The 57,671-nt window shown below is 35.9% G+C and carries 48 protein-coding genes and 1 tRNA gene (2 of these 49 running past the window's edge); 24 read left to right on the plus strand and 25 right to left on the minus strand.

Annotated features, from left to right (window positions below; translation table 11 throughout):
• The 7 genes from ACFPVY_RS14965 to ACFPVY_RS14995 all read right to left on the minus strand — a co-directional run.
• Positions 1-242 carry the 5' portion of a hypothetical protein gene (locus ACFPVY_RS14965; protein ID WP_379792933.1) on the minus strand. Its footprint begins 4 nt before the window's first position, so only the first 242 of its 246 coding nucleotides appear in the window; the start codon lies at positions 240-242; its stop codon lies beyond the left edge, outside the window.
• A 31-nt stretch (positions 243-273) separates the two neighbouring features.
• Complete coding sequence (locus ACFPVY_RS14970; RefSeq protein ID WP_379792934.1) at positions 274-948, minus strand: DEAD/DEAH box helicase; 675 nt, start codon at positions 946-948, stop codon at positions 274-276.
• 72 nt (positions 949-1,020) lie between these two features.
• The gene (locus tag ACFPVY_RS14975) at positions 1,021-2,184 is read right to left on the minus strand and encodes a sigma-54-dependent transcriptional regulator (RefSeq protein ID WP_379792935.1); all 1,164 of its coding nucleotides are present in this window, start codon (positions 2,182-2,184) and stop codon (positions 1,021-1,023) included.
• Positions 2,185-2,335: 151 nt separating this feature from the next.
• Positions 2,336-3,631 carry an ABC transporter permease gene (locus ACFPVY_RS14980; protein ID WP_379792936.1) on the minus strand — a complete coding sequence of 432 codons (1,296 nt, stop codon included), beginning with the start codon at positions 3,629-3,631 and terminating at the stop codon, positions 2,336-2,338.
• A 53-nt stretch (positions 3,632-3,684) separates the two neighbouring features.
• Positions 3,685-4,605: an ABC transporter ATP-binding protein gene (locus tag ACFPVY_RS14985; protein ID WP_379792937.1), complete on the minus strand. Its 921-nt coding sequence runs from the start codon at positions 4,603-4,605 to the stop codon at positions 3,685-3,687.
• A 159-nt stretch (positions 4,606-4,764) separates the two neighbouring features.
• Positions 4,765-5,886 carry a molecular chaperone DnaJ gene (gene dnaJ, locus ACFPVY_RS14990; protein ID WP_379792938.1) on the minus strand — a complete coding sequence of 374 codons (1,122 nt, stop codon included), beginning with the start codon at positions 5,884-5,886 and terminating at the stop codon, positions 4,765-4,767.
• Between the two features lie 66 nt (positions 5,887-5,952).
• The gene (locus ACFPVY_RS14995) at positions 5,953-6,531 is read right to left on the minus strand and encodes a nucleotide exchange factor GrpE (RefSeq protein ID WP_379792939.1); all 579 of its coding nucleotides are present in this window, start codon (positions 6,529-6,531) and stop codon (positions 5,953-5,955) included.
• Between the two features lie 320 nt (positions 6,532-6,851).
• Here ACFPVY_RS14995 and ACFPVY_RS15000 point away from each other — a divergent pair, with 320 nt between their 5' ends.
• Positions 6,852-7,532, plus strand: coding sequence for a YceI family protein (locus ACFPVY_RS15000; RefSeq protein WP_379792940.1), 681 nt, complete (start codon positions 6,852-6,854; stop codon positions 7,530-7,532).
• Positions 7,533-7,589: 57 nt separating this feature from the next.
• On the opposite strand, the gene ACFPVY_RS15005 is transcribed toward ACFPVY_RS15000, so the two are convergent.
• Positions 7,590-8,495 carry a TIGR01777 family oxidoreductase gene (locus ACFPVY_RS15005; protein ID WP_379792941.1) on the minus strand — a complete coding sequence of 302 codons (906 nt, stop codon included), beginning with the start codon at positions 8,493-8,495 and terminating at the stop codon, positions 7,590-7,592.
• A gap of 121 nt (positions 8,496-8,616) precedes the next feature.
• Positions 8,617-9,072: a DUF4442 domain-containing protein gene (locus tag ACFPVY_RS15010; protein ID WP_379792942.1), complete on the minus strand. Its 456-nt coding sequence runs from the start codon at positions 9,070-9,072 to the stop codon at positions 8,617-8,619.
• A gap of 242 nt (positions 9,073-9,314) precedes the next feature.
• Here ACFPVY_RS15010 and ACFPVY_RS15015 point away from each other — a divergent pair, with 242 nt between their 5' ends.
• The 5 genes from ACFPVY_RS15015 (at position 9,315) to ACFPVY_RS15035 (ending at position 14,008) form a co-directional block, all read left to right on the plus strand.
• Positions 9,315-9,824: a DUF4870 domain-containing protein gene (locus ACFPVY_RS15015; protein WP_379792943.1), complete on the plus strand. Its 510-nt coding sequence runs from the start codon at positions 9,315-9,317 to the stop codon at positions 9,822-9,824.
• A 115-nt stretch (positions 9,825-9,939) separates the two neighbouring features.
• Positions 9,940-10,269 carry a PadR family transcriptional regulator gene (locus ACFPVY_RS15020; protein ID WP_379792944.1) on the plus strand — a complete coding sequence of 110 codons (330 nt, stop codon included), beginning with the start codon at positions 9,940-9,942 and terminating at the stop codon, positions 10,267-10,269.
• 6 nt (positions 10,270-10,275) lie between these two features.
• Positions 10,276-12,045, plus strand: a complete 1,770-nt coding sequence (locus ACFPVY_RS15025; protein WP_379792945.1) for a PspC domain-containing protein — start codon at positions 10,276-10,278, stop codon at positions 12,043-12,045.
• A complete protein-coding gene (locus ACFPVY_RS15030; RefSeq protein WP_379792947.1) occupies positions 12,042-12,776 on the plus strand; it encodes a head GIN domain-containing protein in 735 nt (244 codons plus the stop codon). The genes ACFPVY_RS15025 and ACFPVY_RS15030 overlap by 4 nt, the downstream gene beginning before the upstream one ends.
• A gap of 398 nt (positions 12,777-13,174) precedes the next feature.
• Positions 13,175-14,008 (plus strand): GIN domain-containing protein, encoded by an 834-nt coding sequence (locus tag ACFPVY_RS15035; RefSeq protein WP_379792948.1) that lies wholly within the window; start codon positions 13,175-13,177, stop codon positions 14,006-14,008.
• Positions 14,009-14,069: 61 nt separating this feature from the next.
• Here the strand turns inward: ACFPVY_RS15035 and trxB are convergent, their stop codons facing one another.
• Positions 14,070-15,017 (minus strand): thioredoxin-disulfide reductase, encoded by a 948-nt coding sequence (trxB, locus tag ACFPVY_RS15040; protein ID WP_379792949.1) that lies wholly within the window; start codon positions 15,015-15,017, stop codon positions 14,070-14,072.
• A gap of 160 nt (positions 15,018-15,177) precedes the next feature.
• Here trxB and ACFPVY_RS15045 point away from each other — a divergent pair.
• Positions 15,178-15,252, plus strand: a tRNA-Pro gene (locus tag ACFPVY_RS15045).
• A gap of 341 nt (positions 15,253-15,593) precedes the next feature.
• Positions 15,594-16,589, plus strand: a complete 996-nt coding sequence (locus ACFPVY_RS15050) for a TlpA family protein disulfide reductase (RefSeq protein ID WP_379792950.1) — start codon at positions 15,594-15,596, stop codon at positions 16,587-16,589.
• A gap of 251 nt (positions 16,590-16,840) precedes the next feature.
• On the opposite strand, the gene ACFPVY_RS15055 is transcribed toward ACFPVY_RS15050, so the two are convergent.
• The 10 genes from ACFPVY_RS15055 to ACFPVY_RS15100 all read right to left on the minus strand — a co-directional run bounded on the left by ACFPVY_RS15055 (position 16,841) and on the right by ACFPVY_RS15100 (position 35,798).
• On the minus strand, positions 16,841-18,151 hold the full coding sequence (locus ACFPVY_RS15055) for a DUF389 domain-containing protein (protein ID WP_379792951.1): 1,311 nt from the start codon (positions 18,149-18,151) through the stop codon (positions 16,841-16,843).
• A 105-nt stretch (positions 18,152-18,256) separates the two neighbouring features.
• Positions 18,257-19,555, minus strand: a complete 1,299-nt coding sequence (locus ACFPVY_RS15060) for a dihydrolipoamide acetyltransferase family protein (protein WP_379792952.1) — start codon at positions 19,553-19,555, stop codon at positions 18,257-18,259.
• Positions 19,556-19,750: 195 nt separating this feature from the next.
• Positions 19,751-20,911 carry a glycosyltransferase family 2 protein gene (locus tag ACFPVY_RS15065; protein ID WP_379792953.1) on the minus strand — a complete coding sequence of 387 codons (1,161 nt, stop codon included), beginning with the start codon at positions 20,909-20,911 and terminating at the stop codon, positions 19,751-19,753.
• A gap of 129 nt (positions 20,912-21,040) precedes the next feature.
• Positions 21,041-22,543, minus strand: a complete 1,503-nt coding sequence (locus tag ACFPVY_RS15070) for an alpha-glucosidase (protein WP_379792954.1) — start codon at positions 22,541-22,543, stop codon at positions 21,041-21,043.
• A gap of 128 nt (positions 22,544-22,671) precedes the next feature.
• Positions 22,672-24,390 carry a hypothetical protein gene (locus ACFPVY_RS15075; RefSeq protein ID WP_379792955.1) on the minus strand — a complete coding sequence of 573 codons (1,719 nt, stop codon included), beginning with the start codon at positions 24,388-24,390 and terminating at the stop codon, positions 22,672-22,674.
• Between the two features lie 17 nt (positions 24,391-24,407).
• The gene (locus ACFPVY_RS15080) at positions 24,408-25,700 is read right to left on the minus strand and encodes an MFS transporter (protein ID WP_379792956.1); all 1,293 of its coding nucleotides are present in this window, start codon (positions 25,698-25,700) and stop codon (positions 24,408-24,410) included.
• A 5-nt stretch (positions 25,701-25,705) separates the two neighbouring features.
• Positions 25,706-26,758, minus strand: coding sequence for a glycoside hydrolase family 130 protein (locus ACFPVY_RS15085; protein ID WP_379792957.1), 1,053 nt, complete (start codon positions 26,756-26,758; stop codon positions 25,706-25,708).
• Between the two features lie 81 nt (positions 26,759-26,839).
• Positions 26,840-28,312 carry a RagB/SusD family nutrient uptake outer membrane protein gene (locus ACFPVY_RS15090; protein WP_379792958.1) on the minus strand — a complete coding sequence of 491 codons (1,473 nt, stop codon included), beginning with the start codon at positions 28,310-28,312 and terminating at the stop codon, positions 26,840-26,842.
• Between the two features lie 11 nt (positions 28,313-28,323).
• Positions 28,324-31,401, minus strand: coding sequence for a SusC/RagA family TonB-linked outer membrane protein (locus ACFPVY_RS15095; RefSeq protein ID WP_379792959.1), 3,078 nt, complete (start codon positions 31,399-31,401; stop codon positions 28,324-28,326).
• A 185-nt stretch (positions 31,402-31,586) separates the two neighbouring features.
• Positions 31,587-35,798: a hybrid sensor histidine kinase/response regulator transcription factor gene (locus tag ACFPVY_RS15100; RefSeq protein WP_379792960.1), complete on the minus strand. Its 4,212-nt coding sequence runs from the start codon at positions 35,796-35,798 to the stop codon at positions 31,587-31,589.
• Positions 35,799-36,061: 263 nt separating this feature from the next.
• Between ACFPVY_RS15100 and ACFPVY_RS15105 the strand changes: the two genes are divergently transcribed.
• On the plus strand, positions 36,062-37,924 hold the full coding sequence (locus tag ACFPVY_RS15105; protein WP_379792961.1) for an ABC-F family ATP-binding cassette domain-containing protein: 1,863 nt from the start codon (positions 36,062-36,064) through the stop codon (positions 37,922-37,924).
• Positions 37,925-38,008: 84 nt separating this feature from the next.
• On the opposite strand, the gene ACFPVY_RS15110 is transcribed toward ACFPVY_RS15105, so the two are convergent.
• A complete protein-coding gene (locus ACFPVY_RS15110; protein WP_379792962.1) occupies positions 38,009-38,800 on the minus strand; it encodes an oxygenase MpaB family protein in 792 nt (263 codons plus the stop codon).
• A gap of 101 nt (positions 38,801-38,901) precedes the next feature.
• Between ACFPVY_RS15110 and ACFPVY_RS15115 the strand changes: the two genes are divergently transcribed.
• Positions 38,902-39,186, plus strand: a complete 285-nt coding sequence (locus ACFPVY_RS15115) for a hypothetical protein (RefSeq protein WP_379792963.1) — start codon at positions 38,902-38,904, stop codon at positions 39,184-39,186.
• Positions 39,187-39,273: 87 nt separating this feature from the next.
• On the plus strand, positions 39,274-39,984 hold the full coding sequence (locus ACFPVY_RS15120) for a hypothetical protein (protein ID WP_379792964.1): 711 nt from the start codon (positions 39,274-39,276) through the stop codon (positions 39,982-39,984).
• Positions 39,985-40,021: 37 nt separating this feature from the next.
• Here ACFPVY_RS15120 and ACFPVY_RS15125 read toward each other — a convergent pair whose 3' ends face one another.
• A complete protein-coding gene (locus ACFPVY_RS15125) occupies positions 40,022-41,569 on the minus strand; it encodes an SDR family oxidoreductase (protein ID WP_379792965.1) in 1,548 nt (515 codons plus the stop codon).
• A gap of 164 nt (positions 41,570-41,733) precedes the next feature.
• On the opposite strand from ACFPVY_RS15125, the gene ACFPVY_RS15130 reads away from it, so the two are divergent.
• Complete coding sequence (locus ACFPVY_RS15130; protein ID WP_379792966.1) at positions 41,734-42,567, plus strand: O-methyltransferase; 834 nt, start codon at positions 41,734-41,736, stop codon at positions 42,565-42,567.
• Here ACFPVY_RS15130 and ACFPVY_RS15135 read toward each other — a convergent pair.
• Both ACFPVY_RS15135 and ACFPVY_RS15140 read right to left on the minus strand, forming a co-directional pair.
• A complete protein-coding gene (locus tag ACFPVY_RS15135) occupies positions 42,564-42,815 on the minus strand; it encodes a DUF7218 family protein (RefSeq protein WP_379792967.1) in 252 nt (83 codons plus the stop codon). The two genes, ACFPVY_RS15130 and ACFPVY_RS15135, sit on opposite strands and share 4 nt — an antisense overlap.
• Positions 42,816-42,948: 133 nt before the next feature.
• Positions 42,949-43,632: a hypothetical protein gene (locus ACFPVY_RS15140; protein WP_379792968.1), complete on the minus strand. Its 684-nt coding sequence runs from the start codon at positions 43,630-43,632 to the stop codon at positions 42,949-42,951.
• A 180-nt stretch (positions 43,633-43,812) separates the two neighbouring features.
• Between ACFPVY_RS15140 and ACFPVY_RS15145 the strand changes: the two genes are divergently transcribed.
• From ACFPVY_RS15145 to ACFPVY_RS15200, 12 genes are all read left to right on the plus strand, one after another.
• A complete protein-coding gene (locus tag ACFPVY_RS15145) occupies positions 43,813-44,514 on the plus strand; it encodes an ABC transporter ATP-binding protein (RefSeq protein ID WP_379792969.1) in 702 nt (233 codons plus the stop codon).
• A 221-nt stretch (positions 44,515-44,735) separates the two neighbouring features.
• Complete coding sequence (locus ACFPVY_RS15150) at positions 44,736-45,308, plus strand: cob(I)yrinic acid a,c-diamide adenosyltransferase (protein ID WP_379792970.1); 573 nt, start codon at positions 44,736-44,738, stop codon at positions 45,306-45,308.
• Between the two features lie 189 nt (positions 45,309-45,497).
• Positions 45,498-45,719, plus strand: a complete 222-nt coding sequence (locus tag ACFPVY_RS15155; protein ID WP_022828503.1) for a DUF2795 domain-containing protein — start codon at positions 45,498-45,500, stop codon at positions 45,717-45,719.
• A gap of 87 nt (positions 45,720-45,806) precedes the next feature.
• A complete protein-coding gene (secA, locus tag ACFPVY_RS15160) occupies positions 45,807-49,193 on the plus strand; it encodes a preprotein translocase subunit SecA (RefSeq protein WP_379792971.1) in 3,387 nt (1,128 codons plus the stop codon).
• Positions 49,194-49,495: 302 nt separating this feature from the next.
• Complete coding sequence (locus ACFPVY_RS15165) at positions 49,496-49,831, plus strand: hypothetical protein (RefSeq protein ID WP_379792972.1); 336 nt, start codon at positions 49,496-49,498, stop codon at positions 49,829-49,831.
• Entirely contained in the window at positions 49,831-50,193 is a 363-nt protein-coding gene (locus ACFPVY_RS15170; RefSeq protein ID WP_379792973.1) for a VOC family protein, read from the plus strand. The genes ACFPVY_RS15165 and ACFPVY_RS15170 overlap by 1 nt, the downstream gene beginning before the upstream one ends.
• A gap of 3 nt (positions 50,194-50,196) precedes the next feature.
• Positions 50,197-51,120 (plus strand): oxidoreductase, encoded by a 924-nt coding sequence (locus ACFPVY_RS15175; protein ID WP_379792974.1) that lies wholly within the window; start codon positions 50,197-50,199, stop codon positions 51,118-51,120.
• A 72-nt stretch (positions 51,121-51,192) separates the two neighbouring features.
• On the plus strand, positions 51,193-52,953 hold the full coding sequence (locus tag ACFPVY_RS15180; protein WP_379792975.1) for a UvrD-helicase domain-containing protein: 1,761 nt from the start codon (positions 51,193-51,195) through the stop codon (positions 52,951-52,953).
• A gap of 158 nt (positions 52,954-53,111) precedes the next feature.
• The gene (locus ACFPVY_RS15185; protein WP_379792976.1) at positions 53,112-53,603 is read left to right on the plus strand and encodes a hypothetical protein; all 492 of its coding nucleotides are present in this window, start codon (positions 53,112-53,114) and stop codon (positions 53,601-53,603) included.
• A 75-nt stretch (positions 53,604-53,678) separates the two neighbouring features.
• The gene (locus ACFPVY_RS15190) at positions 53,679-54,278 is read left to right on the plus strand and encodes an N-acetylmuramoyl-L-alanine amidase family protein (RefSeq protein WP_379792977.1); all 600 of its coding nucleotides are present in this window, start codon (positions 53,679-53,681) and stop codon (positions 54,276-54,278) included.
• An 89-nt stretch (positions 54,279-54,367) separates the two neighbouring features.
• Positions 54,368-54,940 (plus strand): hypothetical protein, encoded by a 573-nt coding sequence (locus ACFPVY_RS15195; RefSeq protein ID WP_379792978.1) that lies wholly within the window; start codon positions 54,368-54,370, stop codon positions 54,938-54,940.
• Positions 54,941-55,265: 325 nt separating this feature from the next.
• On the plus strand, positions 55,266-56,525 hold the full coding sequence (locus tag ACFPVY_RS15200) for a cation:proton antiporter (RefSeq protein WP_379792979.1): 1,260 nt from the start codon (positions 55,266-55,268) through the stop codon (positions 56,523-56,525).
• Positions 56,526-56,590: 65 nt separating this feature from the next.
• Here the strand turns inward: ACFPVY_RS15200 and ACFPVY_RS15205 are convergent, their stop codons facing one another.
• Positions 56,591-57,671, minus strand: the 3' portion of a protein-coding gene (locus ACFPVY_RS15205; protein ID WP_379792981.1) for an FAD-binding oxidoreductase. It continues 332 nt past the right edge of the window; 1,081 of the gene's 1,413 nt are visible here — the last part of the coding sequence; its start codon lies off the right edge, out of view; it ends in the stop codon at positions 56,591-56,593.

Here is a 57,671-nt window from a genome sequence, read left to right on the forward strand (position 1 = left end):
CAATTCTTAATATTTTCTTCCAAATCTTTTAAAGTAACATATTTTCCAGAAGTAATTCTTTCGTCAGCTTCTTGAACCAAATTTATGTATTCCTCTTTTGTTACAGGATAGCCATTCGCCGTATGTGCTACAACTTCTTCGTCTAAAATGGTTTTAAAAGCAATCAGTTTTTGCAGTTTGCCTTCATCTTTAATATGAAGCAACCAATCCATCAACTCTAATTTTTTCAATGCGATATCCATAACCAATTGATTTTATAGCAAATATAAGAAATTATTCTTCCTTATTTTCTTCGTCTTCCTCTTTAGCGTCTTCCTCTTCCTCTTCAAAATCTTCATCATCCATTTCAAAGAAAACCGGCTCAATCATAATTCTATCTGCAAAACTATCAATTCTTTCGGTGATATTTTCAGAAAATAAAATGCGCTGTGTTTTTCCCATTGCTTCTGACATTCTCGCCAATTTTGTATCAAAACGAAGACGCAAAAGTTCGTCAGCATCCTCAATAATATACATTTTCAAACGATTCACGTCAAAACCTGCCGAAGCAAACATTTCGCTGATTCGATTTGGAGTTCCAATTAAAACGTCAATTCCAAGTGAAATATGGTTTTTATCAAAGTCAATATCACCCCTGTCGTGAACGCCATAAACTCTTAAATCAGTATAATTTCCAAGTTCTTCAAATAGAATTTTCATCTCGATTAATTTTTCCTTATTTGGAACAATAATCAAGGCTCTCGGCGATTCTTCAAATTCTTTTTCCAATCTTTGGATAACATTCATCACCAAAGTTGTTGTTTTTCCAGATTTTGCAGGAGCAATTATTACGCAATCCGCGCCACTTTTGATAGTTGAAAACGTTTCTTGTTGCATTTCATTAGCTTCGGTCAAACCTTTGTCAATTAATGCTTTTTGAAGATTTTCGTTTATTTTTTTTAGTTTCATTTTTTAATGCTGTAAGCTTTAAGCATTGAGCTGTAGGCCTATCGCCTAATGCTTATTGCTTAAAGCAAATTATTATTTGCTTGCAAAAAGCTTCACATCTGTTTCAGATATTTCGCTTCCGCCAAGTATTATTAGTCTTTCGATTACGTTTCTTAATTCACGGATATTTCCCGTCCAATCATATTCTTTTAATAAGGAAATGGCGTCATCAGAAAATTTCTTTTGCGTGCTTCCTTGTTCCAAAGCGATTTTTTCGGTAAAATGATTAATCAACAACGGAATATCGTCGCGCCTGTCATTCAGCGCTGGAACTTTGATTAAAATTACCGCCAATCTGTGGTACAAATCTTCACGGAAACGTCCTTCTTCAATTTCTTTTTTCAAGTCTTTGTTGGTTGCCGCAACAACGCGAACATTCACTTTTATGTCTTTATCAGCGCCAACTCTGGTAATCATACTTTCTTGCAAAGCACGTAAAACCTTGGCTTGAGCCGACAAACTCATGTCACCAATTTCATCTAAGAAAATCGTGCCGCCGTCGGCAGCTTCAAATTTTCCGGCTCTGTCTTTTACGGCAGAAGTAAACGCTCCTTTTACGTGCCCAAAAAGTTCACTTTCAATTAATTCTGACGGAATTGCAGCACAATTTACTTCAATTAAAGGTGCGTTTGAACGTTCACTTTTTTCGTGTAATTGATGCGCGACTAATTCTTTTCCAGTTCCATTTGGACCTGTGATTAAAACTCTGGCGTCAGTTTGGGCTACTTTTTCAATGATGTCTTTAATGTGATTTATAGGCTCACTTTGACCAATCATTTCATAGTTTTTACTGACTTTTTTCTTCAGAATTTTGTTTTCTACAACCAATTGCTTTTTGTCTAAAGCGTTTCTGACCGTATTTAAAAGTCGGTTTAAATCTGGTGGTTTTGAAATGTAATCAAAAGCACCTAGACGCATTGTGTTGATGGCAGTTTCTAAATCTCCGTGTCCAGAAATCATCACCATCGGGATTTCTGGTTTTATTTTTTTAACCGCTTCGAGTACTTCCACTCCGTCCATTTTTGGCATTTTTATATCGCACAAAACCAAGTCATAATCGTCATTCTTGATTTTTTCGAGTCCGATTTGACCGTCTTCTGCCTCTTCAACTTTGTAACTATCATTTTCCTCAGAAAGGATTTTTGTCAAAACTCTTCTGATTGCTGCTTCGTCTTCTATGATTAATATTTTGGGCATTCTTTTTTTGGGTTTAAGGTTTTTGGTTCAGGGTTCAAGCTTTTCAAAGTTAGCTAAAATCGTTTAAAATTTGGTTAACTTTTTCCTAACCCTACTAGGGTTTAAAACCCTAGTAGGGTTATTGCTGTAGCAATCAGCTTTCTTAAATTTTTTAATATTTAAGCCATTTGTACATTTCTTTCCACGTTGGTTTTTTGCCGTACATCAAGATTCCTATACGATAAATTTTTGCAGCGAACCAGACTACTAAAAAGAAGGTTCCGAATAAAATTGCCAATGAAATCAGTATTTCCCACCATGGCACGCCGAATGGAATTCGCATCAGCATGACGATTGGCGATGTTAACGGAATCATGGAAAATGTAGTTGCGACTGTTCCGTGTGGGTCGTTCAAAACGCTGAAAAAACCTACGTAAACCGCTAACATTAACGGCAAAATGATCGGTAATAAAAATTGTTGTGAATCGGTTTCATTATCCACTGCGGCACCTATTGCCGCGTAAATCGAACTGTACAAAAAGTAGCCTCCAACGAAATAAATCAGGAAGCAAATGACTAGCGTGATTAATGGTAATTGCGTGATTTCGTTGACATAAAGTTGCATTCCACCGATTGAACTTTCCGCCGCCGTGGTCGCCATTCCCGCTGCCGGTGGCGTGATATTTATGCCTAAAAACAGGGACGCAACGAAAAATAATGTGCCTGCCAAAATTGCCCAAATGACAAATTGCAAGACGCCGGCCATTGAGGTTCCGATGATTTTTCCCATCATTAACTGAAACGGTTTTACTGATGAAATGATGATTTCAATAATTCGGTTGGTTTTTTCTTCGATGACGCTTCGCATAACCATGTTGCCATAAATAATGATGAACATCATAATCAAGTATCCGAAACCCGCACCAATAAAGACTTTGATATAATTTAAACCCTTGACATTTTTTTCTCCCGAAGCTTTTGAAAGCGAAATGCTGACTTTTGCCTCGGCATTTTTGATAGCCAAAGTATCTAGTTTCGCAATTTCGAAGTTTGATTTTGTCAATCGTTTTGCTATTGTTGCTTCTAATTCTTCCACGAAATCTGGACTCGGGCTTTCATTTGAAATGTATTTTATTTCGCTTGCCAGTTTTTTATTGTCCAACTCTTTTGGGATAACCAGTAAAGCTTCAAATTTCTCTGCATTGATGCTGCCTTTTAACGAAGCCAAACTTTCTTTGCTTCGGTCAAGATAATTATATTCTTCAGAATTTTTGAAATCATTGTAAAAAAGTCCTGATTCATCGTGGATGACGATTTCTTTTACATCAGATTTCATCGTGCTCAAATATCCGACGAAAGCAGCCAAACCGACCATCAATAACGGACTTAAAAAAGTCATGACGATGAACGATTTATTGCGGACTTTGGCAATGAATTCTCTTTTTATGATTAGTGATAATATGCTCATTTTTTGATTTTTAGACTGTTAGATTTTTAGATTCTTCGAATTAGATTAAAAATCTATTTTGAAACAGTTTGAATAAAAATATCGTTGACACTTGGAATTTTTTCTACGAAATGCGTTACTTGCCCGTTTTGTGTCAAGATATTCAACAGTTCGTTTGGTGTTGCATTTCCAATTTGGATTTCAAGTTTTAAATCGTCGTTTAACGATTTGAAATTGGCTTGCCCTACCGTGAATTTTTGCGTTAATTGGTACATCAAACCTTCCACATTTGAAGACATAATTCCCACTTCGAAACTATTTGAACGGTATTCTTTTTTGACGTCGATTAATTTTCCTTCGATTAATTTATTTGATTTGTGAATCAAAGCGATATCGTCGCAAAGTTCTTCCACGCTTTCCATTCTGTGCGTTGAAAAAATAATTGTGGAACCTTGTTTTTTTAATTCTAAGATTTCATCTTTAATTAAATTCGCATTTACAGGATCAAATCCGCTGAAAGGTTCGTCGAAAATCAGCAATTTTGGCTTATGCAAAACGGTAACTACAAATTGAATTTTCTGCGCCATTCCTTTTGAAAGTTCTTGGATTTTCTTGTTCCACCAACCTTGAATTTCCAAACGGTCAAACCAATAATCTAGCTGTTTTTTGGCTTCGGCTTTTGAAAGTCCTTTCAATTGTGCCAAATAAAGCGCCTGTTCGCCAACTTTCATTGATTTATACAAACCGCGTTCTTCTGGCATGTAGCCAATATCTTTTACGTGAGCTAAATTTAGTGGTTCTCCATCAAGCAAAACTTCGCCTTTGTCTGGCATTGTGATTTGATTGATGATTCTGATTAATGAGGTTTTTCCGGCGCCGTTTGGACCAAGAAGTCCATAAATACTGCCCTTGGGAACCTGTAGTGAAACATTGTTTAAAGCTGTATAATCGCCGTATTGTTTGACTACATTTTTAACTTCAAGTATGTTATTCATTATGAATTTTGTTTTGGTAAAAGTAAGGAAAATGGAGTGGAATTTGACTTGATTTCAAAAAAAAACCCACCCTTATTTGCACAAGGATGGGAAAAATTGCTATGAAAAAGAAATTACTAGTAAACTAGTAATCCTCAAATATATAAAATTTTTCAATTACTATGAAAACATATCCTTAACTTTTTCAAAAAAAGATTTTTCGCTCTTTTCAGGGCTTGGAGTAAAGTTTTCTTCTGTAAGTGACTTTTCGAAGAACTGTTTTTGTTCTTTATTTAGGTTTTTTGGAGTCCAAACGTTCACGTGAACCAGCAAATCACCGTTTCCGTAACCATTTATACTTGGAATACCTTTTCCTTTTAAACGAAGAATTTTACCAGATTGAATTCCTTCTTCTAATTTAATTCTCACTTTTCCATTCACTGCTTCGATGTCTTTTGAAACACCCAAAACCGCTTCTGGGAAACTGATATACAAATCTAAATGAAGATTTTCACCTTCACGCTTCAAGAATTCGTGCTCGATTTCTTCGATGGCAACGATTAAATCACCCGGAATACTGTTGTTTCCTGGCGCATCGTTTCCTTTATTTCCCACTTTCAATTGCATTCCATCAGTTACACCTGCAGGAATTTTGATTGAAACGGTGTCGTCTTCCACAACCATTCCGTGTGCATCGGCATTAGTTGGTTTTCCGTCCAAGATTTGACCAGAACCACCACAAGTTGGACAAGTTGAAGCCGATTGCATTCTACCTAAAATGGTATTTGTCACGCGCATCACTTGACCTTGACCGTTACAAGTCGAACACGTTTTATACGTCACGCCTTTGGCTTGAACTTTTCTTTTGACTTTTACTTTTTTCTCAACGCCATTTGCAATTTCTTCCAAAGTCAATTGCACTTTGATACGAAGATTGCTTCCTTTTGCTCTTCTTGGTCCGCTGCTTTGACCGCCGAAACCGCCTCCAAAACCACCTCCAAAGATGTCTCCGAATTGGCTAAAAATATCGTCCATATTCATGCCACCTCCGTGGAAACCGCCTCCGCCTCCGCCTGGTCCGTCAAAAGCTTGGTGACCATATTGGTCATACTTTGCCTTCTTTTGTGGGTCACTTAAAATTTCATAAGCTTCAGCTGCTTTTTTAAAGTTTTCTTCCGCTTCTTTATTCCCTGGATTTTTGTCAGGGTGAAATTCAATGGCTTTTTTTCGGTATGCTTTTTTGATTGCAGCAGCGTCTGCAGATTTTGTGATACCTAATATTTCGTAAAAATCTTTTTTCATATTCTAATTTAAAAAAATATTATTCGCAATTCAGACGCAGAAATTGCGCCTTATTGAAACAATAAATTATTGTCCGATTACAACCTTTGGAAAACGGATGATTTTGTCACCCAATTTGTATCCTTTTTCAAGAACGTCCACGATTTTTCCTTTCATTTTATCAGAAGGAGCTGGAATTTGAGTAATTGCTTCAGCAAAATCTGCATTGAATGCGTCACCTGCTTTTACTTCTACTTCTTCAAGACCTTTTGAAACCAACGTGTTTTTTAATTTTTCGTGAATTAAGTTTACACCTTTTAATAAATTTTCGTCTTCTGATTTTGAGATTTCAATCATTGCTCTGTCAAAATCGTCAAGAACTGGCAAAAGTGCTTGCAAAACTTCTTGATTTGCTGTTTTGAAAAGCTCTACTCTTTCTTTTGAAGTTCTTCTTTTATAGTTTTCGAATTCAGCAAAAAGACGAAGGTGTTTGTCTTTTTCTGATGCTAAATCTTGTGTTAATTGCTCTTCAATGCTTAATTCTTTAACAATTACCTGTTCTGCAGTTTCGTTTGTTTCCAAAGTTGCATCGTCAATTTGTTGTTCCTTATCTTGATTTTCAGCATTCATAGTGTTCTTATTTTTAAATATGTCTTTAAATTTCATAATCTGCTTTTCGTGGGATTGCAAAAGTACTGCCAATTGTGTAATAATGTCAAATTGTCACAGAAATTTTTCTTAAGCGATGCTTTTCGGCAATCTTGTCGCGCAAGGTTTGGAAAAGTTTAAAAAGGGAAATGACGTTTGAGCTAACCCCGACTGCAGGGAAGAGCTCCCGATTTTTCATCGGGACTCTGGAATAAGGCGGGACGATGATTAAAAAATTCGGAACGATTGAGTTTCTGAAAATTAGCTTTTTAATAAAATTTTAAGAGTTTTATGCGATTGTTTTTGATATGTTTGCGACAACCAAAAATTTATTTTTTATGAAAAATCGTATTGCATCTTTATTATTTTTATCTGCATTGACATTGACTGTTTCGTGCAAAAATGACAAAGCAACTGAAGCAGAAACGACTGAGGCTGGGAAAGTTAAGGAAGTTTCGGGAGAAGCTACACAATATAATGTGGATGCGAAAGCGTCGAAAATTGAATGGACGGGTTCAAAACCGACTGGGAAACACACGGGCACAATCACGCTTGCTGACGGTGCGATTTTTGTAAAAGACAGCGTGCTTGATTCTGGAAAATTTAATATTGATATGAACACGATTGCGGTGACAGATTTGAAAGCCGGCGACGGTAAGGAAGATTTAGAAGCGCATTTAAAAGGTACTGCAGCGGATGCAAAAGAGGCTGATATGGACCACTTTTTTAATGTGAAAAAATTTCCAACGGCAAGTTTTGAGATTACAAGTGCCAAAACAGAAAACGGAAAAACGACTGTGGAAGGAAACTTGACTATGAAAGGAATTACGAAAAATGTAAAATTCCCAGCAAAAGTGACTGTTAACGGCGATGTTGTGACATTGGAAAGTGATACTTTTTCAATCAACAGAACGTTGTGGAACGTTAATTATGCGTCGAAATCAGTTTTTGATAACTTGGGCGACAAATTTGTTAACGATGATATCGAATTGAAGGTTAGCGTTACCGCTAAAAAATAATTGTTAATTCACCCCCAGAAAAAGCTCCATTTTAAAACAATGGAGCTTTTTCTATTTTTAGCCTAAAAGGTTTTGGAGTGCTTTTTCTAACGTTCTGTATTTGAAGACAAATCCGTTGTCTTGCGATTTTTGTGAAGAAACGTTTTGGCTGGATAATAATAAGATGTGCATTTCGCCGAGCGCGAGTTTCAAGACGAATTTTGGTACAGCCGGAAAAAAGTATGGCTTGTCTAAAACTTTGGCGACTGTTTTTGTGAGCTCTTCGTTGTCCACAGGATTTGGTGCTGTGGCATTGTAAATTCCTTCCCATTGGTGCTGGATCGCATAAAAATAAAGATGCACCAAATCGTCAATGTGAATCCAGGATTGCCATTGTTTTCCGTCACCGTAAGGCGAGCCTACCCCTAGTTTTATGGGTTTCATTACTTCTTTGAGCATTCCTCCTTTTTGAGAAAGCACGAGTCCGGTTCTGATTTTGCAGACTTTTATATTTAATCTTTTGAAATTATCGACGGCTTGCTCCCATTTTACCACGACCTGGCCTAAGAATGAATTATCTACTGATTTATTTTCTTCGGTATAAAGTGTTTCTTTGCTGTCTGGATAAACGCCGATGGCGGAGGCAGAAATCAAATGTTTGACTTGATTTGGGTGTGATTTTAAAGTTCGGTAGAGCAGGTTTGTGGTCAAAGTTCTGCTTTCGATAAGTTCTTGTTTATATTTTGAAGTCCACCGCTTTGAAATGGACGCTCCAGCAAGATGAACGATGGTATCCACATCTACTATTGCTTTTTCATCGATAACTCCTTGTTGCGGATTCCAATAAAAGCCTTGATAGTTGGGTTCGTTCTTGATGTCTTTTTTAGACGTAGTAAGATAATTTATTGAGATTCCGTTTTGCAATAACAGGGAAACCAATTCTGTCCCGACCAGACCTGTTGCTCCTGTAATCAAAATTTTCATAGCGTATATTTTTTTCTTTCTCTCAAATTTACAAACTCATGTATGAAATTAAATGTTAATTAAGGTGAGTTTAAGAGTGTTCAGTTTGCAGAATGAAGTGTTCTGTTTGCAGATTTGAAATTTAAGCCTTTATTCTGACACTCCACTCAAAATCCATTTCAGAAACTTGTTCTCCTTTTTCATTAACTCCAATAGATTTCATCCAGAAAGTTTGCCCCTCACCTGTTTTGATGGTTTCTTTAATTGCATCTTGGATTAAATGTCCGTCATTGCAAGTGAACGTAATTCTGCCGGTTGCTTTTTTGGTAAAATTTCCTTTGTTATTGGCCACCAGCATTGATATTTTTTTCCCGCTTTCCTTAATATGATACATCACCAAGGCTCCAGTGGTCAATTCTGCAGCCATTGCCTGAACTGCAAAATACATCGAGTTAAACGGATTTTGGTTTATCCAGCGGTGTTTTACGGTAACGACACATTTATTTGCATCAATTTCTTTTGCGCGAACGCCACTAATAAAAGCGGACGGCAATTTGAAAAGTAGAAATTTATTTAGGTTTCCAGCGGTGAATTTCATCTTATTTAGTTTTTATAAATGTATAAAATTTGCTTTAAAGATTGAAATATTAAATTATCTAAAGAATTTATTTCTAATTTATCTAACTTTTAAAAACATTTTAAACACTAATAAACAGACACTTACACGTAATTTACCAAATTTACATTTGTTAAATTAATGTTAAATATTAGTACTATGTAAAACAAGATACTGTTTTTTAGCCATATATTTGCATAGGATATTATTATATACTTTTAATCATGGAAACATCAAACGAAAAATCAACAGGAGCATTATTACATTTAAGCGTATTTACGCAGTATTTTTTTCCTTTAGGAAATTTTATATTTCCAACAATTATTTGGGGCGCTAGAAAAAACAGTTCTGATTTTGTGGACCACCACGGAAGACAAGCTTTAAATTTTCAGTTGAGCATGTTGCTTTACACTTTAATTTTAGCAATGATTGCAATTCCGATTTTCATTTTCACGCTTTTCAAAAACATTCCGACGAGAGCGTACATTAATGAGGAAAATTTCCAAATCGAAAATTTCAACATTGAAAACATTACCGGAATCGTAATTCTGGGAATCATGGCAGTTTTCATCTTTGGAGTTTTAAAAATGGCTGAATTCTTCTTAGTGATTTATGCAACTATTAAAGCGGCAAACGGGGAACGCTACAAATATCCTCTGACAATTAATTTTATTAAAGCTACAAGCCAAAACAACGATTTAAAAACTACAGAACCAGAACTTCAAGCGGAATAATTTAAGTTTCAATCATCAAAAAAATCACGAGTAAAAAAACAGGAGTAATCAACCTGAAATCATCATCAAATCAATCAAAAAATGGACAGTTTAATTAACAATCTAAAAGCACATTATGAACATTGAAAACACGAAAGCCCAGATGCGTAAAGGAGTGTTGGAGTTCTGCATTCTATCAGTATTAAAAGAAAAAGATGCTTATACCTCAGAAATTCTGGACACCTTAAAAAGCGCAAAATTACTTGTTGTGGAAGGCACCGTTTATCCCTTACTAACAAGATTGAAAAACGACGGATTGCTCAACTATCGTTGGGAAGAATCTACTTCTGGACCACCAAGAAAATACTATGGACTCACAGAATTAGGAAAACAATTTTTAAAAGAATTAAATGGCACATGGACCGAATTGTCTGATGCCGTAAACATCATAACTAGCCAAAACTAAACCATCATGAACAAAACAGTAAATATTAACTTAGGAGGTATGTTTTTCCACATCGATGAAGATGCGTACCAAAAATTAAATCGCTATTTTGAAGCTGTAAAGCGTTCATTATCAAACTCTACAGGAAAAGACGAGATAATGAAAGACATCGAAATGCGAATTGCTGAATTGCTTACCGAAAAGAATCGCGGCGACAAGCAAGTTGTTGGCATGAAAGACGTTGAAGAAGTAATCGTGGTGATGGGACAGCCAGAAGATTACAGAATCGACGATGAAGGCGCTCCAGAAACGACTTTCGCTTTTAATTCTGATGCAAAGAGAAAGAAAAAATTGTACAGAGACAAAGACAAAGGCATGATTGGCGGTGTTGCGGCAGGTTTTGGACATTACTTGGGCATCGACGCTTTATGGATCAGAATTTTGTTCATCATTTCACCTTTCATCACTTTCGGAACCAGTTTGGTAATTTACTTGATTCTTTGGATTTTAATGCCACCGGCTGAAACTACTACGGAAAAGCTTGAAATGACCGGAGAACCTGTAAACATTTCGAACATCGAAAAGAAAGTTCGCGAAGAATTTGATTCACTTTCTGAAAAATTCAAAAACGTGGATTATGACAAATACGGAAACCAAGCTAAAAACGCTGGCGAAAGAATCGGGAATACTTTAAGCTCAATCATCTTAAAAATATTTTCAATCATCGGAAAAGTAATCGGAGCCTTTCTTGTTGTGACCGCTGCATCAACACTTGTATCCTTATTATTGTTCGCAATCACGGCTGGTTCATTGACTTTCGGAGAATTTCCTTGGACAGAATATGTAGAAAATTTTACAGATGTACCGCTTTGGATCATTGGATTATTGACATTAGGAGCCATTGGAATTCCGTTTTTCTTCCTATTAATTTTAGGATTGAAATTATTGATTACCAACATGAAATCCATCGGAAACACGATAAAATACACACTTTTAGCACTTTGGCTAATCTCTGTTGGAATTTTAATCGCTTTTGGAATCAAGCAAGCAACGCAGTTTTCTTTCGATAATAAAGTTGTCATTAAAGAAAATATTGCAATCAGTTCAACTGACACTTTGAGAATAAAATTCAGATACGATGATTTTTATACCAAGTCAATCGGTGAAAACAGAGAATTCATTTTCACGCAAGACAGCATCGGAAAAGACGTTATTTTTTCTAACGACATCGAGCTAAATCTTTTAAATACTGACGAAAAACAAGCGTATATCCAAATTGAAAAAGTGGCCGAAGGAAAATCTTCAACCGAAGCAAAAAAACGCGCTGAAAGAATCAATTACAATTTTAAAGTACAAGGAAATACGTTGATTTTAGATAATTTCTTCACCACAGAACTTTCAAATAAATACAGAAACCAAGAAATTAAAATTTACCTTTATTTGCCAGAAGGAACGCTTTTAGCTCCAGACGAATCAGTGGAACGTTTTACAAGAAATTACAATACAAACCTAACTTTATTCACTGATTATCAAGACGAAGGAAATAAAAATTTCACGTATCGCGTTTCAAAAACCGAATTAAAATGCTTAAATTGTCCTGCAAAATTGTATGATGAAAACGGCGATGAAATTGAAAATCAAGAGATAATTGAGACCGTTGATAGCTTGGCAACAACAGTTACAATTGACGACAAAGGTGTTCGAATCCAAAAAGGTTCAGACACAAACGAAAAAAGAGAATTTAAAGGTTTAGAAGTAAATAAAGACGGAATAATCATTAAAACCAAAAAATCATGATCCGATTCATCATCTATTTTATGAAATTAATTTTGGCACTTTTGTTCGCAATATTTTTTTCAGCGTGCACATTTAACAACGGAAAAACAATTACCGGAAGTGGCAATGTAAAAACAGAAAACAGAAATCTTTCAGGTTTTACGGGCATTTCCGTGCAAAGAGCACTAGAAGTTGAAGTTGAACAATCAGATAAATTTGAAGTGGTTGTCGAAGCTGATGACAACATTTTATCGCACATCACAACCGAAGTTCGCGACGGAATCTTAGTAATCGAAACCGACATCAACAATTTCGACAACGTAAATAAGAAGAAAATTAGAGTAAAAATGCCAAACGTAGCATCGCTAGAATCATCAAGCGCAGCATTCATAAAAAGCAAAAACACTTTAATTTCAGAAAATTTGACGCTTGACGCAAGTAGCGCTTCAAAAATTGAAATTTCAGTAGAATCAGAAAACTTAACATGCGACAGCAGTAGCGGAAGCACCATCGAAATTCAAGGAAAAGCCATAAAATTAAACGCAGATTCATCAAGCGGAAGCACGATAAATGCAGACAATCTGCTAGTGAACGACGTCATCGCAACATCGGCAAGTGGAAGTTCCACAAACGTTCATCCCATTTTAAGCTTGGCCGCAGAAGCCTCAAGTGGCAGTTCAATTCACTATTTTAGTGTACCAAAAAAAATCGCAAAATCCACAAGTTCTGGTGGCGATATTTCACAGCAATAAATTAAAAATCCTGGTAAATTTTATCAGGATTTTTTTTTGAAGCCAAACCAAAGGCACTTTTTTAAATGAAATTCCCGCTTTCTGCAGTAGTTTTTCTCCGATAAAAAATCGGAAGAAAAAGCTACTGCCGCCAATCGGGGCTATTTTCAAACTTTCAGGAATTTTTTAAACGTCAGTTCCCCAATCGTTGCGGGAGTTTGCAAATTTTCAGGTTTCAGTTTTCAGTTTTCAGTTTTCAGATCACAGTTTTCAGATTACAATTTTAAAGATTTCAGATTTTCGCCGATAAACTTTACGAGCTTTGAAAACTTTGAAAACTTTGAAACTTTGAAACTTTCTTCCTAAAAAAACTTTGAAACAAAACTTTCAATATATTTGTGAGGAAAACCAAACACAAAATGAAAAGAACAATACTATTTGCCCTACTTTTAATTAGTTCTATTTCTTTCGCTCAAAGCAAAGAAAAAATCAAAGGAACGAAAACCGTAACCATTGCTCCAAGAGAAATAAAATCGTTCGAAAACCTTGAAGTATCAGACAACATCGAAGTTTTTTTGGTAAAAGGCGACAACAACGCCTTAGAAATCGAAGCCGATGAAAACTTACATGAAATCATCGAATCATCAATAAATGCAGGAACTTTGCATCTTTCCACCACAAAAAATGCTACGACTTACAAAAAACTTAGCGTAAAAATTACGTACACAAGCGATTTGAAATTGGTAACTGCAAAAAACGATGTGACTATAAATGCGCTTTCTGACATTGATTTAGATAACATTACCTTTAAAACTTATGATTATACCAAATTATTTTTAAATGTAAAATCTAGAGTTTTTTCAATCTTCGCAAATGACAAGTCAAAAGTTGAATTGAACGTAAAATCAGAATCTGCTGCGGTAGAATTAAGCAAAAGTGCAAGCATGAAAGCGCTGATTTCTTCAGAAACCATGAAATTTGACATGTATCAAAAATCGACTGCGGTTATTGAAGGCGATATCGTTGACTTAAAATTACGACTTGACAACAACTCAAATTTCACCGGAAAGAATTTAAGTGCAAAAACCGCAGAAATTATCACAGAAGCTTACGCCACCGGAAGTATTTTAGTCACAGAAAAAGCAACATTAGATGTTTCAGCAAAATCAGAATTGCAACTTTTTGGAGATCAAAAAATAGAAATAAAAAGGTTTACTGACAGCGCAGTCATCATGAAAAAGCCAACAAAATAAAATAAAAAAATCCCGAATTTTCATTCGGGATTTTTTTATCAAATTTCTGAAAAGAAATAAATTATTCTAAAGTTGCCAAATAACGTTCAGCATCAAGAGCGGCCATACAACCCGTTCCCGCAGCAGTAATCGCTTGACGGTATTCTTTATCTTGAACATCTCCCGCAGCAAAAACCCCAGGAAGATTTGTTTTTGTAGATTTTCCAGCGGTGATCAAATAACCGGTTTCGTCCATGTCTAATTGACCTTTGAAAATATCGGTGTTTGGTTTGTGGCCAATCGCAATAAACAATCCTGTAATTGCAATTTCAGATTTTTCGTTGGTTTCGTTGTTTACCATTCTCAAACCTTCCACCACTTGGTCGCCAATAACTTCGTCAACTTCTGTGTTATAAAGCACTGTTAAATTTGGTGTATTTGCCACACGGTGCTGCATCGCTTTTGAAGCTCTCATCGCATCTTTACGAACAAGCATCGTCACGCTTTTGCAGATATTTGCAAGATAAGTAGCTTCTTCAGCAGCAGTATCTCCTGCTCCAACGATTGCCACATCTTGATTTTTATAGAAAAAACCATCGCAAACTGCACATGCAGAAACACCGCCTCCGCGCAATTTTTGTTCGCTTGGTAATCCTAAATATTTTGCAGTTGCACCAGTTGAAATGATCACCGTTTGCGCGTGAATTTCTTTGTTTCCGTCCACGATTACTTTGTGAACGCCACCTTTTTCTTTAGAAAATTCGACAGAAGTCGCCAAACCAATTCTAACTTCGGTACCAAAACGTTCTGCTTGTTGCTGTAACTGAACCATCATTGTTGGTCCGTCAATTCCTTCTGGATATCCTGGAAAGTTATCTACTTCTGTGGTTGTAGTTAATTGTCCACCAGGTTCCATTCCTGTATATAAAAGAGGTTTCATATCCGCGCGAGCTGCATAAATTGCTGCAGAATATCCCGCTGGTCCAGAACCTATGATCAAACATTTTACTTTTTCAATTGTATCAGACATAATGTTTACTAAGTTTGTTTTTACAAGTGCAAAAGTACGTTTTTCTTAAAAATTTTCGGCCATAAACAAATCACTTTTAACTATTCAAAAATAATATTCTCCTATTTCTAGATTTATGTTGCACAATTAAAATTAAGCAGTATATTTGCACTCACAATTTCGGGGTGTAGCGTAGCCCGGTTATCGCGCCTGCTTTGGGAGCAGGAGGCCGCAGGTTCGAATCCTGCCACCCCGACGCTAATCAAAAGCTGAACAGAAATGTTCGGCTTTTTTGTTTCAAATATCTTTTAAATAATCATAACAGACGAAGGTTCTCCCGAAATTTCGGGACTGCCACTCCTATCAGATTTTAAAAAAATCCTCAAAATCACATGGTCCACGGGTTTTCTATTTACTAAATTCCAAGATTTAAAATCAATTCTTTTTTAATTAAAAAAAATATTTGGGAGCGGTATCGACAGTTCATCCAACTTAACTAACAATTCAGTAATTTAAAATTCAACCGCTCATAATTCTACGGTAGTTTCGCTTCCTATAACTAATAATTCCTAAAAGTTTTAGGCAAAAAACCATATTATGAAAAAAATTACAATCATGATTGTAGCTGTATTTATCGCTTTATCATGTCAAAAAGGTGTACAACTAAACACTTCCATCGAAAATTCCAATTCAGATTCTCTTGTCATTCACAATAAAGATTTTAAAATTACGCTGCATGGCTCTAAAGGAAATTTCAAAGGAGATTTTGAAGCTCCCACCGGTTTTTACCAACTTTTTGATGGTGCCGAATTTTCAACGCTCTATTTAACCAAAGGTTTTGATCTAAAAATTACAGCAGATGGAAAACGATTTGCAGAAACACTCGCTTTTTCTGGTAACGGGTATAAAGAAAACGCTTTTTTAATTCGAAAGAAAAAAATGGATCAGAAGTTAAAAGAGAATTTCCGGAATGACTTACCAAGTGAAGCCAAATTAAAAGACATTTTAAAAAAGCGTCTGGAAGATGCAAAAATTCAACTTTCTTCTGAGGAATATGAACTACATTTTCCCTCGTTAATGCTTGCAGAGTATGAAAGAGAAAACGAAGAAATCATTGCACAATTGGCAGAGTTTAAAGTGAAAGAAAATAATCTTGCTGTACTTAAAAACGCTGTTGCTCCAGACATTAATTTTGAAAACTTAAACGGAGGAACTACAAAATTGTCTTCTTTAAAAGGATCTTTCCTATATATCGACGTCTGGGCTACTTGGTGCGGGCCTTGCAAAATTGAGCTGCCGCATCTTAAAAAACTGGAAGAAGAATTCAGAGGAAAGCCTGTTCAATTCGTAAGTATTTCGATTGATGAACCAAAAGACCGAGCGAAATGGCAAAAGATTTCTACAACAAACAACTTTAAAGGAATTCAGCTTCTCGCGAACGACGGTTGGAACTCGCAATGGATAAAGCATTTTAAAATCGTGGGTATCCCAAGGTTTATCATTATTGGAAAAGACGGCAAAGTTATCGAACCAGATGCACCAAGACCATCTTCATCAGAGTCTATTGCAACCTTAAATAATCTGCTAAAATAAAAATGGATTTTTGAATACGGATGCTATCTTGAAATATGGACGTCAATAAAGCTGAACAGAAATGTTTGGCTTTTTTTGTGTCATTTTTGGCGACAATCTTGTAAAAGTTTAAAAGAAGCCTGAGAGTTTGAAAATAGCCCCGATGGCGACTTTGTTTGAGCTCTTTCACGGCTGATCAAGCCGGGAAAAGCGAGTGGCGCCGGCGGGAATTTCATTTAAAAAACGCCTGAAGTTTGGCTTCTAATAAAAATTTATTCGAAGAAAGTTTTTACTTTTTCAGTTTCTAATCTTTTTTTAAGCCAATCATTTATTCTTTTTCTGGAGTCTGCTGTCAGTCCTTTTTTGGTGGTTTCCATTACCACGATTTTTACATTGTCGGTTTTTGTGCTGTCTTGAAAAGCGACGGTTTCTGAGTAAGAACACGATTTTATTTCTGGGAAAAGTGTTTTGATTTCGCTCAAAAGCTGTTTCCCGATTATTGGTTTTGAGATGATGCTGTCAGCTGTTTTTTGCTTTTCTTTTAAGGCTAAATTTAATCGGTTTACTTCGGTTTTTAGCTTGTCGATTTGATTGACATTTTCTTTGCCTTCGTTATATGAAAAACCTTGCTTGAAAATTAATTTGGCCTCTGATAACGAATAACTTGACGCCCGTTTTGTTATTTCTTTTTTATTTTCTTGGGTCAGATCACTTCCTCCGTAGATCAAATTAATTTGTTTATTTCTGGCATCGACTTCATTTTTCAGCAGATAACTTCCTTCAAAAACACTGACTTCTGCAATGAATTTGTTTGCGTTTTCGGTGAATTTTTCAGCTTGCACAAGTACATAACCAAAATAAATACTTGGTATCAAAGTAACTGCAATAACGAACGACGTCCATCGAACGACTTTGGTTTTTTGACCTTCTGCTACTAAATTTGTAATTGGAAATTTGAGAAATCTGGAAATCAAAACTGAAGATATTCCGATGAAAACGGTGTTGATGGTAAAAAGATAAAATGCGCCTAAAAAGAAACTCATATCGCCGTTTGCCAAACCGAAACCGGCGGTACAAAGTGGTGGCATTAAGGCTGTTGCAATGGCCACACCGGGAATTACATTTCCTTTGTGACGACTGCTGATGGCTACAATTCCTGCCAAACCACCAAAAAGCGCTATTAAAACGTCGTAAATTGTTGGGCTTGTCCTTGCCAAAAGCTCTGAATGTGCCGTTGATAAAGGACTCAACAAAAAATACAATGTCGAGGCAAATAAACTTGCGATAACAGCAAAGATGAAATTTTTTAGTGCTTTTCTGAATAGCGCAAAATTGTAAGTTGCTATACTATATCCCATCCCGTTAATCGGTCCCATTAATGGTGAAATAAGCATCGCGCCAATGATTACGGCAGTGGAGTTCATATTCAATCCAATCGAAGCGATGAAAATAGCAAAAACTAAAATCCACAGATTGGTTCCTTTAAAAATTATATCTTTTTGGATTGATTGATGAATCACTTCATAATCGTCCATTTCAGATTGGAGGTTAGTGTAAGTCAGAAATTTTCTTAGCAAGCTCATCTTTTTTATCTTAAATATACCAAATTTCAGATAATAAAAAGAACCAAAAACAAAAAAACTCCCGAAATTACTCTCGGGAGTTTTTAAAATTATGATTATTTATTCTTAGTAATCTCTGTTTACATCAAACGCTTCGAGGTATTCTGCAACGCGTTTCACGAAGCTTCCGCCCAGTGCGCCGTCAACAACTCTGTGGTCGTAAGAATGCGAAAGGAACATTTTTTGACGGATTCCGATGAAATCGCCTTCTGGAGTTTCAATAACCGCTGGTACTTTTCTGATGGCACCAAGAGCAAGGATTCCGACTTGTGGCTGGTTGATGATTGGAGTTCCGAAAACGCTTCCAAAAGTTCCAACGTTTGTAACGGTGTAAGTTCCGCCTTGTGTATCGTCTGGTTTTAGTTTTCCTGCTTTTGCACGGTTTCCTAAATCGTTAACGGCTTTTGCCATTCCCACGATATTTAATTGGTCAGCGTTTTTGATAACCGGAACAATTAAGTTTCCGTTTGGCAAAGCTGCCGCCATTCCAAGGTTGATATTTTTTCGTTTGATGATATAATCTCCGTCAACAGAAATGTTCATTCCTGAGAAATCTTTTAATGCTTTCGCAACGGCTTCCATCATAATTGGAGTAAAAGTCAATTTCTCTCCTTCTCTTTTTTCAAAAGCATCTTTTACTTTATTTCTCCATTTCACGATATTTGTCACATCGACTTCAATGAACGACTGAACGTGAGCCGAAGTTTGAACTGAAGCGACCATGTAGCCAGAAATCAGTTTACGCATTCTGTCCATTTCCACAATTTCGTCGCCACCATTTACGGATACGGGTGCAGGTGATTGGGTTTTAGGTGCAGGTGTGTTAGTTTGCGCAACAGGTTGTGCTTTTGGATCTTCCGCTTTTGGCTGTTTTCTATCAGCAATATATCCTAAAATATCGTCTTTTGTAACTCTTCCATCTTTTCCAGAACCGTTTATAGCTTCTAGTTCTGAAACAGAAACACCTTCTTCTTTAGCAATATTTTTTACTAATGGCGAAAAGAATTTTTCTGAAGTAGAGAAATCTTGCGGCACAGAAACGTTTTCTTTTGCTGTTTCAACAGTTTTTTCAACTGCAGCAACAGCTTGCGCTTCTTCTTTTGGCGCTTCTACAACCACACCGCCTGAAACTTCGATATAAGCGATTGTTTGTCCAACTTTTACAACATCATCAACGTTGAAAAGGATTTCAGACAAAACTCCCGAAACTTCTGAAGGCACTTCTGAATCTACTTTATCAGTAGCAATTTCAAGAACCGCTTCATCCGCTTCAATCGGATCACCTACTTTTTTTAACCAATTGGTAATTGTTGCTTCTGCAACGCTTTCTCCCATCTTTGGAAGTTTCAATTCAAATTTTGCCATATTGCTAACCTAATGGTGAATTTTTATTTTCTTGATGCAAAATTAGTGATAATATTTAGGTTATACTATGAATTATATAATTTTACAGGATTATATTTTATATACTAAAAACACAAATTTAATGTAATTTTAAACCAATAAGAAATTAAGAATCATTAAGTTTTTGCTAAAATTCTTAAATCTAAAATGAAACGTTTAAAATTTTATTACTTCGCCTCTATCGTTACTGCTGTTGCTTCCGATGATAAAATTAGATTCACTTGGCAGTATCTTAAAAGTTATGTTTTTATTTTTTTGTGTTTCAAAAAACTCGATGCTTTCGTTGAATGTGAGATAATTGTTGTCTAAAATTACTTCCGTCAATTTGCTTTTCGAAAACGTTTGCGAAAATAATGCTTTTTGGTTTTCTAAAGTTGTGATTTCTATATTTTTTTTAAGAGCTTCTTGTATTTTTTCTTTTATATTGTCATTTTCAGACACTAAAATATAACTTTCGGGTTTTGATTTAGGGTTTGCTTTTCCTTGGAACATCTTTACGAAGGAGAAAAAAATGATTCCGATTTTCATAAACAGAGAAAAAAATACGGATGTTTTGAAATGTTTTTTGTAGAAAAAATTCATTGCTTCCTGAAAACGTTTCATATACGTTCCGTCTTTTATAGTGCTTTCTCCTTTATAATGTATGACAGTGGTTTCGTGGAAATAATAATTCTGTTTACCAGTTTTCAAAACCATATAGGATAAGTCGATATCATCAGAATACATAAAACAATCTTCGTCAAAACCGCCAACCTCATCATAAGTTTCTTTTTTCATCATCATAAATGCACCGACCAAAATTTCAACTTTTCCGGTTTGGTTTTCATTTAGATGCGAAGCATAATATTTCCCGAAAGATTTGATATTTGGAAAAAGTTTGTAAAGACTGAATATTTTGGTAAAAGCTACAAACGGAGTTGGAATACCACGTTTTGATTCTGGAAGAAAATTTCCGGTTCCGTCGATTAATTTGCAACCAATGATTCCTAAATTTTCTTGTTTTTTGGCAAATCCCAAGACTTTTTCGAAAGTATCTTTGGCAACGACCGTATCTGGATTTAAGATACAAATGTATTTTCCGCTAGCAATTTTGACACCGATATTATTGCCTTTTGGGAAACCAGCATTTTCTTTATTTTCGATAAGAATTACGTCTGGAAACCGTTCCTTCATCATCTGGCAACTGTCATCAGGTGAATTATTGTCAACTACAATTATCTCGGCGTTGAAGTTTTGTGTGGCTTTTTGAACGCTCAAAACACACTGCTCTAGAAAATGGCGGACGTTATAATTGAGGATGACGACGGATAGTTGCATTGGACAAATATAAAAAAGTTTTTTTAGTTGGCTTTTCAATTATTTGCAAGAACATTTTTAGGTCTTGAAACGAATGTTATTGAAGTTCATTTTTTCCAATAATTACTCGAGAGAGTGAAGCACCTGTATCTATTTTTTGTAGATAACAGCGTTGTTCGTTTGAAGATTCACTTCTCCATATAAGATTTTACTGCCTCTAGGAAGCTTAATTTGGGTTGACTTACCAAAGTTAATTATTACCGTAATACGCTCACCTTCGAAGCTTCTGGTGTACAGGATTTGATTGTCCTTATATTCCAAACTATCGTATTTGCCATATTGCAAAACTTTCTCCTTATTTCGCAAAGCAATCAATTCTTTGTACTTGTAAAATATCGAATTTTTATCCTTCTTTAAAACTTCAACATTATTTTCTTTAAAATCGGGACTGACTTTTATCCACGATTTTTCAGTTGAAAATCCTGCAAATTGGTTTGCATTCCATTGCATCGGACTTCGGGATTTATCGCGGTTGTTTTTATTTCCTTCCAATAACGCTTCTTGAGGAGTTTTTCCTTTTTGTAAAGCTAATTGATAATGCGTTTTTCCTTGAATATCAGCTATTTCTTCAAAACTATTAGCAATGATATTGTGCATCGCGATTTCTTCGCCATAATAAATAAACGGAACTCCTTTTGCCGTAAAAATCAACGTTGCTAATGCGGAAGCTTTTTCGGGGTTTCCATCCGCCAATCTATCCATCATTCGAGGCATGTCGTGGCTTCCGAAGAAAAGCGTTGGATAATTGCTCATCTCTTTTTCCATGCTTTGCAATTCGTTGAAAATTCTTTCGGCTGAAAAAGTTGGGATACTTCCAAAGTTAAAATTAAAAACAACGTCCAACAATTCTTCCGATTGATATTGCTTTAAGACTTCAATCTTATCACTGCCAATTTCCCCAACGATAAAACGGTTTGGATAAGCATTTACAGTAGCTTTAATCATCTTCATTGCCTCTTTCACACCCGATTGGTCGATGTCGTATAAATGTTGTTGATTTCCATCTTTCATCGGATTATCGGCAAGAATTCCATCCGTCGTTAAAAAATTGATGACATCGAGACGAAAACCATCCACGCCAGCATCCAACCAAAATTGAAGTATCTTTTGAACCTCATCCACTATTTTTGGATTTGACCAATTGAGGTCGGCCATCCTGACATCAAATTTATGATAGTAATATTGATTGGTTGTAGCATCCAGTTCCCATGCTGTTCCACCAAAAAAAGATTCCCAATTATTGGGCTTGTCTTTCCAGATGTAATAATCGCGATACGGATTGTCTTTGGATTTTTTTGCTTCTTGGAACCATTTGGAATCGGTGGAAGTATGATTCAAAACCAAATCCATAATGACTTTGATGCCTCTTTTATGGGCTTCTTTTAAGAAAGTATCAAAATCTTGCTTATTGCCATAAGTTGTGTCAATTTCATAATAATCAGCTACATCATAACCGTTGTCTACTTTTGGAGATTTCAAGAAAGGCGTCAGCCAAATTCCTTTGACTCCCAAATCCTGTAGATAATCCAATTTGCTTGCGATGCCTTTAAAATCGCCATAACCGTCGCCATTGCTATCGGCATAACTCGGCATGTAGATTTGATAAAAAACGGCTTCTTTCCACCATTTTTTTGAATTTTCAGCATTTTGTGCCTTTGCGATAAAACTAAAAATGAGAAAGAAAGAAACCGCAGTATTTTTAAATAATCCAGTCAGAATATTTATTTTTTAGGTTGAATATTATAATCCACTACAATATCATTCACGAGCATCTTAGAACCTGAATGCGAAATTTTTCCTTTGGCTGGAACCATCACGATAACTGCCGAAGTTTTTCCGTTCAATTTTATCTTGGACGAAGAAGAAACATTTTTCGCCAAGAATTTTCCCGAAACCGTGTCGTATAAATCGACTTTTTTACCTTTTTCGACACTTACGGTAACCGTCTTATTTTCGTTGTATGGATTGTAATACAAATAAGAAGGATAGGCTTTGTCGTTGAAGAAATCGGTTGCTAATAAATCCAATTGCAGGATTCCCCCGACATTGGTTTTCTTAATGATGCTTCCAAAAATCCCTACGTGTCCGCTTCCGTAAACACTCAATTGTGACTCTTTTGGATTTTTTCCTGGAACCCAGAGAGGTCCATCGCCTTGAGCAACCGGAGCTGGAATATTTTCATTTTCAGGATAAAGTGACTTTTTGATGATTCCTTCATAGGCAATCACATTCTTACCAGCATCTGCCAATTCAGGAATGGTTTCGTGCTCATCTGGCATGTGTTCTGGATAAAAGAATTTTGAAGCATTTGCGGCATTCAGCATCCATCTTCCGATACCATTTGCATACGATTGATCATAACGAACCATTGGTACCAAAGGCCAAGCGGCATCATAGGTATTCATTAAAAATCCGTAACCTCCGTTATGAACCGTACTTCCTACTGTTCCCGAAACATCATATCCATTCCAATTTCCTACCAAAAATCCCCATCCTTCACGGCAGATTGCAGTTCCGTCAAAGGTCCAATCTAACATTTTAGCAGTGTCGTATGATTTTCCTTCTTCTGCATTAATTCTTGCTGATAGATAAGCACCAAACGGCATCAATAACTCGTAAGTTGGATTTATCGGCTGTGCTTCCAAAGCGGAAAGTGCCGAAAGTGCTCCTTTTAAATATTTTTCATCACCAAATTTTTTATAGGCAGAATACAGAATCCAAGCATGACCTGCAGCGGCATCGGGTTGAGCACAAATGTTGTTTGTCATCGGTGTCATTTTCGCGTAATCGAAATACGAATAATTGTAATTTCCATTTAAAATAACATCGGCTTCATAGAATTTATCGGCTATCTTTCGGGCTATTTCATCAAATCCTGGTTCATTTGGATACAAGTCGTATACGGCATAAAACAATAAATTCGGATAGACATCATACCACCAATCACGCCCATATCCGCCACCTAGCAAGGCAACTTCTGGACATGTATTGTTCATCATGATGTCCCAACCTGTTTCACTATTGAAATAATTTTTCAGCATTGAAACATAATTGCGATTGTCTTGATTTGTCTTGTCAATTCCAACCAAACTCGCACCTAAAGTCGCACCCATTGTGGCCAATGATTCGTGGAACATTCCTTTATTGGCTTCGCCTTGACGGACATCTCCCATGGCTGTATACAATCCGACCACATCCTGAGGATAATTTTTGTGACTTTTATCAATCCAAACCAATGGCCAGAATTCTCCTTTTGCTTCGAAATCATAAACAACAGCATCAAAATCTTTTGCCAATTTGTTGTAATCAATGATTCCGAAAGGTTTTGGTACATCTGCCATTAAATCAACTCGTGGAATTGACTTTTGTTTTACCTGAGCTTCTACAGGCAAATTCAAGAGCAGAAAACAAATTATTGTCGTTTTAAAATAAGTATTCATTCGTAGCTAATTTTAATTTAGGTAATATTGTTGGCCGTTTCTTCCAATGCTTTTGGATTTATTTCCTCCTCTTCTTCTGGAGCTAACTTATTTCCTTGGGCAATAATTTTCTTACTTATGAAGATAGAGCAAAGTTGCAACAAGGCAATGATTCCAACGGCGTAACGCAAGGCTACATTTTCTGATACGGCAAAATACAGTACTAAAAATGTTCCTGCTCCAAGAAGTCTTCCTAAATATAATCCTGCTTCATGGTTCAGAATATAAGTGAATTCACCTCTTTTTTCAATTTTAGAAACGATATCAATGACTCTTAATTGAATTGGGTAATAAGCCAAATCCATCAACGGTTTTGCGATTAATAGAAGTAATAAGAATACAATTACGCCCATTTCATTGAACAACGCGGCATTGAAACAAGCTCCAATTGCAAAAAGAATAAGTCCTGCTGAAAATGTCTTGATTCTGTCTTCTGGTTTAGAAAAACGACCGATAAAATAAATAATGATTGCGGCAAGAACAGCTCCGATGGACTGTGCTTTTCCTAAAGCTCCTTCTTCTCCTAAAAGTTTAAAGATGAGCATCGCTGGAGCGGTTACGAGAAAACCTTGTGCCAAACCTTTAAACATCGCTAAGGTCAATAATTTGTTCCAAAGCGGATGAAATTTAAAGAATATGTATTTTTTTTGAATTGGATTTTGAAATTTCCCTCTAAAACATACAACTGAAGCGAAAATCGTGATGACAAATACAATTCCTGTTATTACTTCGTAAGCTCCATGCTTTGAGTCGGCACCTGTTTTAGACTGGATGAACCAACCGATTGTTGCAGGAATTACGATTGCAATGATGGTGTAGAAAAATGTTTCCAATCCATAATAATAGTTTCGATTATCGTCGTTTGTAATCGAAAGCACAAGGTAATCCCTATTGGACCAATACAACCCGAAGGAAAGTCCCATAGTAATTCCGGCCACTCCAATTCCTAGTAAATCCAAATTTTTCAAGGACATCATTATAATCATCGAAACACCGCTGAGCATCATCCCTATGGAATATAATTTTCTTATGTTGAAATATTTCAGAAGTAATCCATTCAGTAAAAACGTAAGTGGAATTCCTGTATAAATCGCCAATTGGTAAATTACAACTTTTGAGGTATCATCTGAATTTCGCATAATATAGGCCGCTACAAAAATATCGATAACTGGCTGCACTAGCGCATAGACCAGGTTGGTTAAAACCAATATCTTAAAATTGTGGCTCTGACTTTTAAAATGGTCAAATTCTAATGTAAGTTTTTTTAGCATTAGCTTTATTTTAAAAGTGAAATTATTTCATTGATAGAAAATTTTGCACCGCAAACAAATTCATCCGAAGCACCGTAATAAATCGTCACGGTATCTCCATCAGGCTCTACGATATGGCCGTTTGTGAACACAACATTTCCGAAGAAACCGCTTGTTTCATATTCCGCTGTTGGAACCATGATGGGTTCTTCAGTTCTTGCTAAAACTTTTGTCGGATCATTCAAATCCAATAAAAAAGCACCTAAACAGTATTGGTGATTTTCGTTGGCTCCGTGATAGATTTCCAACCAGCCTTTTTCCGTTTTTATAGGAGCTGCTCCAGCTCCAACGCGTTTGCTGTCCCACAAACCTTTTCGGGTTCTAACGATACAATGGTGATTTCCCCAATGGATTCCGTCAGGAGAAGAAGCAATCCAGATATAATTTCCACCAATGTCAACGCTACTCGGTCGATGCAAGGCATAAAAAAGTCCGTTTATTTTTTCTTCGAAAATGGCACAATCCTTATTATGAGCTGGAAAAATCATTCCGTGTTTTTCGAAATGCTTCCAATCGGTTGTAGTTCGCAGTCCCACTCCCACTCCATTATCTGAAACAGAAGTAAACGTCAGGTAATATTTTCCTTCGATTAAAGCAACACGACAATCTTCAATTCCGAAAGCTTCTAGAATACCTTCACCTACTAACGAAGGATAATCTTCTGGCTCATAAAATTTAACTCCGTCATCACTGCATAATAATCTGAGATGTGATAATGTGGTTAAATAATCGGTTCCTTTATAATTGATTACCCTTGCATCAGTTGCAATTAATTCTGGGTCGTCTTTTTTGATTTCGATGATGTCTATGCTTCCTGTTTCCGTAAGAATTGGGAAAGAAATAATAGCATCATTTTGCTTTGGTCGCTCCGCAACTCTTACGATAAGCCAAGTTTTTCCTTTAAACTGAAAAACGCCAGGATTTAGCAAACAAGTAATTTCCAAGCCTTCGGTACTGGCTGGAATATCGTTGGGAGATAGCAATGGGTTCTCTACAAAGCGTTTCGCGATGTCTTTCATATTCGTGGTATTGTTATGTAAAAGCAAAGATTGACCCAGAATAACTAACTCTAACCCTGAGCCAACCTCTTCTTTAAAAATTTAGTAATCGTTTTGTGTTAATGTTCCGGCCGAAGCATCAATTTCTGATTGTGGAATTGGATAAAGCATGTGCTTAGGTTGAAAGTTTTTTCCGTGAGCGGTTAATACTTGCTGTGCAATTCCCCATCTTTTTAGGTCAAGCATTCTTTGATTTTCAAAACCAAGTTCAACTCTTCTTTCAGCAATTAACCATCCTTTGATTGTTGCTGGGTCGCTTGAAGTCGGCCTGTCTGGCAAAGTTCCAGCTGGCGGAACAACTCCGGTTGCACTTGGTGTAGTTCTGGCTCTATTTCTAATTTGATTTATAATTTCGATTGCTCCTGCATAATCATTTGTTTCAAGCAATGCTTCAGCTTTCCAAAGCAACGCATCGGCAAAACGAATATAAATTTTGTTATTTGGAGCATCATCATTACCTTTATTGTCCCCATTTAATGTACCTAGCATCTTATTCATGTTTTGATCGACAACATTTACAGTAAGCGATTTTCGTGGGTCATTTGGTTCAAAGGCATTTAAGAAATCAGTGCTTGGCGCAAAAAATCCCCAACCAAGCGGTGCGCAAATTCCGTTTCCTCTCCTCGGAGTAGCGTTTGTTTGATGATCAAAAGCAAAGATTACTTCATTATCTGTAAATTCAGTTCTAAAACTGTCAAAATAATGGGCGTTCAAGCTGAAGCCTAATCCAGCTAACTCGTCTACCAATGGCGGAATGGCACTCCAATTTTCATTATACAAATGACTCTTTGCCAATAATGCAATTACAGCTCCCTTCGAAACTCTCCATTTTTCTGTCTCTGAAGAATATTTTGAATTTGGCAATAAATCTTTTGCCAGCGTTAAATCAGCCTGAATTTGCTCCCAAACAATTGCTTTGTCAGCTCTAACTGCCACTTCAAAAGCTTCTTCAAATGTTTTTACTGGTCTTAAGATTAATGGTACGTCGCCATAGTTTGTTACCAAAGAGAAATAATAATACGAGCGTAAGAAATAGGTTTCTCCTAAAAGTTGTTTCTTTCTAACCGTAGTAATTCCAGTGATTGTTTCAATATCTGGATTGTTTAAGTGCTCAATTACTGTGTTCAGCCTTTTTATAGCTTCATAATTGTATTTCCATAGTCCGTTTGGCCCTCCATTTTCTGATGTAAACGTGAAATTATTTATTTCGTCAATCCACGGTTGGTCTCCGTCAGGGTTCCACTTTTTTTCCATATCATCTGACGCGATGTCTTGCATGATATAATCATTTTGAAAAACGAGTCCGCCGGTCCAGTTCCAATTTCCAAGTATGTTCAACCTATTGGACAACAAATCATACGATGATCTTGTAAGATTTTCAATAATGTTCAAGGTAGGCGTATTATCAGCCTGTTCTTGAGTAACGACGCCTACTGGTGTAAGGTTTAAGTCGTCTTCGCAGCTTGCTAAAGTAATTATCCCAATTACCATCGCCAATTTATAATATCTTTTCATAAAGCTTTTTTTTAGATTTTTATTCTTGCTCCCAGCATTACTGATGTCGATTGAGGATATGTTCCTTGGTCTTTCAACAGCGTTGATTCTGGATCCAATCCGCTGTAATCTGTCCATGTCAATAAATTTTGACCTGATACATACACTCTAAAGTTTGAAATTCCTGACCATTCTTTTCCATTAAAAGTATAGCCTATTTCAAGATTTTTTAATCGTAAATAAGAAGCGTCTTCCACAAAAATGCTTGAAATTCTGCTTCCTCCGTTATCATTTTGTGTCACGCGAGGAATTGTGTTGCTTGTTCCTTCTCCGTTCCAACTATTTAATACCGCTGTGGTCGAATTAAATGGACGCCCATCATAATCTAAGATTTGTTTTAAATCATTGTAACGGTCCACATCTTCCACTCCTTGGAATAAGAAAGAGATGTCAAAATTCTTGTAAGCAGCATTGAACGAAAGTCCGTAAGTCAATTTTGGAATTGGATTTCCAATGAATGTTCTGTCATTGGCATTAATTTCACCGTCGCCATTCAAATCCCTGAATCGAATATCTCCTGGTTGCGTAGTTCCTGCGCCAGCTGACAAGTGTGAATTTATCTCTGCCATATTTTGGTAAATTCCATCAAATTGGTATCCATAATAAGCATTTATCGGTTGTCCAGCAACTGTTCTTGTATTTGAAAAAGTATCTTCCAGCAACCTCACGTTAGAATGCAATCCAGTAACTTCATTTTTTAAAGTAGCCAAGTTTGCACTGACGCCATATTTAAAGTCGTTGTCGTTATTTTGAAAGTTCAGCATAAATTCGAAACCTTTATTGGTAACTGATCCTGCATTAATGTAAGTCGACTGAATGCTACCCACCGAAACACCTGGCAATCCCAGTGTTAGCAATATGTCATCTGTTTCTTTCTTAAAGTAATCAACCGAAAAAGTTAACTTGTTACTGATGATGCCAAAGTCGATACCAAAGTTGGTCTGTGTCGTCTCCTCCCATTTAAGGTTTGGATTTCCATAACGAATAATGTCAGTTCCGTTTGCATTTGTGGTAACAAATGTTTGGAAAGCATTGTTTGGAATTTCCTGATTACCATTTTTACCCCAGCTTGCGCGAAGCTTTAAGTTTGATAACCATGATACGTCCTTCATAAAATCTTCGTTTGAAACCACCCAGTTACCAGAAACGGATGGAAAATAACCCCACTTATTATTTGGGCCGAAACGTGAAGAAGCATCTGCACGAACTGTGGCCGTTGCAAAATATTTCTCTTTGAAACCATATGTTCCAGAAGCAAAGTAAGAAAGCAAACTCCATTGTTCTTGATTACCAGAGCTGTATGGATATAATGTTGTTGCACTTCCTAATCCTCCATAATCTAAGTATCTAAAAGGATCTGATGTATTGTCAAAGCTTGATCTGGCTCCACCAATTGCTGCACTTTTATTTTTAATCATCTCTGTACCTAAAAGCAGGTTTACGCTATGATTATCATTAAAATTTTTAATATAATTAAGCGTATTTGACCATGTAAATGTGATGTTTTCTCCTCTGTTTTCGTTTAAGCTATTTGGCCTGTTATTTCTTCCAAGTCCAAAGTTCACATCACTCACGCTGGCGATATTTGGGTCTCCGTAGTTTTCTGAAAAAACCTTACTGTGCAGAAATTTAATATCAGCACCAAGGTTACTTCTAAATTTTAAAGATTTGTCGCTTAGTAGAGCATACTCCGCATACACATTTCCAAATACTTGAAAAGTTCTTCTTTTGTCATCTGTAAAATGAACTATCGCAAGCGGATTTGAGCTGTACTCGTAGTCTTGACTCCATCCTTGATCAGGGCCTGTGTAAAACGGCAAATCCGTATACGGGTCATTCGCAGAATATGTTGGGTCATTCACGTCTTTATAAACACTTAAAACAGGTGGACGAATTAACGCATGACGAATAACGCCTGGCGCATCTCCACTAGAAGAAAGTCTATCTTGTTGAATAAAATTAAGTTGCATATTTGTACCCACAGAAAACCTGTCAGACACATTTGAATTTACATTAGTTCTAAAATTGACACGTTTGTATTTATCGTTATTTTCTGTCACAATTCCATCAATTCCATAGTAACCTCCTGAGATAAGATATTGGGTTTTCTCTGTTCCGCCGCTAGCTGAAACTTGAAAGTTTGTTGAAAGACCGGTTGTAAATAATTCATCAAGCCAGTCTGTGTCTGCAAAAATTCTTTCATTGCGGTCGCGGGCATAAGGATTTACGGCACCTGGGATGTTTTTTGTACTATTATTCCATGCAAGTTCTTCCATATCCAAATATTGCGATGCATTAAGCATATCTGGCAAGTTTGTTGCAAAATGTACTCCAGTAAAAACGTCTACATCAAAGGTAGATTTTCCTGCTTGACCTTTATTTGTAGTAATTACAACAACGCCGCCCGCAGCTCTGGAACCATAAATAGCTCCTGCTGCCGCATCTTTAAGAACGGTCATGCTTTTTATGTCATTTTGATTAAGGAAAGTAATATCTCTTGTAGGAATTCCATCTACGATATACAATGCGTCATTGTTACCTAAAGTTCCTTCACCTCTAATTCTTAATCGTATACCGTCACCAGGTGCTCCAGTACTAGCTGCCACAAATACTCCGGCAACTTGCCCTTGTAATGCCTGTGTGATATCAGGAACTCTAGTTTTAGAAAAGTTTTGCATGTTCACTTCTGAAACTGCTCCAGAAATAGAGTTTTTTCGCTGTCCCACATACCCGGTAACTACAACTTCTTCTAATACTTTTGAATCAACGGTCATGACCAAATTTACTGCGGTTCCAGGTGATGCATTTTTTTCTTGGGTTTCATAACCAACATAGCTAAACACCAGCACACCTGGCGATACCATGTTAATAGAATAATTTCCATCAAAGTCAGTAATCGTACTTTGATTTGTTCCTTTTACTACTATCGAGACTCCAGGAAGTGGGCCTGCATTGTCAGAAACGGCACCTGTGACAGATTGCGCATGCGTGGCGCCCGCAACTGCCAGAAAGAAAAGCGTTACTAGATTTAAAATAATTTTGTTTTTCATAAAGCGAGATTAATGGTTAGTAACTTGAACAAAATTTAATAATTTCAATAAAATGATAAAAAAAAATGAATATCATAAATAATCACTAAAATTTTTGCATAAAAGTAATTTCTGAACCCTAAAAAAGCTGTACACTATTTGTTCAATTGTGTATACGAAAACGAAATAGTTTGATTTTCAACTTATTAAAACCGAAGTCTCTTATTCTTATAATCCATCTGATAATTCTTTGGCGTCGTGCTATAAACCTTCTTGAACTCTCTGTAAAAGTAAGAACGGTTATTAAATCCAGACTTATAACAGACTTCTGACACAGTCATTTCATCCTTTCGAAGCAACTCTGCTGCATACTTCAGTCGAATAATTCTAATCAATTCTCCGGGACTCAAATTGAATATGTCTTTTGTTTTCCTATAAAGTTTCGACGTGCTAATTCCCAAAGTTTTTTCTATCAATGCGCTTTGAAGATTTTCATCATCGATACTTTTTCGGATGACTTCGATAACTTCTCTAATAAAGTCTTTTTGACTGGTGGTATTATTGAGTGTTAAGCTGGTAAATTGTTGATCTTGCAGAAAATGACGTCCAATATTTTCTTTTTCTTCTAAGAGCTTTTGAATTCTGATTTGTAAATGTTTTGGATAAAAAGGCTTTGGAATATAGGAATTTGCTCCGCTTTCTAATCCTTCTATTCTGTGCAGCACAGACTCTTTTGCAGTCAGCATGATAAAAGGGATATTACAAGTCAATAGGTCGGATTTTACTTTTTTACAAAGTTCAACTCCATCCATCATTGGCATCATTACATCACTTATAATCAAATCTGGGATTTTAGTTTCCATTATTTCAAGCGCTTCCAAGCCATTGGATGCTGTTAAAATAGTATAATTTTCATCTAAAAGCTGCTTTAAGAAAATATGAATTTCTTTGTCATCTTCAACAATCAATATTGTGGGTTGCTGTTTCTCTAGCTGTTCTAAAGAGATCACTTTTTCTGGATTTACTGGTTTTGTTTCCTCAATTTCAGTTAAGATGCTTTTTAAATGTGAAGAAATTATGATTGGTTTTTTATCTGCGAAGACATCTCTATCCTTGAAAGATTCTTTAGAACATGGAATATAAACTACAAGAGTAGTTTTAACGTCGGGAATACTTGAAACATTTATTTCGCCTCCGAGAAGAGTGACTAATTTCTTGATGTAAGCCAAACCTATACCTGTTCTCAAAACTTCAGGATCAATAGCGACGCCAGCATCTGAAAGAAAAAATCGGTCAAATAATGAATCTAATTTTCCCTTTGGAATTCCTTTCCCAGTATTTGTAACCTTTATGGCTACTTTCTTTTTTTCTGCTTCTATATAAACTTCTAAATCAATTTTGCCGTTGTGCGGCGTATACTTAAAAGCATTAGACATCAAATTAAAGATGATTTTTTCAATTTTATCTTTGTCATACCAACCCACAAGTTGTTGTGGAAAATTGACATTGTAATTAATGCTCTTATCTAACGCCCAATCGTCAAAAAGTTCTGCAATCTGTTCCAGCAAGCCTACTAAATCAAATTCCTTTACTTGGATTTCCACCTCTTCATGTTCCATCTTTCTAAATTCGAGCAATTGCTGTGTTAAAATCAGCAAACGGGCAGCGTTACGTTCAATGAGCTTAACAAATCTTTCACTCCTTTCATCAAGGCCAGTTACCTCAGCTAGTTTTTGAACCGGTCCAACGATAAGTGTTAGCGGCGTGAGAAATTCATGAGCAATATTGGTAAAAAACACAAGACGGTTCTCATGGAGCTCTTCTTCTTTTTTTCGAATTACAATACTTTGACTAAGCGACTGTCTTTTTAAATAATAACTCTTTACAAATAATAAAAAAGAAATTAATAGTATTCCATAGACAGCAATTGCCATATTTGTCTGCCAGAAAACAGGAGTTACCGTAATGTCAATAGCGCAGATTGGCTGGCTCCAAATTCCGTCTGCATTTGTCCATTTCATCCAAAGCTTATAATTACCGTGAGGCACATTAGTAAATGATATGACATCTCTATTTTCAATCGACTTCCACTCTTTATCAAAACCTTTTAATTGATAGGCATATTTGCATTTCTCATTGTTTAAATAAGTTAGTACGCCCACATGGACATCAAAAAAGTTTTCGCTGTGTTTTAAGGTTACCGAAGGCGTGACTTTAGAATTTGGAGAAATTACCAATCCTTGAAAATAAGGAAAATCTGCATTTTGTCCAGTAACCTTGTCAATAAACAAATCTGGCATTACATTAGATTCTTTAACCTGTTTAGGATTAAAATAGTTGAAGCCTTTTATGCCTCCAAAAAAGATAGTTTCTGAATTGCTACTCTTGTAATAGGCTCCATCAGCGAATTCATTATTTTGAAGACCATCGCTTACAGAATAATTTGTAAACTTTAGTGAACTAGACGAATAATTCGATAACCCGAGATTGGTACTAATCCATAAGTTTTTATTTCCATAAGGTACAATTCCGTGTATTGTATTATTTGGAAGTCCATCTTTAACCGTAAAGCTTTTAAATTTAGCAGGTCCAACATCTGGTAATTTTTCCAAAACGTTAAGTCCAAAGCTAGTTCCAATCCAAAGTTTTCCCGTTTTTTCTTCTTTTGCAAGACAAAGAATGTCATTATTGGAAAGTGTACTTTTATCTGCAGGATTGTTTTTATAAACGGTAAAATCTTCTGAACTTTTATCAAAAAGGTTGAGGCCTCCAAGACGCGTCCCTATCCAGAGATGCAAACTGTCTTTTGGCAATATTGAAAAGATAATATTACTACTCAAACCCTTTCCTTCGCCTTTCCCTGCCTTATAAATTTTAAAATCGCTAATCTTTAACTTTGCTCCGTTTCTGATGATTTTGCAACGAACCATTCCGTAGCCGTTAGTACCTAACCACAAAAATCCTGATTCATCAGCATGAATGGTGTAAACAGATTTAAAGTAGTCACAATCTGCACTGCCTTCAATTTGGTCCCAAGTGATAATTTTATTATTGACTTTGTCGAAAACAGAAATTCCTTTTCCATCGCAACCTATAAAAATCAATTCGTCCGCTCCTTTGCACAACGCATATATGGCATTGCTGGATAATCCAGAATTTTCATCAAATTTTTGATACTTTAAAGGCTCGCCTTTCAGCGAGCGCTCGCCAGTAATCCTAAATATGCCCTTGCCTTTTGTGCCAATCCAAAGCTCATTTGTTTCTGGTTCTAAAAATGAACGAACAATGCCACCATCCAGCTCTGGAATCGTGTTCTCATCAACAAGGTTGAATGCCTTCTTGTCAGGAAATATTTTAAACAATCCATCGCCGTCAGTTCCAGCCCACATGATATCTTCAGTACCGCTAACAAACGAAGTGATTTTTTGATTTTTTAAAAATCTAAACCAATTGGCTTGTAACTCCTTGCCTTGAAAATCAGAAAGAAAGAAACCGTTTCTTCCGGAAAATAGAATTCCATCTTTATAAACGCCCACGATTGATTTCACGCCCTTGTAAGAAAGCTTTTGCTCCTGATTCTTTTGTAAATTGATTAAAACAATTTCGTCTGATGTTTTAATTGAAATAATGCTTCCATCGGGTAATACGTTGAAATTTTGAATTTCTTTTGATATGAACGTTACATTTGTTATCGTTTTTGATTTATTTTCGATTGTCACGGCAAAAAGCTCATTAGAGTCAGTCAACAACAATAATTGACCATTCGTTGAAAATTCAGTTTTTATTATCGACTTATCATGAAGATGTGAATTTTTTAATTTTACAAACTCAGACCCATCAAAATAGCCTACACCCCAATCCTTTACAGCACAAAACACTTCGCCTGAACTATTCAGAGCTATGTTAAATTCAGATTCTGATAACGGCGGCTTATTCTTTCTAGAAAAATAAAAATTATTGAATTGATTTTTCAATTTGTCGTATCGATTTATACCGTGATTTGTTAAAATCCAAATCGAACCCGAAGCATCTTCAAAAATTTTAGTTACTACTTGATTGCTAAGCGAGTTTAAAACTCCTTGTTCTGGCCTAAAAATTTTAAATTTTTTTCCATCATAGCGATTTAAACCGTCCCAAGTTCCTACCCACAAGAATTTCTGCGAATCTTGAAAAATACAGTTTACCGAGCTATTGGATAAACCCATCGTATTGTCCAATTGCTCCATGGAATACGCTACATCTATCTTTTCTTTATTGAAATCGATATAGTTATCAACTTGTTTGGTGTCATTTCCCTTTTTGATGCTAGCAGTACTGGTGTTGCTATCGCTACAAGCGAATGCCGCTAAAGCTATTATCAAAAGCAAGAAAAAAAGATATAATCGACTTATTAAATTTTCAATCTTTACTATTATCATTTGAACATGCAGGCTTAATAATGTGATTTATAAAATCTATGAAATACAAAATAATGTGAATATAACTCATATTTGCTTTAAAAAAACACAAATGTGAAGAGTTTTCAAAACACGCAGTTTTTGCTCAATTTGCCTAAAAAACCAACGCAATACTCAGGAATTCGTCAGCTTATTTTTGCTTCTAAAAAACGATGAGTGCGTAAAAGCAAAGCCGTTCGTTTCAAGAAAAAATAAAAGCTTACTTTTGCACAAAAATTAGTATAGTGAATTATTTATCAGTAGAAAATATCTCAAAATCCTTTGGCGAAAGAACGCTTTTTAAGGACATTTCTTTTGGAATCAACAAGGATCAGAAAATTGCTTTTATTGCGAAAAATGGTTCTGGGAAAACGTCAATAATGCGAATTATCAATGGCGAGGACGAATCTGATACCGGACAAGTTGTGATTCGAAAAGATATTAAGATGGCTTTTCTTTCTCAAGACAATAATTTGCAGGAAGAATTGACGATTGAAGAAAGCATTTTTGCGAGTGATAATGAGACTTTGGAAGTAATTCACCAATATGAAAAAGCGCTAGAAAATCCGGAAGATGAGGAAGCTTATCAAAGAGCTTTTGACCGAATGGATCAGTTTAACGCGTGGGATTTTGAAACGCAGTTTAAGCAAATTTTGTTTAAATTGAAGCTGGAAGATTTTAGTTTGAAGGTAAAAAATCTTTCGGGTGGACAGAAAAAAAGATTGTCTTTGGCGATTATTTTGATCAATCGTCCGGATCTTTTGATTTTGGATGAACCTACGAATCACTTGGATTTAGAGATGATTGAGTGGCTGGAAAGTTATTTTGCAAAAGAAAACATCACGTTGTTTATGGTGACGCACGACCGTTTCTTTTTAGAGCGCGTTTGTAATGAAATCATTGAATTAGACAACGGAAAATTATACCAATATAAAGGAAATTATTCTTATTATTTGGAGAAAAAAGAAGAGCGAATTGCTTCAGAAAATTCGAGTGTTGATAAAGCGCAAAATCTTTTCAAAAAAGAATTGGAATGGATGCGAAGACAGCCGAAAGCAAGAACTACAAAGAGTAAATCGCGTCAAGATGATTTCTACGTAATCAAGGAAAAAGCCGAAAGCCGACGTAAGGAAAATAAAGTCGAACTTGAAATCAACATGGAAAGAATGGGAAGCAAAATCATTGAGCTTCACAAGATTTCAAAGAAATTTGGCGACAAAGTGATTTTGGATAATTTCAGTTTTGACTTTCAGCGTGGCGAACGAATTGGGATTATCGGGAAGAATGGAACGGGAAAATCTTCTTTCTTGAATTTATTGACAGGAACAATTCCTGTTGATTCTGGAAAAGTGGTTGTTGGTGAAACGATTAAAGTCGGTTATTATACACAAAGCGGGATTAATCCAAAACCTGGACAGCGCGTTATTGATATTATTAAGGAATACGGCGAATATATTCCGCTGACAAAAGGGAAGATTATTTCGGCTTCACAATTGTTGGAACGTTTTCTTTTTGATGCGAAAAAACAGTACGATTTTGTAGAAAAATTAAGCGGTGGTGAGCTAAAACGTTTGTATTTATGTACAGTTTTGATTCAGAATCCGAATTTCTTGATTCTGGATGAGCCAACAAATGATTTGGACATCGTGACTTTGAATGTTTTGGAGAGCTTTCTATTGGATTATCCGGGATGTTTGTTGGTGGTTTCACACGACAGATATTTCATGGATAAGATTGTAGATCATTTATTCGTATTCAGAGGCGAAGGTGAAATTGAGAATTTTCCTGGGAATTATTCTGATTTTAGAGCCTACGAAGACAGCGCTGACGTGCAACAGAAAGAAGACAATAAAACGGAGAAAAAAGCTTGGAAACAAAATAATCCGACTGGAAATTTGACTTTTAACGAGCAGAAGGAATTCCAAAAAATTGAACGTGAAATTAAGGATTTGGAGATTGAAAAATCTAAGATTGAATTGTTATTTTCTGAAGGAAAAGTGGCGGATGCAGAGATTGAAAAAAGAGCAAATGAATTGCAGGTGATTATCAAAAAGATGGAAGACAAAGAGGAGAGATGGTTTGAGTTGAGTGCTAAAATGGAGGGATAGTTCTCGCAAAGGCGCGAAGACGCAAAGTTTTGAACCATTAAGGAATTAAGGTTAATTAAGAAATATAAAAAACCACAACTGAATTTAATTTGGTTGTGGTTTTTCTTTTGAAATTGTTTTGGGGATGTCGATTTCTTTGATTTGATTTTTATAATTTGAGGGAAGAAGAAGATTTTTTATGGTGGTATCCAGCTTTACAGTTCTGCTTATTTTGTAGAATTGTATTACTGGTTTCAACAAGGTAAAATCATTTTTAAAAAGCTTGTCCTTTGCAATTTTGGGTATAATTAATTTTTGGACTCCTATTAATATAGTGAATCGAATTGCTCCAAGATGCTTTTTATATTGCTTGAATAAATCGATGGTGAATTTACTTTTTTCAAGATTTTCTTCTAAATGCGCATCGCGAACAGGCAACCAATCGTTGTAATTTTTGGATAATTCTTTCAAACCCATTCGCAAGCCAACACGGTAAAAAACATTGTAGACTTCTTCTTTTTCTGGATGAGTAAGCTTTCTTTCGAGCAATTCAAACGAAGCGATAGAATAGTGAATGAGCATAAAAAGCACATCGCGATAAGCCCAATCAGGAATTGACATTTCCCTACTCTTTTCTACCGAAGCGTGGATATGTGTTATAAAATCTATCGATTGATTGGCTTCTTCGGTTGACGAAAAAACAATTTTTCGGGCATATCCGACGGTTGAAAAAAGCCTGCCCAATGGGTCTGATGGCAATTTTCCAGTATAATACAACCAATCAACAGCTTTATTTAAAGCAAATTCGGCCGAAGCTCCTGCGAAAATAAAAAGTACCGTGTCACTCTTTCCCCAAATCTTTCGAACGATTGAATTTTGTTTTACAAATAATTCCATAACCATTTATTTTTTTTCAAAAGTATAAAATATTTTTTATTTAAAAGTACTTTGTATTTCAAAGTTTATTACATTTGTCAAGAATTTAAACTTGAAATATCATGAAAAACAAAAGATTTATAGGCATTTTGCTAACGATAGCGGTGCTATTGTGTATTCCTTTGATTGCGATGCAATTTACAAGCGAGGTAGTTTGGACCCTATCTGATTTTATAATTGCTGGGATTCTTTTATTGGGAACCGGAATTGTAATTGAAGTTGTAGCGAGAAATATAAGAAGCAAAAAAGCTAGAATCGTAATGATAATAGGAACTTTAATGGTTCTTTTCTTAGTTTGGGCAGAAATGGCTGTAGGAATTTTTGGAAGTCCTATTGCTGGTTCGTAAAAACTTAATTCATTTTTGATATTATAAGAAATTTCAAGCAACCAATAAGAAATTTCTGCATCTATTAACTACAACAAATATTCAAAAATGAATTTCCTCAAAAAGTTGAAAATTTTCTGCGTTGCAATTTTTATATGCTCTCCAAACTTATTCTTTTCACAAGAAAAAAACGATGAACATTCTTACATCCTAAAATTAAATGCAACAGCTCTTGTCGACGGTTTCTCGTTCCCTGCTGTGCAATTTGCCTTGGAGAGAAAGTTCAACAATTCCTTTAGTGTACAAGGAGAACTTGGCTTGCAACTCTATGATTTGGGTAATTCAGTCGACACAGTTTCGATCGATTCAAAAGGTTTTAGAGCAAATGCAGAAGGGAGATTTTATTTCTTGAACTACTACAAAAAAAATAAAAGTCGAAGAAGGATTTCCGACGGTGTCTATGCCGGATTTCAAGCATTTTATCGAGAAAATCAATTCAGTAGAAACACGAGCTATTATTTTGAAGAAAGTGAAAATGAAGAATTATATAAAGATAATTTTGGCGTCAAAAAAAAGATTTTCGGAGCCAATTTAGCATTAGGGTTTCAAAGACAATTTGGTCATTTTGTACTTGAACCTTATATGTATATTGGAATAATGAATCGACATATAAAAAACTTCGATCGATCTTATAACCCTCATTTGGGACACGTTGAAGACAACGGTCCTCATGATTTATTTGGAGATACTGATATGGAAGAATCTTCGGGATATAAAGCTAACTTTTCATTTGGATTGAGACTTGGCTATCGATTTTAAACATAAAAAAACCGCAAAATTTTTGCGGTTTCCTATTTTACCAAGCAATCGGATTATAATCTTTCAAAAATTTTCCGCACCAATGTTTTCCAGTATTTATTCCATCAAATAACGGATCCATGACTCTTGCTGCGCCATCAACAATATCCAATGGTGGCTGAAAATCTTGTTCTTCTTGCTTTCTTTTTGCTAGTTCAGCTGGATCTTCGTCGGTTACCCAACCAGTGTCAACTGCATTCATAAAAATTCCGTCTTTTGCTAATGTTCCTGCTGCAGTGTGAGTCAACATATTCAGAGCTGCTTTCGCCATATTGGTATGCGGATGGCGGTCTTCCTTAAAATCTCGGTAGAATTTGCCTTCCATTGCAGAAACGTTAATGATGTGTTTTTTGCCCGTATTGTCTTTCTTCATTACTTCCGAAAGTCGGTTGCAGAGCACAAATGGCGCTACCGAATTGACCAACTGCACTTCAATCATTTCGGTTGTTTCAATCTGACCCAATTTCAATCGCCAGCTATTTGTTTTTCGTAAATCGACTTGTTGCAAATCGGCATCCAATTCACCTTCTGGGAAAACTTCTTGAGCCACCAATGTATTGTCGAACGAGTAGGGAATCTGCGATAATTTGGCGGAAGCCCTCAAACCAATTCCAGGTTCCGGGCCGTGCCAAGTTACCGGCATATTTTGGTTAGATGAAGCTCCGATGGTCAAGACTTTTAATTCCTCCAAACAATTCAAATGGTCGTTCAACAAACTTTGAACATCTGGATGAAACGACGAAATTGGCTTCTCCTCGCTTTCCATCATGTGTGTATAAAATCCTGCAGGACGTCTAACGGTTTGTGCTGCATTATTAATCAAAATATCCAATCGCCCGTATTTTTGTTCGATGAAATTACAGAAAATCTCCACACTTGGAATGTGTCGCAAATCTAGTCCGTGAATTTTCAAACGATGTCCCCAATCTTTAAAATCTTCTTCTTTCGCAAAGCGGGTAGCGGAATCCACTGGAAAACGCGTGGTGGCAATGACAGTCGCACCACCTCGCAACAACATCAAAGTTATATGATATCCAATTTTTAAACGAGAACCGGTGATCACGGCAATTTGTCCGTTTACATCAGCGGTTTGAAAACGTTTTGCATAATTAAAATCACCACAATCCGTGCACATTGTGTCATAAAAATGATGCATTTTAGTGAATTTTATCTTGCAAACGTAGCAGATTTTTGGGATTTTTAGTTCCAAAATTTCTCTGTTCAAAAGTTCATTTGAAGCCAATAATTTCGGGGCTACAAAAATACTCGCCTCTCGAGCTGAACGGATTCCTGTTTCTTTTCTAGCAGTTCTGTCGCGTTTTTCTTCCTTGCGTTTCGCCAATGCTTTTGCATCTTTTTTTCGCTTCGCAAATTCTTCTCGGTCAGGTCTGGAAAATTTTCCTGCTGCTTTGATTAAAGCTGTCCTTTGTTCCTTTGGAATTTCAAAAATCTGAGAAGTTTCTGAATTTAATTGTTCCAAAACCGCAATACAGCGATTTATTTCTTCGGCAGAAAGTATATTTTTTGTTACTATTTCTTCGTTCATTATCATTCGGTTGAATTGCTTTTGCGAATTCATCGGATGCAAAGATAGGTTTTATTTTTTGCCACAGATTCCAAAGATTTGCACGGATTTTTTTCTATAAAATTTTAAAATCATTTTTTAATCTGCGAATCTGCGGTTACTTTTGCCTTTTGTATCTTCGCGCTATGCAACACATTTTTAAATCCTATCTGAAATTCCTCTGGAAATCAACAAATGCACACGGAGTTCATTCGCCATTTGTATTTGATTTGATTCGAAAATGTTTTTATGACAATACAAATTACCCTGAATATAAAATTTTAGAAGAATACAGAAATTCTCTTTTACAAAATAAAAACACCATTGAAGTCACTGATTTTGGAGCCGGTTCGAGAGTTTTCAAATCGAATACGCGAGCGATAAACAAGATTGCCCAAAATGCCGGAATTTCTCCAAAAGATGCAAAGCTTTTATTTAGAGTTGTAAATTATTTTCAACCTAAGAATATATTAGAAATCGGAACATCATTAGGTTTAGCAACTTCTGCTTTAACCGTAAACAATGTTGCGGAAATCACAACTTTAGAAGGTTGTCAAGAAGCGGCAAAAGTCGCTCAATCGCAATTTCAAAAATTCAATTTCAATGTAAATTCTGTTATAACTGAATTTGAACATTATCTGAAAAACTGCCAACTAAAAACTGAAAACTGCCAACTAATTTACTTCGACGGCAACCATTCAAAAGATGCAACTTTAAAATATTTTGAATTGCTTTTACCGACAATTTCCAATGAAACCGTTTGGATTTTTGATGATATTCATTGGTCATCAGGAATGGAAGAAGCTTGGGAAACCATAAAAAAACGCCCCGAAGTAACGGTCACGGTGGACACATTTCAATGGGGTTTTGTTTTTTTCAGGAAAGAACAAGAGAAGGAACATTTTATAGTTCGAACGTCCAAGTCTTTCTTTTTGGATAACATTTTAGGGATAAAAAACCTTTGGGGATTGCTTCATTAATTATTGCGTAATGCTTTTATTAATTCGGCTTTGCTCATTTTTGAACGCCCTTCAATTCCCACCTTTTTAGCTTCGTCATAAATCTCCTGTTTGGTTTGGTCTTCATATTTGTCTGACTTTCCTCCTCGCTTTTCAGCGCCTTTACTATTGGCGATTCTCGCAGATTTTTCTTTGCTGTAACCTTTATCTCTCAATGCTTCGTATTGGTCTTTGTCTTTGACTTGCGGACCTGGACTTTTTTCTGGCATAACTTTAAAATTTAATAGTTCAACTTTTCTATTAAAGTTACTAAATAATTAAATTTTAAGTTGTTAAGCATCGGTTAAAACAAAAAATGACCGCCATTTCTGACAGTCATTTTCATCCTAACTCAAATCGTTATTATTTTTTAGCGTCTGCGTTTTCTTCAGCTTTAGCTCCCATTCTCTCCCATTTGAATTTTGGAGCGAATTTTAATTTCAACTCTGCAATTTTAGCATTGTCTTTTGATGACAAACCTTCTTTTTCAACAGTGTTTTTTCTTGAATCTAAAGCTTCATACATTTGTTTGATGTAATCAAAATCTTCTCTTGAGTATGAATCTTTATTGGTTTCGAATTCATTATAGAAATCGTTGTAAACAGTCAAGATATTATCTTTATTTACCCAAGAAAAATCCATTTTTTCTCCAATTTTTCCAGCTTTAAAATAAGCCGCGCTTAAAACTTGCTTTCTATCTCCAGGCGCTGGAGTTGTAGCGTCAGTTGCTGGCATTGCCGCTGATTGCGCGTCTAATTTTGCTTTTAATTCAGCATATTTAGCTTTTGATTTATCAAGTCTTTGTTGAGCTGCAGTTTTATCTTCAAGCGCTGCAATTTCTGCTTCAGCTTCTGCTGTTTTTGCGTTGTAATCTGCTTCAATTGCTGCCCAATTTGTTCTTGCTTCATCAACTGAAACATTGCTTACTGAGTCAACATATTTTTCATAATTGTCAAAAGTAGCTTCTGCCGTTGTTGACTTTTTCTCACATGATGAGAATCCTAATGCGATAACTGCCGCACCTGCAAATAAATTAATCTTTTTCATAATGGTTGGTTTTAATTAAAATTGTTATTTAAAATTACTTCAAAAAAAATAATCATCGAAATTTAACTTAATACTTTAGCAATAATTTAATATGAAACTGCAAATTTCACAATTTTATCTTAAATCGATAATTCCCACATTTATCAAAAAATCATTACTTTTAGGGCTCAAATAAACACTATGTCATTAATCAAGATTACCAATATAAAAAGAGATTTTCAACTCGGGAACGAAGTCATCAACGTTTTAAAAGGAATCGACCTCAATATTAATAAAGGAGAATATGTAGCTTTAATGGGGCCATCCGGTTCGGGAAAATCCACTTTGATGAACCTTTTGGGATGTTTAGACACGCCAACTTCCGGAACCTATATATTAAACGGAAACGATGTCAGCCAAATGACCGACGATAATCTGGCAGAAATCCGAAACAAAGAAATCGGGTTTGTCTTCCAGACTTTTAATCTTTTGCCAAGAACCACGGCTTTAGATAACGTTGCGCTCCCAATGATTTATGCCGGATATTCAAAATCTGAAAGAAAAGAAAGGGCCACAGAAGTTCTAACACAAGTGGGCCTTGCCGATAGAATGGATCACGAGCCAAACCAGCTTTCTGGAGGGCAGAGACAGCGTGTGGCCGTCGCCAGAGCCTTGGTAAACAGGCCGTCAATTATCCTTGCCGATGAACCCACGGGAAATCTTGACAGCAAAACTTCGGTAGAAATCATGAATCTTTTCAATGAAATTCACGCCAACGGAAACACCGTAATCTTGGTAACCCACGAAGAAGACATCGCCGCATACGCCCACAGAATCATCAGATTAAGAGACGGTTTAGTGGAAAGCGACAACATAAATACAGAAATAACGTTGCACAAATAATTTAAGATTTAGATTTTCAGAAGCCAAACATCAAGCATTCTTTAAACGAAATTCCCGCTTTCTGCAGTAGTTTTTTTGAAGAAAAATCAAAAAAAGCTACTGCCGCCAATCGGGGCTATTTTCAAACTTTCTGGCTCCTTTTAAACTTTTAGACCAATATTGTCAACAAACATCACGCAAACACCCCTGAACCTTTCACCCAAAACACTAGACCAACAAAAATGAAAGTATATACAAAAACCGGCGATAAAGGAACCACAGCACTTTTTGGTGGCGACCGAGTTCCAAAACACCACATCAGAATTGAAAGCTACGGAACCGTTGACGAACTCAATTCCCACATCGGATTAATTCGTGACCAAGAAATAAACACACATTATAAAGAGATTTTAATCCAAATTCAAGACAGGCTGTTCACAGTTGGTGCCATTTTGGCCACACCTCCCGAAAAAGAAACTTTGAAAAACGGAAAACCAAGATTAAATATTCCAAAAATCATCGAAGGCGACATACAATTGCTTGAAAATGAAATCGATGAAATGGAAAGCCAATTGCCACAAATGACACATTTCGTGCTTCCAGGCGGACACACAACCGTGTCATATTGTCACATCGCACGTTGCGTTTGTCGTCGTGCAGAGCGACTTTCGGTACATTTAAACGAGCTGGAACCCACAGATGAGTTCGTCATCAAGTACTTAAACCGACTTTCTGACTACCTTTTTGTACTGGCACGAAAGTTGTCCTACGACTTGAAGGCTGACGAAGTGAAATGGATTCCTGAAAAGCAGTAGTTCAGTTTGCAGTGTTCAGTCTTTAGATAGTAGATTTCAGATTTTCAGACCATCAAAAAAACTGAAAACTGACCACTGAAAACTGCCAACTCAGAAAACGTTCTTACATTTTTTTTAAAATAAATACAATTTTACTTGACTTATTCAGTAAAAAAATTATTTTTGCATAAATTATAAAATCGATATCAGATGTATTGGACATTAGAATTAGCATCTTATTTAAGTGATGCGCCGTGGCCTGCTACCAAAGACGAGCTTATCGACTATGCTATTAGAGCTGGAGCACCATTAGAAGTGGTGGAAAATCTTCAATCTATAGAAGACGAAGGTGAAATCTACGAATCAATGGAAGAAATTTGGCCAGATTATCCAACTGACGAAGATTATCTTTGGAACGAGGATGAATATTAAAAAATAATATCACAATGAAAAGTCTCTCGCGAGGCTTTTTTTTTGTTTAAATTTGCAACATTTTATAAATAGAAATATATAACAATCATGAGTTTCATCAATAGCATATTAAAAGCTTTGGTTGGAGATAAATCAGAGAAAGACGTAAAGTCAATCATGCCGATTATCGCCAAAATTAGAGCATACGAAGAAACATTGGCAGCCCTTTCTCACGATGAGTTGAGAGCAAAAACCATTGTCTTCAAAGAAAGAATTAAAGAAGCAAGAGCAGATAAAGATGCTAAAATCGCTTCTTATAAATTGGAAGTTGAAAAAATCCAAGATATCGATGCTAGAGAAGACATCTATGCTTCTATCGATGCTCTAGAAAAAGAAGCTTACGATATTTCAGAAAAAACATTGTTAGAAATTCTTCCTGAAGCTTTTGCAGTTGTAAAAGAAACAGCAAAAAGATTCAAAGACAACACTGAAATCACCGTAAAAGCGACTCAAAAAGATTTAGAACTTTCTGCTACAAAACCTTACATTCAGATTCAAGGCGACAACGCAACTTGGGCAAATACTTGGAATGCAGCAGGAAAACAGATCACTTGGGACATGATTCATTATGACGTTCAGCTAATTGGTGGTATCGTTTTGCACCAAGGAAAAATCGCTGAGATGCAAACGGGTGAAGGTAAAACATTGGTGGCAACGCTTCCTTTATATCTAAACGCTTTGACCGGAAACGGAGTTCACCTTGTTACCGTGAATGACTACTTGGCAAAACGTGATAGCACGTGGAAAGCGCCACTTTTTGAATTTCACGGAATGACTGTTGAATGTATCGACAATTACCAGCCAAATACCGAAGGTAGAAGAAAAGCGTATAACGCCGACATTACTTATGGAACAAATAACGAATTTGGTTTTGATTATTTGAGAGACAATATGGCGCATACGCCAGAAGAATTGGTTCAAAGAAAACACAATTTTGCAATTGTCGATGAGGTCGATTCTGTTTTGGTTGATGATGCTAGAACACCTTTGATTATTTCGGGTCCGGTTCCTCAAGGTGACCGTCACGAATTTAATGAATTGAAGCCAAAAGTGGACCACTTGGTAAACTTGCAAAGACAAATGGCAAACGGATTCTTGGCAGAATCTAAAAAATTATTAAAAGAAGGAAATACAAAAGAAGCTGGGTTTTTATTATACAGAGCTTACAGAAGTCTACCTAAAAATAAAGCATTGATTAAGTTTTTGAGCGAAGAAGGCGTTAAGCAATTACTTCAAAAAACGGAAAATCATTACATGCAAGACAACAATCGCGAAATGCACAAAATCGATGAGGCTTTGTATTTTGTGATTGAAGAAAAAAACAATCAAGTAGAATTGACAGATAACGGAATCCAATTCCTTTCTGGCGATACTGACAGCGATTTCTTCGTACTTCCAGACATTGGAACTGAGATTGCCAGAATCGAAAAAATGAAACTTGAAAAAGACGCTGAAGCGGAAGAAAAAGAAAAACTATTCCAAGATTTCAGTATCAAAAGCGAGCGTATTCACACTTTGACTCAATTGTTGAAAGCCTATACTTTGTTCGAAAAAGACACTGAATATGTGATCATGGACAACAAAGTAATGATTGTTGACGAGCAAACAGGTCGTATCATGGACGGACGTCGTTATTCTGACGGTCTGCACCAAGCGATCGAAGCGAAAGAAAACGTAAAAATCGAAGCGGCTACTCAAACTTTTGCAACTGTTACACTTCAGAATTATTTCAGAATGTACAGCAAATTAGGCGGTATGACTGGTACTGCGGTAACAGAAGCTGCTGAACTTTGGGAAATCTACAAATTGGATGTTGTTGAAATTCCAACAAACAGACCAATGGCCAGAAAAGACAAAGAAGATTTGATTTATAGAAGTACGCGTGAAAAATTCAACGCCGTTATTGAAGACGTAACGAAATTGGCTGAAGAAGGAAGACCAGTTTTGATCGGAACAACTTCTGTTGATATTTCTGAATTATTGAGCCGTATGCTTAAGATGAGAAATATTCCGCACAACGTTTTGAATGCTAAAATGCACAAGCAAGAAGCACAAATCGTTGAAGAAGCTGGAAAACCAGGCGTTGTAACAATCGCAACAAATATGGCAGGTCGTGGAACCGATATCAAGCTTTCTCCAGAAGTTAAAGCTGCGGGAGGTTTGGCAATTATCGGTACAGAACGTCACGATTCACGTCGAGTTGACCGTCAGTTGAGAGGTCGTGCTGGTCGTCAAGGTGACGTTGGTAGCTCTCAATTTTATGTTTCTCTTGAAGATAACTTGATGCGTTTGTTCGGTTCTGAAAGAGTAGCGAAAGTGATGGACAGATTAGGTCTTAAAGAAGGCGAAGTGATTCAGCATTCAATGATGACTAAGTCTATCGAGCGTGCTCAGAAAAAAGTAGAAGAAAATAACTTTGGTGTTCGTAAGCGTTTATTGGAATATGATGACGTTATGAATGCACAACGTGAAGTGGTTTACAAACGTCGTCGTCACGCATTGCACGGAGAACGTTTGAAAGTCGATATCGCAAACATGATGTATGACACTTGCGAATTAATTGTTGAAGATAGCAAAGGAACAAATGATTTCAAGAACTTTGAATTCGAATTAATCCGTTATTTCTCAATCACTTCGCCGGTAACTCAAGAAGAATTTTCAAGACTTTCTGCACAAGAATTAACAGGAAAAGTGTACAAAGCAACGTTGGATTTCTATACAGAAAAAACAGCGAGAAGCGCAAGAGAAGCTTTCCCAATTATCAGCAATGTGTATGAAAATGAGAACAACCAATTCGAAAGAATCGTGGTTCCTTTTACTGACGGGATCAAGACTTTGAACGTGGTAACTGACTTGAAAAAAGCATACGAATCTCAAGGAACACAATTGATTGGTGATTTTGAGAAAAATATCACGCTTGCCATCGTTGATGAAGCTTGGAAAAAACACTTACGCAAAATGGACGAATTAAAACAATCAGTTCAATTGGCAGTTCACGAACAAAAAGATCCATTGCTTATCTACAAATTTGAAGCTTTTAAATTGTTCCGAAAAATGTTGGACAACGTGAACAAAGAAGTAATTTCGTTCTTGTTCAAAGGTGATTTGCCACAACAAAACACGCAAAACATCCAAGAAGCAAAAGAAGTTTCTCGTCCAAAAGAAAAATTGACAATTTCTAAAGATGAAATTCCAAATACGGATGAAGCTGCAGCAGTAAATCGCGAAGCTGGTCACTCGAGCGCTAGCGAACAGGCGAAGCAAACACAAAGACCTCAAGTTACAGAAACAATCGTTCGCGATCAACCGAAAATCAACCGTAACGACAACGTTACCGTGAAACACGTTTTAAGCGGAAAAACTGAAACTATGAAGTTCAAAAAAGCGGAAGCACTTTTAGCTTCTGGTGAATACGTTTTGGCAAATAATAACTAATTAAGTATTGAGATTTTAGAATTAAGATTCTCTTGAATAAATAAAATCCCCAATTGCAATTTGTGATTGGGGATTTTTTATTTAAAAACACATTCTAAAAGTTTATATATTTGGAAACTAATCTATTTTATTATTACCATGAAAAACATATTATTTCTGTCCGCCTTATTATTCTCTTCACTACAAGCTTTTTCACAGCAAATTAACTATGAACAAAAAGCCTTTGATTTTTTTCGAGATTCAATTATAAAGCATAAAAATAAAAAATCTACGTTAAAACTGAAGTCCAAAAATGGAATTACATGAACGAAGCCTGTTTGCAACAGTTTAATCTTAAATCTAAAGATACCGTTAATGTAACTAAAATAGCTTCGAAAAAAATAAGTCTATATGGCAATAAAAAAGTCAAAGAAGTGATAGGTCGGGATTTAAGTGTTGTGAATAAAACCATTTATATCAACCCTACTTATAAATTTAGCGCCGATCAGTACATTAGTAGCATAACACAAAGAAGAGGCCCATCATTTACACAATACATTATTGAAATGGATGAAGCAGGTAAAATTAGCGATTGGTGTGAATATGTGTACGAGAGTTCTTATTCCAACAATTTAAAGTCATATATAAAATCAAATTAATGAAACCAAAATCAATTCGTGCATTTATCGGAGCAAAAAACTACGAAATATCTAGAAATTTTTACAAAGATTTAGGGTTCGAGGAAGTCGTGTTGTTTCACAATATGTCCCTTTTCAAAAAACAGGAATTTGCCTTTTATTTGCAAGACGCTTACGTAAAAGATTGGATTGACAATACGATGCTTTTCTTGGAAGTTGAAAATGTAAAAGAATGTTATGACGAGCTTTTAGAACTAAATCTTCCAGCAAAATATGAAGGCGCAAGATTATCGCCAATTCAGCACAACGATTGGGGAAGCGAATGTTTTGTGCACGACCCGAGTGGAATTTTATGGCATTTTGGAGAATTTTCAACGAAATAGATTATGAAAAAAATTGCTTCTGCCCTATTCTTTCTTTTCTTTTTCGTCAGTTCAATTTGTGCCCAAGATTTAAAGATTTTCGATATTTCAAATAGAAATGAAAAAGTAGTTTTTGTATCACTTTCTGATATTTATCCGTCTAGCGAAAAACCAGATTTACCAGTAATTCCTGAAGATAAAAAAAATTTTGAACACATTTTATTAGATTCTAAATTCAGAAAACAGTTTTTATCAGTTACCAAAATCTCTGAAACTGATAACGTATTTTTATACGATTATGCGAAAAACAAACTTGCTTCGTTTACTGTAAAAAACCTAAATGCGGTTGCCAATTTAAGTATTTACGAAACCGGAAGCGAACCGCCACATTCGCATTATGATTATCAAATTGGTTTTGAAATAGACAAAAAGTTTCTGAAGGAATTCGGGGATTTTTCTAATCAGATTTTAGTGTATGTCGGAAAAGAAAACCCGTTTGCTCAAGAACAAATGACTCCTATTTCTTGGAAAAAAATCGATTCGAAGGAATTTCCATTTAGAAAAATAAATGACGAAAACGGAACATTTCAAGAGAAGTACGAACTGGGAAATACATACCGTTCCGACTACGGCAATTTTCAATACCTTCTTCAAGATTATTCCCGTAATAAAATGGTTTTTGCCAGAAGATTATTTGTAATAAATTCAAAAACAAAAGCCATTGTTTACGGAGAAATTTTTAGCGAAGGCGAAAGCGATTCTCTCACTCCATTAAATTTTGTAAACAAAGAAGAAGGAAATACCATAAACCAATGGACCGGAAAATTATTCAAGAACAAAGAACCTGTGATTTTTGGATTTGAATATCACTCTTTTGGTTGCGATTACATCACGGTTTTAAGCAAAAAACCGACCCAAGTTGATATTTATTGTGACAACAGACATTAAAAAAACATAATCCTCGAACAACCAAATTCGGGGATTTTTTTTAGCTATTTTTGCCCTCCTAAAAAGCCCAAAATGAACCTAACCAAAGAGCAAAAAGCCATAATAAATTCTTCTGGAGACATCAAAATAAACGCCGTTGCAGGTTCTGGAAAAACGACTACGATTTTAGAATACGCGAAAGCAAGGCCAAAAAACAGCCGAATTCTCTATCTCGCTTTCAACAAATCAGTTAGATTGGAAGCTTCTGAGAAATTTTCGAAAAACAATTTGGATAATGTGACTGTCGAAACTGCGCATTCTTTGGCTTACAAACACGTGGTTTTCAACTATAATTATCGTGTTCGAAATCAAGATTATAAAACCAATGAAATCGTTGAGCTTTTAAAATTACAAGGAAATTCAGAGAAACATTTTGAGTTTGTAATTGCGAATCATATCTTAAAATTCGTAGCATATTTTTGCAATAGCGACAAAAGAAAAGTCCAAGAATTGAATTATTTAGATATTGTTTTTGACGAAAAAGCAAAAAAAGTCGCCAAGTCATTTTATGCCCAAATCGAAATGTACACACGTCTTTTCTTGGCAAAAATGGACAAAGGCGAAATCGAAATTACGCATGATTTTTACTTAAAAAAATTCCAATTAGAAAATCCGAAATTGGCTTTTGATTATATTTTGTTTGATGAAGCACAAGACGCTTCGCCAGCAATGTTGGCTATTTTCTTGAATCAAAACGCTACAAAAGTGATTGTTGGCGATACACATCAGCAGATTTATGGTTGGCGACACGCGGTAAATTCTTTGGAAAAAGCTAAATTCAAGACCTTTAATCTTTCCACAAGCTTTCGATTTAATCAAGATATTGCAGACTTGGCGATGGGCGTTTTGGATTATAAAATACATTTTGACAATCCGGAAACGATTACAATTTCCGGAAACGGAACTAATAAAGATTCAAAATCAAAGGCGATTATTGCAAGAACCAATTTGGGTTTACTCTTGAAAGCGATTGAATATGTTACCGAAAAGAAGAATATCAATGAGATTTATTTTGAAGGAAATATTCATTCTTACACGTATGCGGACGAAGGTGCGTCGTTATATGACGTGCTAAATCTCCAAAATAAAAATCGGGAAATGATTCGCGACAAGGTGATTCGGGAGATGAAAACGATGAAGGAATTGGAAACGTATATTGAAAGTACAGATGATTCGCAACTGGGAATGATGGTGGAAATCGTGAAAGAATATGGCAATAAAATCCCGGGAATTTTAAAATCTTTGAAGGAAAAACACGTTTCAAACGAGGACAAACACAAGGCGAGAATTATTTTTTCGACCGTTCATCGTTGCAAAGGAATGGAATATGACACGGTTCAAATCGTGAACGATTTTATGACCGAAGACCGCTTGATCAAGCTGAAACATTCGGGCGAAGATATAAATGTGGCGCGAATGAACGAGGAAATCAACTTACTTTATGTGGCCGTGACCAGAACAAAAAACAGCATTAGAATTCCGGAGAAATTGGTTCCTAAGAATTTTCCAGTTTCTGAGAATATTCACTTGATTAAAGAACTTCCTGAAAAGGCAGACCCAAAGAAATATTCATTCCCGAAACGAGAAAATTTAGAGAAAAAAGAAACTCCGAATTACGTCGAAAAATCGAGAGAAACCAATAAAGATGCGTATCGACCTTGGACAAGAGAGCTGGATGAAGAACTGACGGTTTTGTGGATGGAAGGCGTGAATCCGAAAGATTTGGCATTGCATTTTGGAAGAACAAAAGGCGCAATTAGTTCGAGAATGAAGAAATTGGAACTGTTTGATTGATATTTAGATAGTTTGCAGTTTGCAGTTTGCAGTTTGCAGTTTGCAGTTTGCAGTTTGCAGTTTGCAGTTTGCAGTTTGCAGTTTGCAGTTTGCAGTTTGCAGTTTGCAGTTTGCAGTTTGCAGTTAGAAATTATTAACTTTAGAGAAATTATAAAAAAATGGACAAAATAAAAGAACTTATAAAATTACTTCTAGCCGATTTTGAATTAGAAAACGAAGAAGAAATCTTTGCAAATCTAACTTTGGCACAAGAAAATCCGAAGGAATATCTGAAAGAAAATGACGCAGAATGGCTTGACGAATATGCTCCAGAAGATGCTTTGCAATTTGCAATTACCAATGAAATTTATGATTTTATAATTACTGGAGATAAAATTGACGAAATCCACGAACTGATTGTCGATGAATTTGAAGGCGATTTTCCGGAATATCCTTATGAATTGAAACTGAATACCCAGGAATATTTAGAATGGGTTTCAAAGCAAATTGATGAAAATTATCCTGAATTAGAATTGATTGAATTTGGAGACAGTTTTGGCGATTCCATACAATTAATGTTGGTTTTAAAAGAAGATGTGCCTCGAATTAAGGAATTGGCTTCAGAGTTTAATATTCGTTGTAATCGAACTGAAGAAATTTTGAAATTGTAAAAAATGTCTTTGTTTGAAAATATTTTCGTACATTAACCGTTCTAAGTCAATACTTAACCATTAAAACCCTCGATTATGAAACACGCATTTAGAATTTTAGGGATGGCGCTCTTAGTTGGCGCAATGTCATTTACAACTCCGGCAAATAAAAAATTGATTGTCATTGATGCTGGACATGGCGGACACGACGTTGGCGCGACACACGGTTTTCATAGCGAAAAAGAAATCACTTCAAAGATTGCAAAAAAAATAAAAAGCTTGAATACCAATGATAATGTTGAAATTATTTTGCTTCGAAATGACGACGAATTTAAATCATTAGCCGATAGAGTTGACGCAATTAACAACCTGAATGCTGATTTGGTTTTATCGCTTCACGTGAATAAAAACCCGAATGAAACAACAAGCGGCATTGAAGCTTTTGTAAGTGAAGAAAATGCAAAATATGAAGATTCTAAAGCCCACGCCGAAGAATTGGTTTCTATTTTATCAACCGAAAAAATCAAAAGCAGAGGCGTAAAAATGGCTCCATTTATGGTTTTGAAAAAATCAAATACAGCGGCGGTTACACTAGAATTAGGCTTTTTATCAAACACTTCTGACAGAGAATATTTGACAAGTAATTTGGGACAAAATGAAATTGCAAGCAAAATTTCAAGCTATTTAAGCAAATAATATTTTATAATAAATTCTTAAAAATCCTCCATTTGTTTCGGCAATCGGAGGATTTTTATTTACATTTATACCTACAAACAAAAATCATTATGAAAAAATTATTTTACACCGCTCTATTTGTTCTTGCATCTTACACCGGTTTTTCGCAAGATGCAGCGTCAATGAAAGCTGGTGCTCAAACATTAATTGACAAAACGGTTGCCAAAGATTATAACGCATTATTGGATATGACGTATCCAAAATTATTTACGCTTGCGCCCAGAGAAGCGGTTCTTGAAAGCTTAAAATCTACATTTGATGGAAATCAAGGTTTTAAAATTGTGATGTTGCCAGCGGCTCCCAATTTTGTTTTCGGCGAAATCAAGAAAATCGGAAATCAGTCTTTTGCGGTAATCAATCACGATAATGCTTTGCAAGTAATTTGGGATGAACCAATTCCGGCTGCGGAAGTTGAAAATTATGTTGGATTATTTAAAACAAATATGAAAACAGACGACGTGACTTATGATGCCGCTAAAAAAACAATGAATATTAAAGCAAAGGCTAAAATGGTGGCTGTTGCTGATGAAACAACCAAAAACAAATGGACTTATTTGACATATAGTGACCAAATGTTTGCTGTTCTTTTTGACGAAAACATCAAAAAACAACTGGGACTTTAATAGCAATTTTGATTTCAGAGGTATGATTTAAGACTAAATTTTTCGTCAAAATACTGGAATCAGATCAATTCATAAATCTAAAATCAAAACAAAATGGCAAAGAGTCAAGACGCAAAGAAAACCGTAAAAAAAGAACCTCTTAAAACTGCAAAGGAGAAAAAAGAGGAAAAACGCGAGAAGAAAAATACTCCAAAGAGAGACTAATTTTAATCCCTGAAGCAATTCGGGGATTTTTTTTGCCAAATTTTCCAAAAAAAATTAGGCCTCGCTTTTGTTTAGGCTTGTGTTTCTCTATTTTTGTAAAAAGCCAAAAAAAATAATACTTATGGAGTTATACTACTCGTTTTCTGTTCTTATCGTTCTAGCGTCATTTTTCGCATACATCAACTTTAGGTTCTTAAAACTTCCCCCAACTATCGGAATTATGATTATTGCGATGGTTTCTTCAATTTTACTTGTAATTTCTGGAAATATTTTCCCTAAAACATTTACCAATTTTTCAAAATTAATATCTGAATTTGATTTCACCGAAGTCTTGATGGGCGCAATGCTGAACTTCCTGCTTTTTGCCGGAGCGATTCACGTTAACCTAAAAGATCTAAGAGAGCAACGCGGGCCAATCATGGTTTTCTCGACGATTAGCGTAATTATTTCTACACTTGTTATTGGAATTATTCTCGATTTCGTCACGTCATATCTAACATTAGACGTTCCGTTTATTTACTGTTTATTGTTCGGAGCTTTAATTTCTCCAACCGATCCAATCGCAGTTTTAAGTATCTTGAAAAATGCGCACGTTCCAAAATCTTTGGAAACAAAAATTGCGGGAGAATCCCTTTTTAATGATGGTGTTGCCGTTGTGGTTTTTGCCGTAATTCTTCAATTGGCACAAGATCCAGCGAGCGATTTTTCTTTAGCGCACGTTTCTTGGCTTTTGGTTAAAGAAGCTTTGGGCGGATTTATTTTAGGAATTATTTTAGGAATCGGAGCTTCGAAAGCAATGCACCGAGTTGACGATTATAAAGTATCGGTTTTGATCACACTTTCTGTGGTGATGGGCGGTTATTTAATTGCTCAGGCGATGCACATTTCTGGTCCGTTGACGATGGTTGCAGCCGGATTGATTATCGGGAACTTTGGAAGAAAAAAGTCAGGAATGTCACCAATTACAAAGGATTATTTGGACAAATTTTGGGAATTAATCGATGAAATTTTAAATGCCATTCTTTTCCTTTTCATCGGATTTGAATTGCTTTTGATTCCGAATATTGTAAGTTTTTGGAAAATCGGATTGATTTGTATTGTAATTGTGCTTTTCGCCAGATTTATCTCCATCTGGATTCCGACGAAAATTATTCCTTTCAGAAAAAAATTCGAGAAATCTACGATCAAGATTTTGGTTTGGGGAGGACTGCGTGGCGGTGTTTCAATTGCTTTAGCATTATCAATTGCGGAAGGTCCGAACAAGCAGATTATTTTGGCAATAACTTATTTTGTTGTGGTGTTTTCTATAATCGTCCAAGGATTAACCATTGGAAAATTAGCGAATAGAATTCTTCCGAAGGCAAAATCTGCAACATTATAAAACATAGATTTCACAGATTTGCACAGAATAAATCCGTGTGAATCTGTGAAATCTTTCTTTAAAAATTATAAATTATCCGGTAAAACTTTACCAGGATTCATAATGTTTTTGGGATCAAAAACAGTTTTAATTCCTTTCATTACAAGCAATTGCGTTTGGCTAAAAGCGATATTCATATAGTTTTTTTGGACGTAGCCGATTCCGTGTTCGCCTGATAAAGTTCCTTTCAACGCAACAGTCAATTCAAAAATTTCGCGAATTCCTTTTGGGATTTCTGTATTCCAATCTTCGTCTGACATTTCGCCTTTAACGATGTTTACATGAAGATTTCCATCGCCAGCATGACCATAACAAACTGATTTAAAGCCATATTTCTTCCCGATTGATTTGATTCCTTCCAATAATTTCGGCAATTCATATCTTGGAACCACTGTATCTTCTTCCTTATAAATTGAATTCGATTTTACCGCCTCGCCTACTGCTCTTCTCAATTTCCAAAGTGCATTTTTTTGGTCTTCAGAATCGGCAAAAAGTATTTCGTCGATGTCAAATTGTTCCAAAACTTCAGTGATTTTCTCCGCTTCTGAAAACAAAACATCAGGATAATTTCCGTCCACTTCAATCAACAAATGCGCTTGCACTTCGTCTTTTATATTTAAGCTCACGCCATCCACAAAACGCAAAGTCCAGTCAATCGCATCGCGTTCCATAAATTCCAAAGCACTTGGCGTGATTCCGGCTTTAAAAATCTTCGCGACCGCTTCACAAGCTTGGCTCGAATTGAAAAAAGGAACCAGCATTAAAATATTATGAGAATTTTTTGGAAGCAATTTCATTACGATTTTAGTAATAATTCCGAGTGTTCCTTCGCTTCCCACCATCAATTGTGTCAGATTATATCCGGTAGAATTTTTCAAAGTATTTGCTCCTGTCCAGATAATTTCGCCATTGGGCAAAACAACTTCCAGATTTAAGACATAATCTTTTGTAACTCCATATTTTACGGCTCTTGCACCACCGGCATTTTCAGCTACGTTTCCTCCAATAAAACAGCTTCCGCGACTGCTTGGATCTGGCGGATAAAAGAGGCTTTTTTCAAGAACAGCTTCCTGCAAAGTTTGAGTAACAACGCCAGGTTCCACAATT

The sequence above is a fragment of the Flavobacterium qiangtangense genome (assembly GCF_042658345.1).
GTDB classification, from domain to species: domain Bacteria; phylum Bacteroidota; class Bacteroidia; order Flavobacteriales; family Flavobacteriaceae; genus Flavobacterium; species Flavobacterium qiangtangense.

Coding starts and splice junctions, on each gene's coding strand:
- ACFPVY_RS14970 (WP_379792934.1), bottom strand. CDS start 948: ATGAAACTAAAAAAAATAAACGAAAATCTTCAAAAAGCATTAATTGAC.
- ACFPVY_RS14975 (WP_379792935.1), bottom strand. CDS start 2,184: ATGCCCAAAATATTAATCATAGAAGACGAAGCAGCAATCAGAAGAGTT.
- ACFPVY_RS14980 (WP_379792936.1), bottom strand. CDS start 3,631: ATGAGCATATTATCACTAATCATAAAAAGAGAATTCATTGCCAAAGTC.
- ACFPVY_RS14985 (WP_379792937.1), bottom strand. CDS start 4,605: ATGAATAACATACTTGAAGTTAAAAATGTAGTCAAACAATACGGCGAT.
- dnaJ (WP_379792938.1), bottom strand. CDS start 5,886: ATGAAAAAAGATTTTTACGAAATATTAGGTATCACAAAATCTGCAGAC.
- ACFPVY_RS14995 (WP_379792939.1), bottom strand. CDS start 6,531: ATGAAATTTAAAGACATATTTAAAAATAAGAACACTATGAATGCTGAA.
- ACFPVY_RS15000 (WP_379792940.1), top strand. CDS start 6,852: ATGAAAAATCGTATTGCATCTTTATTATTTTTATCTGCATTGACATTG.
- ACFPVY_RS15005 (WP_379792941.1), bottom strand. CDS start 8,495: ATGAAAATTTTGATTACAGGAGCAACAGGTCTGGTCGGGACAGAATTG.
- ACFPVY_RS15010 (WP_379792942.1), bottom strand. CDS start 9,072: ATGAAATTCACCGCTGGAAACCTAAATAAATTTCTACTTTTCAAATTG.
- ACFPVY_RS15015 (WP_379792943.1), top strand. CDS start 9,315: ATGGAAACATCAAACGAAAAATCAACAGGAGCATTATTACATTTAAGC.
- ACFPVY_RS15020 (WP_379792944.1), top strand. CDS start 9,940: ATGAACATTGAAAACACGAAAGCCCAGATGCGTAAAGGAGTGTTGGAG.
- ACFPVY_RS15025 (WP_379792945.1), top strand. CDS start 10,276: ATGAACAAAACAGTAAATATTAACTTAGGAGGTATGTTTTTCCACATC.
- ACFPVY_RS15030 (WP_379792947.1), top strand. CDS start 12,042: ATGATCCGATTCATCATCTATTTTATGAAATTAATTTTGGCACTTTTG.
- ACFPVY_RS15035 (WP_379792948.1), top strand. CDS start 13,175: ATGAAAAGAACAATACTATTTGCCCTACTTTTAATTAGTTCTATTTCT.
- trxB (WP_379792949.1), bottom strand. CDS start 15,017: ATGTCTGATACAATTGAAAAAGTAAAATGTTTGATCATAGGTTCTGGA.
- ACFPVY_RS15050 (WP_379792950.1), top strand. CDS start 15,594: ATGAAAAAAATTACAATCATGATTGTAGCTGTATTTATCGCTTTATCA.
- ACFPVY_RS15055 (WP_379792951.1), bottom strand. CDS start 18,151: ATGAGCTTGCTAAGAAAATTTCTGACTTACACTAACCTCCAATCTGAA.
- ACFPVY_RS15060 (WP_379792952.1), bottom strand. CDS start 19,555: ATGGCAAAATTTGAATTGAAACTTCCAAAGATGGGAGAAAGCGTTGCA.
- ACFPVY_RS15065 (WP_379792953.1), bottom strand. CDS start 20,911: ATGCAACTATCCGTCGTCATCCTCAATTATAACGTCCGCCATTTTCTA.
- ACFPVY_RS15070 (WP_379792954.1), bottom strand. CDS start 22,543: ATGCCGAGTTATGCCGATAGCAATGGCGACGGTTATGGCGATTTTAAA.
- ACFPVY_RS15075 (WP_379792955.1), bottom strand. CDS start 24,390: ATGAATACTTATTTTAAAACGACAATAATTTGTTTTCTGCTCTTGAAT.
- ACFPVY_RS15080 (WP_379792956.1), bottom strand. CDS start 25,700: ATGCTAAAAAAACTTACATTAGAATTTGACCATTTTAAAAGTCAGAGC.
- ACFPVY_RS15085 (WP_379792957.1), bottom strand. CDS start 26,758: ATGAAAGACATCGCGAAACGCTTTGTAGAGAACCCATTGCTATCTCCC.
- ACFPVY_RS15090 (WP_379792958.1), bottom strand. CDS start 28,312: ATGAAAAGATATTATAAATTGGCGATGGTAATTGGGATAATTACTTTA.
- ACFPVY_RS15095 (WP_379792959.1), bottom strand. CDS start 31,401: ATGAAAAACAAAATTATTTTAAATCTAGTAACGCTTTTCTTTCTGGCA.
- ACFPVY_RS15100 (WP_379792960.1), bottom strand. CDS start 35,798: ATGATAATAGTAAAGATTGAAAATTTAATAAGTCGATTATATCTTTTT.
- ACFPVY_RS15110 (WP_379792962.1), bottom strand. CDS start 38,800: ATGGAATTATTTGTAAAACAAAATTCAATCGTTCGAAAGATTTGGGGA.
- ACFPVY_RS15115 (WP_379792963.1), top strand. CDS start 38,902: ATGAAAAACAAAAGATTTATAGGCATTTTGCTAACGATAGCGGTGCTA.
- ACFPVY_RS15120 (WP_379792964.1), top strand. CDS start 39,274: ATGAATTTCCTCAAAAAGTTGAAAATTTTCTGCGTTGCAATTTTTATA.
- ACFPVY_RS15125 (WP_379792965.1), bottom strand. CDS start 41,569: ATGAACGAAGAAATAGTAACAAAAAATATACTTTCTGCCGAAGAAATA.
- ACFPVY_RS15130 (WP_379792966.1), top strand. CDS start 41,734: ATGCAACACATTTTTAAATCCTATCTGAAATTCCTCTGGAAATCAACA.
- ACFPVY_RS15135 (WP_379792967.1), bottom strand. CDS start 42,815: ATGCCAGAAAAAAGTCCAGGTCCGCAAGTCAAAGACAAAGACCAATAC.
- ACFPVY_RS15140 (WP_379792968.1), bottom strand. CDS start 43,632: ATGAAAAAGATTAATTTATTTGCAGGTGCGGCAGTTATCGCATTAGGA.
- ACFPVY_RS15145 (WP_379792969.1), top strand. CDS start 43,813: ATGTCATTAATCAAGATTACCAATATAAAAAGAGATTTTCAACTCGGG.
- ACFPVY_RS15150 (WP_379792970.1), top strand. CDS start 44,736: ATGAAAGTATATACAAAAACCGGCGATAAAGGAACCACAGCACTTTTT.
- ACFPVY_RS15155 (WP_022828503.1), top strand. CDS start 45,498: ATGTATTGGACATTAGAATTAGCATCTTATTTAAGTGATGCGCCGTGG.
- secA (WP_379792971.1), top strand. CDS start 45,807: ATGAGTTTCATCAATAGCATATTAAAAGCTTTGGTTGGAGATAAATCA.
- ACFPVY_RS15165 (WP_379792972.1), top strand. CDS start 49,496: ATGAACGAAGCCTGTTTGCAACAGTTTAATCTTAAATCTAAAGATACC.
- ACFPVY_RS15170 (WP_379792973.1), top strand. CDS start 49,831: ATGAAACCAAAATCAATTCGTGCATTTATCGGAGCAAAAAACTACGAA.
- ACFPVY_RS15175 (WP_379792974.1), top strand. CDS start 50,197: ATGAAAAAAATTGCTTCTGCCCTATTCTTTCTTTTCTTTTTCGTCAGT.
- ACFPVY_RS15180 (WP_379792975.1), top strand. CDS start 51,193: ATGAACCTAACCAAAGAGCAAAAAGCCATAATAAATTCTTCTGGAGAC.
- ACFPVY_RS15185 (WP_379792976.1), top strand. CDS start 53,112: ATGGACAAAATAAAAGAACTTATAAAATTACTTCTAGCCGATTTTGAA.
- ACFPVY_RS15190 (WP_379792977.1), top strand. CDS start 53,679: ATGAAACACGCATTTAGAATTTTAGGGATGGCGCTCTTAGTTGGCGCA.
- ACFPVY_RS15195 (WP_379792978.1), top strand. CDS start 54,368: ATGAAAAAATTATTTTACACCGCTCTATTTGTTCTTGCATCTTACACC.
- ACFPVY_RS15200 (WP_379792979.1), top strand. CDS start 55,266: ATGGAGTTATACTACTCGTTTTCTGTTCTTATCGTTCTAGCGTCATTT.